The organism is Streptomyces beigongshangae, assembly GCF_019710745.1.
In the GTDB taxonomy this organism is placed as follows: Bacteria; Actinomycetota; Actinomycetes; order Streptomycetales; family Streptomycetaceae; genus Streptomyces; species Streptomyces beigongshangae.
The window spans coordinates 1-57671 of record NZ_JAHKJW010000016.1 but is presented as its reverse complement, the minus strand read 5'-3'; the positions used below and the strand labels follow the sequence as shown (position 1 = coordinate 57671).

At 72.1% G+C, this 57671-nt stretch carries 49 protein-coding genes, 1 tRNA gene and 1 pseudogene (1 of these 51 running past the window's edge); 32 read left to right on the top strand and 19 right to left on the bottom strand.

Features of this window, described 5'->3' with window-relative positions:
- On the bottom strand, window positions 1–123 hold the start of the coding sequence (locus tag KM933_RS14775; RefSeq protein ID WP_221352199.1) for a 5-formyltetrahydrofolate cyclo-ligase. It extends 534 nt beyond the left edge of the window; 123 of the gene's 657 nt are visible here — the first part of the coding sequence; its start codon is at window positions 121–123; its stop codon lies off the left edge, out of view.
- Between the two features lie 61 nt (window positions 124–184).
- Between KM933_RS14775 and galU the strand changes: the two genes are divergently transcribed.
- The 7 genes from galU to KM933_RS14740 all read left to right on the top strand — a co-directional run bounded on the left by galU (window position 185) and on the right by KM933_RS14740 (window position 6090).
- Window positions 185–1087: a UTP--glucose-1-phosphate uridylyltransferase GalU gene (gene galU / locus KM933_RS14770; RefSeq protein ID WP_221352197.1), complete on the top strand. Its 903-nt coding sequence runs from the start codon at window positions 185–187 to the stop codon at window positions 1085–1087.
- 4 nt (window positions 1088–1091) lie between these two features.
- On the top strand, window positions 1092–2417 hold the full coding sequence (glp, locus tag KM933_RS14765) for a molybdotransferase-like divisome protein Glp (protein WP_221352194.1): 1326 nt from the start codon (window positions 1092–1094) through the stop codon (window positions 2415–2417).
- Between the two features lie 76 nt (window positions 2418–2493).
- A complete protein-coding gene (gene moaC / locus KM933_RS14760; RefSeq protein ID WP_221352192.1) occupies window positions 2494–2973 on the top strand; it encodes a cyclic pyranopterin monophosphate synthase MoaC in 480 nt (159 codons plus the stop codon).
- Between the two features lie 140 nt (window positions 2974–3113).
- On the top strand, window positions 3114–3623 hold the full coding sequence (locus tag KM933_RS14755; RefSeq protein WP_221352370.1) for a MogA/MoaB family molybdenum cofactor biosynthesis protein: 510 nt from the start codon (window positions 3114–3116) through the stop codon (window positions 3621–3623).
- Window positions 3624–3649: 26 nt separating this feature from the next.
- A complete protein-coding gene (locus KM933_RS14750; protein WP_308013395.1) occupies window positions 3650–4279 on the top strand; it encodes a GNAT family N-acetyltransferase in 630 nt (209 codons plus the stop codon).
- A 177-nt stretch (window positions 4280–4456) separates the two neighbouring features.
- Window positions 4457–5908 carry a gephyrin-like molybdotransferase receptor GlpR gene (locus KM933_RS14745; RefSeq protein ID WP_221352190.1) on the top strand — a complete coding sequence of 484 codons (1452 nt, stop codon included), beginning with the start codon at window positions 4457–4459 and terminating at the stop codon, window positions 5906–5908.
- A 108-nt stretch (window positions 5909–6016) separates the two neighbouring features.
- Window positions 6017–6090 (top strand) — tRNA-Ala (locus tag KM933_RS14740).
- Between the two features lie 141 nt (window positions 6091–6231).
- Here KM933_RS14740 and KM933_RS14735 read toward each other — a convergent pair.
- A complete protein-coding gene (locus tag KM933_RS14735) occupies window positions 6232–6708 on the bottom strand; it encodes a GNAT family N-acetyltransferase (RefSeq protein WP_221352188.1) in 477 nt (158 codons plus the stop codon).
- A 101-nt stretch (window positions 6709–6809) separates the two neighbouring features.
- On the opposite strand from KM933_RS14735, the gene KM933_RS14730 reads away from it, so the two are divergent.
- The gene (locus tag KM933_RS14730) at window positions 6810–7634 is read left to right on the top strand and encodes an exodeoxyribonuclease III (protein ID WP_221352186.1); all 825 of its coding nucleotides are present in this window, start codon (window positions 6810–6812) and stop codon (window positions 7632–7634) included.
- 121 nt (window positions 7635–7755) lie between these two features.
- Here the strand turns inward: KM933_RS14730 and KM933_RS14725 are convergent, their stop codons facing one another.
- A complete protein-coding gene (locus KM933_RS14725; RefSeq protein WP_221352366.1) occupies window positions 7756–8379 on the bottom strand; it encodes a MerR family transcriptional regulator in 624 nt (207 codons plus the stop codon).
- Window positions 8380–8534: 155 nt separating this feature from the next.
- Here KM933_RS14725 and KM933_RS14720 point away from each other — a divergent pair, with 155 nt between their 5' ends.
- The 4 genes from KM933_RS14720 (at window position 8535) to KM933_RS14705 (ending at window position 12421) form a co-directional block, all read left to right on the top strand.
- Complete coding sequence (locus KM933_RS14720; RefSeq protein ID WP_221352184.1) at window positions 8535–10130, top strand: flavin-containing monooxygenase; 1596 nt, start codon at window positions 8535–8537, stop codon at window positions 10128–10130.
- Complete coding sequence (locus KM933_RS14715) at window positions 10127–11062, top strand: alpha/beta fold hydrolase (protein ID WP_221352182.1); 936 nt, start codon at window positions 10127–10129, stop codon at window positions 11060–11062. Before KM933_RS14720 ends, KM933_RS14715 begins: the two co-directional genes overlap by 4 nt.
- Window positions 11059–12021 (top strand): SDR family oxidoreductase, encoded by a 963-nt coding sequence (locus tag KM933_RS14710; protein WP_221352180.1) that lies wholly within the window; start codon window positions 11059–11061, stop codon window positions 12019–12021. Before KM933_RS14715 ends, KM933_RS14710 begins: the two co-directional genes overlap by 4 nt.
- Before the next feature lie 79 nt (window positions 12022–12100).
- Window positions 12101–12421: a hypothetical protein gene (locus KM933_RS14705; protein WP_221352178.1), complete on the top strand. Its 321-nt coding sequence runs from the start codon at window positions 12101–12103 to the stop codon at window positions 12419–12421.
- A 103-nt stretch (window positions 12422–12524) separates the two neighbouring features.
- On the opposite strand, the gene KM933_RS14700 is transcribed toward KM933_RS14705, so the two are convergent.
- The gene (locus KM933_RS14700; protein WP_260333572.1) at window positions 12525–15899 is read right to left on the bottom strand and encodes a S41 family peptidase; all 3375 of its coding nucleotides are present in this window, start codon (window positions 15897–15899) and stop codon (window positions 12525–12527) included.
- Between the two features lie 228 nt (window positions 15900–16127).
- Here KM933_RS14700 and KM933_RS14695 point away from each other — a divergent pair, with 228 nt between their 5' ends.
- Window positions 16128–16718 (top strand): TetR/AcrR family transcriptional regulator, encoded by a 591-nt coding sequence (locus KM933_RS14695; RefSeq protein ID WP_221352175.1) that lies wholly within the window; start codon window positions 16128–16130, stop codon window positions 16716–16718.
- 156 nt (window positions 16719–16874) lie between these two features.
- Window positions 16875–19103, top strand: coding sequence for an MMPL family transporter (locus KM933_RS14690; RefSeq protein WP_221352173.1), 2229 nt, complete (start codon window positions 16875–16877; stop codon window positions 19101–19103).
- A gap of 115 nt (window positions 19104–19218) precedes the next feature.
- On the opposite strand, the gene KM933_RS14685 is transcribed toward KM933_RS14690, so the two are convergent.
- Window positions 19219–20091 carry a MerR family transcriptional regulator gene (locus KM933_RS14685; RefSeq protein WP_221352171.1) on the bottom strand — a complete coding sequence of 291 codons (873 nt, stop codon included), beginning with the start codon at window positions 20089–20091 and terminating at the stop codon, window positions 19219–19221.
- Window positions 20092–20304: 213 nt separating this feature from the next.
- On the opposite strand from KM933_RS14685, the gene KM933_RS14680 reads away from it, so the two are divergent.
- The 3 genes and pseudogenes from KM933_RS14680 to KM933_RS14670 all read left to right on the top strand — a co-directional run.
- On the top strand, window positions 20305–20709 hold the full coding sequence (locus KM933_RS14680; RefSeq protein WP_221352168.1) for a hypothetical protein: 405 nt from the start codon (window positions 20305–20307) through the stop codon (window positions 20707–20709).
- A gap of 313 nt (window positions 20710–21022) precedes the next feature.
- Window positions 21023–21526 (top strand): YbaK/EbsC family protein, encoded by a 504-nt coding sequence (locus KM933_RS14675; RefSeq protein ID WP_221352166.1) that lies wholly within the window; start codon window positions 21023–21025, stop codon window positions 21524–21526.
- Between the two features lie 20 nt (window positions 21527–21546).
- Window positions 21547–22142 (top strand): annotated as a pseudogene (locus KM933_RS14670) (DUF5753 domain-containing protein); the annotation flags it as partial.
- Here KM933_RS14670 and KM933_RS39305 read toward each other — a convergent pair.
- The 6 genes from KM933_RS39305 to KM933_RS14645 form a co-directional block, all read right to left on the bottom strand.
- Window positions 22135–23544: an FAD-dependent monooxygenase gene (locus KM933_RS39305; protein ID WP_260333558.1), complete on the bottom strand. Its 1410-nt coding sequence runs from the start codon at window positions 23542–23544 to the stop codon at window positions 22135–22137. The pseudogene KM933_RS14670 and the gene KM933_RS39305 overlap by 8 nt on opposite strands.
- Window positions 23545–23646: 102 nt before the next feature.
- Window positions 23647–24798, bottom strand: coding sequence for an MAB_1171c family putative transporter (locus KM933_RS14665; protein ID WP_308013393.1), 1152 nt, complete (start codon window positions 24796–24798; stop codon window positions 23647–23649).
- Between the two features lie 508 nt (window positions 24799–25306).
- A complete protein-coding gene (locus tag KM933_RS14660) occupies window positions 25307–26527 on the bottom strand; it encodes a serine hydrolase domain-containing protein (protein ID WP_221352362.1) in 1221 nt (406 codons plus the stop codon).
- Between the two features lie 51 nt (window positions 26528–26578).
- On the bottom strand, window positions 26579–27394 hold the full coding sequence (locus KM933_RS14655; protein ID WP_260333557.1) for an energy-coupling factor ABC transporter ATP-binding protein: 816 nt from the start codon (window positions 27392–27394) through the stop codon (window positions 26579–26581).
- Entirely contained in the window at window positions 27382–28143 is a 762-nt protein-coding gene (gene cbiQ, locus KM933_RS14650) for a cobalt ECF transporter T component CbiQ (protein WP_221352162.1), read from the bottom strand. The genes KM933_RS14655 and cbiQ overlap by 13 nt, the downstream gene beginning before the upstream one ends.
- Window position 28144: 1 nt before the next feature.
- The gene (locus KM933_RS14645) at window positions 28145–29266 is read right to left on the bottom strand and encodes an energy-coupling factor ABC transporter permease (RefSeq protein WP_221352159.1); all 1122 of its coding nucleotides are present in this window, start codon (window positions 29264–29266) and stop codon (window positions 28145–28147) included.
- 175 nt (window positions 29267–29441) lie between these two features.
- Between KM933_RS14645 and KM933_RS14640 the strand changes: the two genes are divergently transcribed.
- Entirely contained in the window at window positions 29442–29783 is a 342-nt protein-coding gene (locus tag KM933_RS14640; RefSeq protein WP_221352158.1) for an SsgA family sporulation/cell division regulator, read from the top strand.
- An 88-nt stretch (window positions 29784–29871) separates the two neighbouring features.
- Here the strand turns inward: KM933_RS14640 and KM933_RS14635 are convergent, their stop codons facing one another.
- From KM933_RS14635 to KM933_RS14620, 4 genes are all read right to left on the bottom strand, one after another.
- Entirely contained in the window at window positions 29872–31638 is a 1767-nt protein-coding gene (locus KM933_RS14635; RefSeq protein ID WP_221352156.1) for a penicillin-binding transpeptidase domain-containing protein, read from the bottom strand.
- Window positions 31639–31769: 131 nt separating this feature from the next.
- On the bottom strand, window positions 31770–33425 hold the full coding sequence (locus KM933_RS14630) for a penicillin-binding transpeptidase domain-containing protein (protein ID WP_221352360.1): 1656 nt from the start codon (window positions 33423–33425) through the stop codon (window positions 31770–31772).
- Window positions 33426–33662: 237 nt separating this feature from the next.
- Window positions 33663–34070, bottom strand: a complete 408-nt coding sequence (locus KM933_RS14625; protein ID WP_221352154.1) for a hypothetical protein — start codon at window positions 34068–34070, stop codon at window positions 33663–33665.
- A 183-nt stretch (window positions 34071–34253) separates the two neighbouring features.
- Window positions 34254–34559 carry a DUF6355 family natural product biosynthesis protein gene (locus tag KM933_RS14620; protein ID WP_221352151.1) on the bottom strand — a complete coding sequence of 102 codons (306 nt, stop codon included), beginning with the start codon at window positions 34557–34559 and terminating at the stop codon, window positions 34254–34256.
- 155 nt (window positions 34560–34714) lie between these two features.
- On the opposite strand from KM933_RS14620, the gene KM933_RS14615 reads away from it, so the two are divergent.
- Window positions 34715–35644 carry a LysR family transcriptional regulator gene (locus KM933_RS14615; protein WP_221352149.1) on the top strand — a complete coding sequence of 310 codons (930 nt, stop codon included), beginning with the start codon at window positions 34715–34717 and terminating at the stop codon, window positions 35642–35644.
- A 147-nt stretch (window positions 35645–35791) separates the two neighbouring features.
- Here KM933_RS14615 and KM933_RS14610 read toward each other — a convergent pair whose 3' ends face one another.
- Window positions 35792–37534: a dolichyl-phosphate-mannose--protein mannosyltransferase gene (locus KM933_RS14610; RefSeq protein WP_221352147.1), complete on the bottom strand. Its 1743-nt coding sequence runs from the start codon at window positions 37532–37534 to the stop codon at window positions 35792–35794.
- 62 nt (window positions 37535–37596) lie between these two features.
- Between KM933_RS14610 and rsmI the strand changes: the two genes are divergently transcribed.
- From rsmI to KM933_RS14560, 10 genes are all read left to right on the top strand, one after another.
- Entirely contained in the window at window positions 37597–38451 is an 855-nt protein-coding gene (gene rsmI / locus KM933_RS14605; protein WP_221352145.1) for a 16S rRNA (cytidine(1402)-2'-O)-methyltransferase, read from the top strand.
- A 393-nt stretch (window positions 38452–38844) separates the two neighbouring features.
- A complete protein-coding gene (locus KM933_RS14600; protein WP_221352143.1) occupies window positions 38845–39318 on the top strand; it encodes a hypothetical protein in 474 nt (157 codons plus the stop codon).
- Window positions 39319–39355: 37 nt separating this feature from the next.
- The gene (locus tag KM933_RS14595; RefSeq protein ID WP_221352141.1) at window positions 39356–40225 is read left to right on the top strand and encodes a TatD family hydrolase; all 870 of its coding nucleotides are present in this window, start codon (window positions 39356–39358) and stop codon (window positions 40223–40225) included.
- A gap of 183 nt (window positions 40226–40408) precedes the next feature.
- Window positions 40409–41971, top strand: a complete 1563-nt coding sequence (locus tag KM933_RS14590; protein WP_221352139.1) for a resuscitation-promoting factor — start codon at window positions 40409–40411, stop codon at window positions 41969–41971.
- 158 nt (window positions 41972–42129) lie between these two features.
- Complete coding sequence (gene rsmA / locus KM933_RS14585; protein WP_221352137.1) at window positions 42130–42990, top strand: 16S rRNA (adenine(1518)-N(6)/adenine(1519)-N(6))-dimethyltransferase RsmA; 861 nt, start codon at window positions 42130–42132, stop codon at window positions 42988–42990.
- Window positions 42987–43880 (top strand): 4-(cytidine 5'-diphospho)-2-C-methyl-D-erythritol kinase, encoded by an 894-nt coding sequence (locus KM933_RS14580; protein ID WP_221352135.1) that lies wholly within the window; start codon window positions 42987–42989, stop codon window positions 43878–43880. Before rsmA ends, KM933_RS14580 begins: the two co-directional genes overlap by 4 nt.
- 255 nt (window positions 43881–44135) lie before the next feature.
- Window positions 44136–45950: an ABC-F family ATP-binding cassette domain-containing protein gene (locus KM933_RS14575; protein ID WP_221352133.1), complete on the top strand. Its 1815-nt coding sequence runs from the start codon at window positions 44136–44138 to the stop codon at window positions 45948–45950.
- A 213-nt stretch (window positions 45951–46163) separates the two neighbouring features.
- The gene (locus KM933_RS14570) at window positions 46164–48068 is read left to right on the top strand and encodes an outer membrane protein assembly factor BamB family protein (protein ID WP_221352130.1); all 1905 of its coding nucleotides are present in this window, start codon (window positions 46164–46166) and stop codon (window positions 48066–48068) included.
- Window positions 48069–48228: 160 nt separating this feature from the next.
- Window positions 48229–50085: an outer membrane protein assembly factor BamB family protein gene (locus KM933_RS14565; RefSeq protein WP_221352129.1), complete on the top strand. Its 1857-nt coding sequence runs from the start codon at window positions 48229–48231 to the stop codon at window positions 50083–50085.
- Between the two features lie 309 nt (window positions 50086–50394).
- Entirely contained in the window at window positions 50395–51099 is a 705-nt protein-coding gene (locus KM933_RS14560) for a helix-turn-helix transcriptional regulator (RefSeq protein ID WP_221352127.1), read from the top strand.
- A gap of 38 nt (window positions 51100–51137) precedes the next feature.
- Here KM933_RS14560 and KM933_RS14555 read toward each other — a convergent pair whose 3' ends face one another.
- From KM933_RS14555 to KM933_RS14545, 3 genes are all read right to left on the bottom strand, one after another.
- Window positions 51138–52430 (bottom strand): serine hydrolase domain-containing protein, encoded by a 1293-nt coding sequence (locus KM933_RS14555; RefSeq protein ID WP_221352125.1) that lies wholly within the window; start codon window positions 52428–52430, stop codon window positions 51138–51140.
- Window positions 52431–52520: 90 nt separating this feature from the next.
- Entirely contained in the window at window positions 52521–52865 is a 345-nt protein-coding gene (locus KM933_RS14550; protein ID WP_221352123.1) for a hypothetical protein, read from the bottom strand.
- 35 nt (window positions 52866–52900) lie between these two features.
- Window positions 52901–54652, bottom strand: coding sequence for a sodium:solute symporter family protein (locus KM933_RS14545; RefSeq protein ID WP_260333556.1), 1752 nt, complete (start codon window positions 54650–54652; stop codon window positions 52901–52903).
- 135 nt (window positions 54653–54787) lie between these two features.
- Between KM933_RS14545 and galT the strand changes: the two genes are divergently transcribed.
- The 3 genes from galT to KM933_RS14530 form a co-directional block, all read left to right on the top strand.
- Window positions 54788–55849: a galactose-1-phosphate uridylyltransferase gene (gene galT / locus KM933_RS14540; RefSeq protein ID WP_221352121.1), complete on the top strand. Its 1062-nt coding sequence runs from the start codon at window positions 54788–54790 to the stop codon at window positions 55847–55849.
- The gene (galE, locus tag KM933_RS14535; RefSeq protein WP_221352119.1) at window positions 55846–56859 is read left to right on the top strand and encodes a UDP-glucose 4-epimerase GalE; all 1014 of its coding nucleotides are present in this window, start codon (window positions 55846–55848) and stop codon (window positions 56857–56859) included. Before galT ends, galE begins: the two co-directional genes overlap by 4 nt.
- A partial coding sequence (locus KM933_RS14530; protein ID WP_260333555.1) for a galactokinase occupies window positions 56859–57671 on the top strand: 813 nt, incomplete at its 3' end. The genes galE and KM933_RS14530, both read left to right, overlap by 1 nt.

The window sequence follows — 57671 nt, the reverse complement described above, 5'->3', positions numbered from 1 at the left end:
GTCATCCGCCGTCAACCGGCTCCTCACCTCCAGGAGCGCTCGTCGCAACGAACGCTTGCCAGACTCCTCTTCGGTTTCCGGGTGGCTCACGGTCTTGTTCCGTACCCTTCGTAATGCGCTCATATGAGAACGAATTAACCGGAGCCACAGAATCATTACAAAGGCACCGGATATGGTGTCGGGCATGACTCAGTCGCACCCAAGGATCAGCAAGGCTGTCATCCCAGCAGCAGGTCTCGGTACCCGGTTCCTGCCGGCCACCAAGGCCACTCCCAAGGAGATGCTGCCGGTCGTGGACAAGCCGGCGATCCAGTACGTGGTCGAGGAGGCCGCGGCCGCGGGCCTCGACGACGTCCTCATGATCACAGGCCGCAACAAGCGGCCGCTGGAGGACCACTTCGACCGCAACTACGAGCTGGAATCGGCCCTTCAGAAGAAGGGCGACGCCGGCCGGCTCGCCAAGGTGCAGGAGTCGAGCGACCTGGCCACCATGCACTACGTCCGCCAGGGCGACCCCAAGGGCCTCGGCCACGCCGTGCTGTGCGCCGCCCCGCACGTCGGCCACGAGCCCTTCGCCGTGCTCCTCGGCGACGACCTCATCGACCCGCGCGACCAGTTGCTCAAGCGCATGGTCGACGTCCAGGAGCAGCGCGGCGGCAGCGTCGTCGCGCTCATGGAGGTCACGCCCGAGCAGATCCACCTCTACGGGTGCGCGGCCGTCGAGCCCACCGAGGACGGCGACGTCGTCAGGGTCACCGGCCTCGTCGAGAAGCCCGACCCGGCGGACGCCCCCAGCAACTACGCGATCATCGGCCGCTACGTGATGGACCCGCACGTCTTCGACATACTCCGTGAGACCGAGCCGGGCCGTGGCGGCGAGATCCAGCTGACCGACGCCCTCCAGCAGCTCGCGGACGACGAGAAGGTCGGCGGCCCCGTGCACGGCGTCGTCTTCACGGGCCGCCGCTATGACACCGGGGACCGCGGGGACTACCTGCGTGCCATTGTCCGGCTCGCGTGCGAACGTGAGGACCTGGGCCCGGACTTCCGGGCCTGGCTCCGCAGTTACGTCACCGAGGAGATGTAGCACTTTGAGCAGCGCCGCGACCCCTGACACCGGCCAGGACCGACTCTGGTCGGTGTCCGAGCACCTGGAGGACATCCTCGCGACCGTGCGCCCCCTCGACCCCATCGAGCTGCAGCTCCTCGACGCCCAGGGCTGCGTCCTGGTCGAGGACGTCATGGTGCCGGTGTCCCTGCCGCCCTTCGACAACAGCTCGATGGACGGGTACGCGGTCCGGGTCGCGGACGTGGCGGGCGCGAGCGAGGAGTACCCGGCGGTCCTCACCGTCGTCGGCGACGTGGCGGCGGGCCAGGCCGACCTGCTCCCGGTGGGTCCCGGCCAGGCCGCCCGCATCATGACGGGCGCCCCGCTGCCGCCCGGCGCGGAGGCCGTCGTGCCCGTGGAGTGGACCGACGGCGGGCTCGGCGAGGGCCCCGTCACCGGGATGCGCGCCCGCAGCGCGTCCCCCGAGGGCGCCTCGGGGCAGGTGCACGTCCACCGCCCGGCGCAGGCACGCGCGCATGTGCGCGCGATGGGCAGCGACGTGAGGGCCGGCGACCGCGCCCTGTCCGCGGGCACCGTCCTCGGCCCGCCGCAGATCGGCCTGCTCGCCGCGATCGGCCGCGGGACCGTCCGCGTACGGCCGCGCCCGCGCGTGGTGGTCATGTCCACCGGCAGCGAACTGGTCCAGCCCGGCGGCACGTTGGAGAGCGGCCAGATCTACGACTCCAACAGCTTCGCGCTGTGCGCCGCGGCCCGGGACGCCGGGGCGATCGCCTACCGGGTGGGCGCGGTCACCGACGACGCCGAGACGCTCCGCGCCACCATCGAGGACCAGCTCATCCGCGCCGACCTCCTGGTCACCACGGGCGGCGTCAGCGTCGGCGCGTACGACGTCGTCAAGGAGGCGCTCTCCTCGGTCGGCGACGAGGACGAGGCGGGCGGCGGCATCGAGTTCCGCAAGCTCGCCATGCAGCCCGGCAAGCCGCAGGGCTTCGGCTCCATCGGCCCCGACCACACCCCGCTGCTCGCGCTCCCGGGCAACCCCGTCTCCTCGTACGTGTCCTTCGAGCTGTTCGTGCGCCCCGCGATCCGCACCCTGATGGGCGTGGCGGACGTCCACCGGCCCACCGGCCGGGCGACGCTCCGCACGGAGAAGGCCCTCACCTCACCCGCCGGCCGGCGCCAGTTCCTGCGCGGCCGGTACGCGGACGGGGAGGTGACGCCCGTCGGTGGCGCCGGTTCCCACCTCGTCGCGGCCCTCGCGCACGCGGACGCGCTGATCGTCGTCCCGGAGGCCGTCGAGTCCCTGGAGCCCGGCGCCGAGGTGGACGTGGTCCGCCTCGGCCGGTAGGCCGAGGGCCCCCGGCCCGGGGGTATGGGAGTACCGTGTCGCGCACGACAGGCACGACCAGGAGCGCCGCCACAGCATGAGTACGCAGGACCGACTGACCCATATCGACGAGGCGGGTGCCGCCCGCATGGTCGACGTGTCCGAGAAGGACGTGACCGTACGCACCGCGCGCGCGAGCGGTCGCGTCCTCGTCTCGCCGCGTGTGATCGAGCTGCTGCGCGGCGAGGGGGTGCCCAAGGGCGACGCCCTGGCCACCGCGCGCATCGCGGGCATCATGGGGGCCAAGCGCACACCGGACCTGATCCCTCTCTGCCACCCGTTGCCGGTGTCGGGTGTCGAGCTCGACCTGTCGGTCGCGGACGACGCCGTCGAGATCCTGGCCACCGTGCGGACCACCGGTCGCACGGGCGTCGAGATGGAGGCCCTCACCGCGGTCGCCGTGGCGGCCCTGACCGTGATCGACATGGTCAAGGCGGTCGACAAGGGGGCGGTCGTCACGGACGTGCGCGTGGAGGAGAAGACGGGCGGCAAGTCGGGCGACTGGAGCCGCACGTGACACCCCCACAGCCCGGGCAGCCGGCCACCCCGACCGGGCAGCCGGCCGCCTCCGCAGGGTCGCAAGCCGTCCCCGCAGGGTCGCAAGCCGTCCCCGCAGGGTCGCAGGCCGTCCCCGCCGGGCAGCCGGCTGGTGGTGCGCTGGGCGCCTCGTACAGCGCGCTGGTCGTCACGGCCTCGAACCGTGCGGCGGCCGGTGTCTACGAGGACAAGGGCGGGCCCCTGATCGCGGCGGGCCTGGCCGCGTCCGGGTTCGCCGTCGACGGTCCCTGGGTGGTTCCCGACGGGGACCCCGTGGAGAACGCGCTGCGGACGGGTGTCCGCGCCGGCTACGACGTCGTCGTGACCACCGGCGGCACGGGCATCTCACCGACGGACCGCACCCCGGAGGCCACGCGGCGGGTCATCGCGTACGAGGTGCCGGGCATTCCCGAGGCCATCAGGGCGTTCGGAAGGGAGAAGGTGCCCACGGCGGCGCTCTCCCGGGGCCTCGCCGGGGTCGCGGAACGGACACTGATCGTGAATCTGCCGGGCTCCACCGGAGGGGTCAGGGACGGTCTGGCCGTCCTCGAACCCCTCCTGGTCCACGCCGTCGATCAGATCCGCGGCGGCGACCATCCCAGACCCGCCGACGGTGGGGGTGCGAGCTGAACAGCGCAGCCTGGCCGGTCGAGCTGGTGGACGGCGATGTGGTCCTCAGGCCCATAAAGCTGCGCGACCAGCGAGCCTGGCGCGATGTCAACCGGCGCAACCGGGACTGGCTGCGCCCCTGGGAAGCGACCATTCCGCCGCCCACGCCCAGCGGACCGGTCACCCACCGGCCGACGTACCGGCAGATGGTCCGGCACCTGCGCACCGAGGCGAACGCCGGGCGGATGCTGCCGTTCGTCATCGAGTACCAGGGACAGCTCGTCGGACAGCTGACGGTCGCCGGAATCACCTGGGGCTCCATGTGTTCGGGACACATCGGCTACTGGGTGGACGAGGCGGTCGCCGGACGCGGGGTGATGCCGACCGCAGTCGCACTGGTGTCCGACCACTGCTTCCGGACCGTCGGTCTGCACCGTCTGGAGGTCTGCATTCGGCCTGAGAACGGGCCGAGCCGGCGGGTCGTCGAGAAACTCGGATTCCGTGACGAAGGGGTTCGCCCCCGTTATCTCCACATCGACGGTGCCTGGCGCGACCACCTCGTCTTCGCGCTGACGGCCGAGGAGATCCCCGAGGGACTGCTGGCCCGCTGGCGGCGGACACGCTCGGCGAACACGTCCGAAAACTCACCACGGGACACGCCCCGGAACACTGCGTAAATGAAATAGGTGTTCGAAAATGATCGGTGATCGACCATCCTCGGGCATTAATTTCGCGCTCCCGGCGGCCTGCTGATCGCATCGGTCACAAAAAAAGCTCGAAATATCAGCCAGATCGTGCGACACACCGGCTCAATTGGCAGATGGCCTCATGCAAACCCCTCTACCGTGTGAGGCGTGAGCAGCAGCGGCCTGATCTACGCAGTCATTGTCGGGGCCTGGGCCGCCTACTTGGTGCCGATGTGGCTCCGTAGGCAGGACGAGCTGAACGAGGCCCGTCCGACGGAACGCTTCAGCACCGCCATCCGGCTTCTGTCCGGACGGGCGGGCATGGAGCGCCGGTACGCCAAGGACCTGCAGGCGCGCTCCGCCGAGGAGGCGGAGTACCGCTTCGACCCGGACGGCATCACCGACTCGGTGGACGTCCGGGCCTTCGCCATACCTCCGACCCGTCGTGAAGTACGGGCGGACGCCGGCGACGCGGACGGGACGGGCGGCGTGGGCGATGCGGACGGCACAGGCCGTGCGGACGGCGCGGGGACTCCGGGCAGCGCCCGGTCCGAGCGGTCCGAGCGGTCCGAACGGTCCGAACGGTCCGAACGGTCCGAGCAGTCCGAACGGTCCGAGCGGTCCGAAGCGCACGCGCACGCGCAGGCGCAGCAGGCATCCAGGCAGGCGTCCAACCAGGAGTCGAGGCAGGCCCGGGCGGCGGGTGGCCGGCCCGTGCCGCAGCAGGGCGCCAAGCCCTCGCCGAACCCGGCGTCCCCGCCGAAGGGAGCGTCCCCGTCGGACGGGACGCCCGCGTCGTCCCCCGCTCGGCGGGCCGCCGCGGCGGAGGCGGCGGCACGGGCCCGGCGCTCGAAGGTGCTCGCGCGCCGACGGCGTACGACCGTCATGCTCTTCCTCGCCTTCACGCTCGGCGCGATCGTCGCGGCCGTCGGCGGGCTCGCCTTCCTGTGGGCGCCCGGGGTGCCCGCGGTGATGCTGAGCGTCTACATCGCGTACCTGCGCTCCCAGGAGCGCCGGCGCTTCACGTACGTGATGGACCGCAGGCGGGCCGAGGCCGCGGCGCAGCGGCTCCGGGAGCGGCAGCCGCGCCGGCGGCCCCCGGCCGATCCCGGCGTCGTCGAAGAGCCGGAGGACGGACCCGAGGCGGACACCGACCCCGGTCTGTCCGCGCTCGCCGCCGACCGCCGCGCGCTCGTCGAGCAGACCGACCACGCGGAGTGGGTCGACCAGCAGCGCGAGCGCCGGAACGGGCCCGCGCGGGGCGAGAGCTGGGACCCCGTCCCGGTGCCCCTTCCGACGTACGTGACCGCGCCGGTCGCCCCGCGCGCCACGTCCGACGTCGACCTGGGTGCGCCCGACGCGTGGAGTTCGGCCCGGTCCAGCACGGCCGGGTCCAACGCGGCCGGGTCCGGCGCGGAGCGCCCGGCGGCCGACGAGACGCGGGCCCCCGAGGCGTACGAGGCGGAGGACGAGCCGGACGAGTCCGACGGGGAGGACGGCCCGGACGGCGCGGCGGACGCCCGCCGCGCGGCCGCGGCCCGTCGCGCCCGCGAACGGGGCCGCACACCCCTCTTCGACCAGTACGAGGACGGCGAGCGGCCGCGTGCCGCCAACGAGTGACACCGCCTCGGTGGTCCGCCGGAGGCCCTGCCCCTGACCAGGGGGAGAGCCACCGGGAACGGATTACCGAGCACCCTCACCGGGATGCTAGAGTTTCACTCGTTGCAAGGGCCTGTGGCGCAGTCTGGTAGCGCACCTCGTTCGCATCGAGGGGGTCTGGGGTTCAAATCCCCACAGGTCCACCGCAGCTCGAAGCCCCTGCCGGGGAAACCCGGCGGGGGCTTTTGCGTGCCGTTCGCTGTCGGGTCGCAGCCGGGATTCTCCGGCGCGTTCCGGCCCGAGCCGGCGGTGGCCACGTCCACCGCCGGCTCGGGCCGGCGGGCCTACAGGGGCTTCGCGTAGCAGCGGCTGTCCTCGTGGAAGCGGTAGAGGCCGAACTTGACGCAGGGCTCGTAACCGCTGGACGCGTACAGGGCGATGGCCTCGGGCTGCTTGTTGCCGGTCTCCAGGACCATGCGGGTGCGGCCGGCCGCACGGGCGTCGGCCTCCAGGGCGGCCAGGATGCGGCGGGCGAGGCCGTTGCCGCGGGCCTCCTCGACCACGTACATGCGCTTCAGCTCCGCGTCGCCGTCCGCGTAGCCCTCGTCGTTCTCGTCCTGGGTGCGCCAGCCGCCGGTGGCCACGGGCCGGCCCTGGGAGTCGTACGCGATCAGGTAGAGGCCGGCCGGCGGCCTGAACATCGACGGGTCGAGCGGGGTGACGTCGCCCTCGTCCCCGTAGCGCACAGCGTACTCGGCCTGCACCTGGTCGTTGAGCTTGACGGCGTCGGGGTGGTCGAAGGCGATCGGACGTATATCCATGCTGAGTATCGTATTTCTATCGAATCGGTCGGAACGAGGGTGGAGGCGAGGGTGGAGGCGAGGGTGGAGGCGAAGGTGGACGGGCGCGAGGCGCTCCTCCAGTGTGCCGGTATCGTGCCCGGGTGCTGACTGTGACCTCTGTGAACGTGAACGGGCTCCGTGCCGCCGCCAAGAAGGGCTTCGTGGAGTGGCTGGCGGAGACGTCCGCCGACGTGCTGTGCCTCCAGGAGGTGCGCGCCGAGCCGCAGCAGCTCCCGGAGGGCGTACGGCAGCCGGAAGGGTGGCACGTCGTGCACGCGCCCGCCGCCGCGAAGGGGCGGGCCGGGGTCTCCCTCTGCACGCGCCGCGAGCCCGATCGCGTCCAGGTCGGTTTCGGGTCCGCCGAGTTCGACGGCAGCGGGCGCTATGTCGAGGCGGACCTGCCCGGCGTCACCGTCGCCAGCCTCTATCTGCCCTCCGGCGAGGTCGGTACCGAGCGCCAGGACGAGAAGATCCGGTTCATGGGCGAGTTCCAGGTCTATCTGAAGGATCTGCGCGAGCGGGCCGCCGCCGACGGGCGCGAGGTCGTGGTGTGCGGCGACTGGAACATCGCCCACCGGCCCGCGGACCTCAAGAACTGGCGGGCCAACCAGAAGAGCTCCGGCTTCCTGCCGGAGGAGCGGGCCTGGCTGGGGCAGGTCCTCGACGCGGCGGACGGCGGGTACGTGGACGTCGTCCGCGCGCTGCACCCGGACGTGGAGGGGCCCTACTCGTGGTGGTCCTACCGGGGGCGGGCCTTCGACAACGACTCGGGGTGGCGGATCGACTACCAGATCTCCACGCCCGGCCTCGCGGCCCGCGCCGTCGAGGCGTACGTGGAGCGGGCGGCGACCCACGGGGAGCGCTGGTCCGACCACGCGCCGGTCACCGTGGTCTACGGCCCGTGAAGGCGGACCGGCGACCGCGGGAGCGGGCGCGGGCGCGGGGGCTACGGTCGCCCCGGTCGTAGGAGCTACGGCTCGTAGGAGCTACGGCCGCTCCGGTCGTAGGGGCTGCGGCTCGTAGGAGCTACGGCCGCTTCTGCAGTCGCCGGTCCAGGGCCATCGACAGCTCCGCCTCCACCACGCTCTTCGCCAGGGGCCTGAGGCGTCGCAGGTCCTCCTGGGTGCGGTCCGCGGTGAGGACCAGACCGGTGAACAGCTCGGCCAGGGCGTCGGCGTGTTCGCGGACGCGGCGGGCGGCGGCGAGGATGTCCGCCAGCGGGACGCCCTCGCGGACCAGGGCCGCCGAGGTCTCCAGGAGCCGGCGGCTGATGTGGACGATGTCCGTGCCGTCGGTGGCGAGGTAACCGAGGTCCAGGGACGCGGCGAGGTTCTCCGGGGTCGCCTGGCCCGCGAAGACGTCGGCCAGTTCCTCGGGGGAGAGCCGCACGGGTGTCTCCTCGGTCGGCGCCCCGAGGCCGAGCAGCTCGCCCACGTCGCGGCCGTGGTCGAACGCCTCGGCCAGTTCGGCGATGCCGCTCAGCGTGTGGCCGCGCTCCAGGAGGGCGGCGATCGTGCGCAGGCGGGCGAGGTGGTCCTCGTCGTACCAGGCGATCCGGCCCTCGCGGCGCGGGGGCGGTATCAGCTTCCGCTCGCGGTAGAAGCGCAGGGTGCGCACGGTGATGCCGGCCTCCCTGGCCAGCTCCTCCATTCGGTACTCCCGCTTGTCCGCCACACCGGCACCCTATGTCGTACCGTCGGTAACTTTCCTGCGTGCGACCCCTACCCATCGGTACGGAGCTGTTCTAGTCTCCCCATTGCGCCAGTGTTCACTGGCGCGGTCGTACGCGGCATGGAGGCATCGGGATGACCGAGCACGAACATGTACGGGTGGCGGTGATCGGCTCCGGTTTCGGAGGGCTGGGCGCCGCCGTGCGGTTGCGCCGCGAGGGCGTCACCGACTTCGTCGTCCTGGAACGGGCCGGCAGCGTGGGCGGGACCTGGCGGGACAACAGCTATCCGGGCTGCGCCTGCGACGTGCCCTCCCACCTGTACTCCTTCTCGTTCGCGCCCAACCCCGAGTGGCCGCGCACCTTCTCCGGGCAGCAGCACATCCGGGCCTACCTGGAGCACGTCGCCGACGTCTTCGGGCTGCGGCCGCACCTGCGGTTCGACTCCGAGGTCAAGCTGATGACCTGGGACGCCGAGCGGCTGCGCTGGGTGATCGAGACCAGCAGCGGAACCCTCTCCGCCGACCTCGTCGTGTCCGCCACCGGACCACTCTCCGACCCGAAGGTGCCGGACGTCCCGGGGCTCGACACGTTCCCCGGCAAGGTCTTCCACTCGGCCCGCTGGGACCACGACTACGACCTGCGCGGCAAGCGCGTCGCGATGGTCGGCACCGGCGCCTCGGCCATCCAGATCGTGCCGGCGATCCAGCCCGAGGTCGCGAAGCTCACCCTCTTCCAGCGCACCCCGCCCTGGGTGATGCCGCGCATGGACCGGCCCGTCAGCGGGGCGGAGCGGTCGCTGCACCGGGCGCTCCCCGCCACCGCCAAGCTCCGGCGCGGCCTCCTGTGGGGCATCCGGGAGCTCCAGGTGCACGCGTTCACGAAGTATCCCGACGCGCTGGGCGTGGTCGAGCAGCTCGCCAGGCGGAACATGTTCCGGGCGGTCAAGGACCCGGCGCTGCGGGCCAGGCTCACCCCGGACTACCGCATCGGCTGCAAGCGCATCCTGCTGTCCAGCACGTACTACCCGGCCCTCGCACAGCCCAATGTGGACGTGGTCGCGAGCGGACTGCGCGAGATCCGCGGCTCCACCGCCGTCGCCGCCGACGGCAGCGAGGCCGAGGTCGACGCGATCGTCTTCGGTACGGGCTTCCACGTGACCGACATGCCCATCGCGGAGCGGGTCGTCGGCGCCGGGGGCAGGACGCTCGCCGAGGCGTGGTCGTCCGGGATGAAGGCGCTGCGGGGCGCGACCGCGGCCGGCTTCCCCAACTGGATGACGATCATCGGGCCCAACACGGGCCTCGGGAACTCCAGCATGATCCTGATGATCGAGTCCCAGCTGAACTACCTGGCCGACTACGTACGGCAGCTGGACGCGCTCGGCGGACGCGCCGCCCTCGACGCGCGGCCCGAAGCGGTCGACGCCTGGAACCGCCGTGTCCAGGAGCGCATGAAGCGCACGGTCTGGTCCACCGGCGGCTGCACCAGCTGGTACCTCGACGAGAACGGCGTCAACACGACGGTCTGGCCGGGGACGACCACGGAGTTCCGCGGCGCCACCCGGCGCGTCGACCTGACGGAGTACGACCTGATCCGCCCACCGGCACCGGCACCGGCCGCGCCGGACCCCGTACCCGTGTCCGTGCCGGAGGCGACCGCGCACCCCGCCCGCCGCGCCGAGGAGAAGGCCGAGCGGAAGTCCGACGAGAAGGCCGAGGCGGAGGCATGAGCCGACTGACGAAGGAAGTCTCCGGCCCCTACGCGCCGCCCACCGCCGCGCGCGAGCTGACGGCGGTCTCCGCCGACGGGGCGCGGCTGCACGTCGAGGTGCACGGAGCCGCGGACGACCCGGCCGCCCCCGCGGTGGTCCTCGCGCACGGCTGGACGTGCTCGACCGCCTTCTGGGCCGCGCAGATACGGGCCCTGGCCGCCGACCACCGGGTGATCGTGTACGACCAGCGGGGGCACGGGCGCAGTCCGGCCAACCCCGTGTGCAGTACGGACGCGCTCGCCGACGACCTGGAGGCGGTACTGGCGGCCACCCTCGCACCGGGCGAGAAGGCGGTCCTGGCCGGGCACTCCATGGGCGGGATGACGCTGATCGCCGCGTCCGGACGGGCCGGGTTCCGGGAACACGCCGCCGCCGTACTGCTGTGCAGCACGGGCAGTTCGCGGCTGGTCGCCGAGTCGCTGATACTGCCGATGCGGGCGGGGCGGACGCGGACCTGGCTCACCAAGAGGGTCCTCGGGTCGCGGGCGCCGCTCGGGCCCGTCACACCGCTCGCCCGCCGGATCCTCAGGTACGGGACGATGGGCCCGGGTTCGGCGCCGGCGATGGTCGAGGCGTGCGCGCGGATCGTGCACGCGTGCCCCCGGCGGGTGCGGCACTCCTGGTCGAAGGTGCTCGACCTGCTCGACCTCGACCACGCGGTACGGGAGCTGACCGTGCCGACCGAGGTCGTGGTGGGCACGGCCGACCGGCTGACGCCCGCCGTGCACGCGCGCTCGCTGGTCGCCGCGCTCCCGGACTGCGTCGGCTCCACCGAGCTGCCCGGGATCGGGCACATGACCCCGGTGGAGGCCCCCGACCTGGTCACCGCCCGGATACGGCACCTGGTCACCACGTACGCGACGAGCAGGGCGAACAAGGAGGGCGTATGAACAGGGCCGGTCTCGAAGGACAGGTCGCCGTCGTCACGGGGGCCGCGCGGGGCGTCGGGGAACTCCTCGCCCGCAAGCTCTCCGCCCGCGGCGCCACGGTCGCGCTCGTCGGTCTGGAACCGGCGGAGCTGAAGGGCGTCGCCGAGCGGCTGCACGGCGAGAGCGGGTACTGGCACGCCGACGTCACCGACCACGAGGCGATGGCGGAGGTCGCGCGGGAGGTGAAGGAGCGGTTCGGCAAGGTCGACATCGTCGTCGCCAACGCGGGTGTCGCCAACGGCGGCCCCTTCGTCGACTCCGATCCGGTGGCCTGGCGGCGGGTCGTCGAGGTGAACCTCATCGGGTCGGCCGTCACCGCCCGGGCCTTCCTGCCCGCGCTCATGGAGAGCCGCGGGTACCTGCTGCAGATCGCCTCGCTCGCCGCGATCACGCCCGCGCCGATGATGAGCGCGTACTGCGCGTCCAAGTCGGGCGTCGAGGCGTACGCGCACAGTCTGCGGGCCGAGGTCGGGTACCGGGGCGTACGGGTGGGGGTCGGGTACCTGTCGTGGACCGACACGGACATGGTGCGCGGGGCCGACCAGGACGACGTCATGCGGGAGTTGCGGCAGCGGCTGCCGTGGCCCGCCAACCGGACGTACCCGCTCGGGCCGGCCGTCGACCGGCTCGTGGCCGGGATCGAGCGGCGGGCCGCCCATGTGTACGGGCAGTGGTGGCTGCGGGGGATGCAGGGGGTGCGCGGGTACCTCCCGGCGCTCATCGGGACGGTCGGGCAGCGGGAGATGCGGCGGTTCGCGCCGCGGCTCTCGAACGTGGGGACGGGGCTCGTCGGGGCCGGCGGCGCGGCCGACGAGAGCGCGCGTGGCGCGACGGGCGACGCGGCGGGCGACGCGGTGGCCGGCACAAGGCCCGGCACGGCGCCCGGCACGGCGGTCGACACCGTGCGTCACCGATCGTGACTGTGCGAAATGCGCGTTATGTCCGGGCGTGTCACTCTGATCGGGTCCGACCCCCTCATCCACAAACAGGAGTGGACCCATGACCGTGAAGGACCAGTTCCAGGACAAGCCCGACGACTTCCAGCGCAACGCGAAGCAGAAGTTCGGTGAGCGCCGCGACGAGATGAACGAGCGCGGGCAGATGCCCGAGCGCGAGCGTCCGGAGCGCTCGGAGCGTCCGGACCGTGAGCGGCCGGAGCGGTCCGAGCGTCCTGAACGCTCCGAGCGGTCCGAGCGGTCCGAGCGTCCTGAACGCTCCGAGCGGGCCGAGCGGCCCGAGCGCATTGAGCGTCGGGTGCCGTCCGAGGGGGCGCGGCGCCAAGCGGGTGTGCGGGAGCGGCTGGAAGATTTCGAGGTCTGAGCCTGCGCTGACGTCCGGCCCCGGCCGGAACCGACGTGGGGTGTCCCTGCTTCTCCGGGGCACCCCACGTTTCTCTGCCGTCGCCTCGTCGGGGCGGGCGGGCTCAAGGGCGGGGCGGCAGGGCGGGACGGGACCGGTCGGGGACGTCCGTGCAGGGGGGCGGGGTGGCGGCGGGGTGCGTGGCCAGGAGGGTCAGGGCCAGGCGGACCGCGTCGTCCAGCTGGGCGTGGCGGCCCTCCGCCCAGTCCAGCGGTGTGCGCAGCACCTCCAGGTCGGGCGTGACACCGCGGTTCTCCACGTCCCAGCCGTACGCGTAGAACCAGGCCGCGTTCATCGGCACCGTGATCACCGACCCGTCGCCCAGATCGTGGCGGCCGGTCATACCGACGACCCCGCCCCAGGTCCGCTGGCCCACCACGGGTCCCAGCCCCAGCAGTTTGAACGCCGCGGTGATCATGTCGCCGTCGGACGAGGTCATCTCGTCGGCCAGGGCGACCACCGGGCCGCGCGGGGCGTTGGACGCGTACGACACCGGCTGGGCGTTGCGGGTCAGGTCCCAGCCCATGACCGTACGGGTGAGCGTCTCGATGACCAGCTCGCTGATGTGGCCGCCCGCGTTGCCGCGTACGTCGACGATGAGCGCGGGGCGCGACACCTCCATGCGCAGGTCGCGGTTGAACTGCGCCCAGCCCGAGCCGCCCATGTCCGGGATGTGCAGGTAACCGCACCGGCCGTCGCTCAGCCGCCGTACCACTTCGCGGCGTTTGGCCACCCAGTCCTGGTAGCGCAGGGGGCGCTCGTCGACGAGCGGAACCACCGCGACCCGGCGCGCACGCCCCGCACCCTCTGCACGCCCCGCACCCTCTGCCTGTCCCGCGCCCTCCGCCGGCACGAACGTCAGCTCCACGGTCGTACCGCCCGCCCCCGCGAGCAGCGGGAACGGACCGGTGACCGGGTCCACCGGGCGGCCGTCCACGTGCGTGAGCAGCGCACCCTCGCGGATGCCCGTACCGGCCAGCGGTGAACGCGCCTTGGAGTCGGAGGAGTCGCCGGGCAGGATGCGCCTGACGGCCCAGCCGCCGTCCCGGCACACGAAGTTCGCGCCCAGCAGCCCCTGGGGCCGCTGGTAGTGCGGCGGACCCTCGTCGCGGCGCGCGGCGGAGACGTACGCGTGCGAGGTGCCCAGTTCGCCCAGCACCTCGCGGAGCAGGTCCGCGAACTCGTCGGGGGACGCGACCCGTTCGACCAGCGGGCGGTACTGGTCCAGGATCCCCGGCCAGTCGATGCCGCACATGCCCGGTTCCCAGAAGTAGGACCGGACGAGGCGGCCCGTCTCGGCGTACGCCTGGCGCCACTCCGCGGCCGGGTCGACCTCGTGCAGGATGCGGCGCAGGTCGATCCAGACGGTCGTGTCGCCGTCGCCCGACTCGGTGGACGGAACGGCCCGCAGCTCCCCCTCGTCCACCACGACGAGCCGGCTGCCGTCACCGCTGGGCGCGAACCAGTCCAGGTCCTCGACGAGTTCGGACTTCTTCGCCCTGGAGAGGTCGAAGTGCTCCAGGGTCGGCCGCCCGCTGGTGTCGTCCGGGTCGGCGAAGGTCTCACCGAGCGCCCCCGAGATCGGCCAGCGCAGCCAGACGAGACCGCCGCCCGCGACCGGGTACAGCGCCGAGTACTTGGAAGCCGTGACCGGGAAGGGGGTCACCCGGCTCGCCAGCCCTTCGGTCTCGACGGTCACGGCGCTTCCCGCCGCGCCCCGGCCGCCGTCCTCGCCGTCGTCCTCGCCGTCGCCCCCGCCGTCGTCCGGGCCGGAGGCGCCCGGACCGGAGGTGCCCGCGCCCGTGTCGTCCCCGGCCGGGTCCAGGCCCCCGGCCGCCGGCCGGCCCTCGGGCGTCAGCGCGAACGGGGACGGGGTCGCCGAGGACAGCGGTACGAGATAGGGGCGGCAGCCCAGCGGAAAGGAGAGGTCGCCGGTGTGGACGTCGTACACCGGGTCGAAACCGCGCCAGGAGAGGAAGGCGAGGTAGCGGCCGTCCCGGGTGAAGACCGGGTTCTCGTCCTCGAAGCGGCCGTTGGTGACGTCCACGATCACGGGCGCGCCCGGCCCGGGGATCCGCGCCATCCTGATCCGCCGGAGCGTGCGGCCGATTCCGGGGTGCGACCAGGTCAGCCACGTACCGTCGGGGGAGAAGGCGAGATCGCGCACGGGCCCGTTGACGGACCGGACGAGCTCCACGACGGTGCCGGCGGCAGCTTCTCCCCCGGCGGGCACGTCGACGAGGAGCAGCCGGCCGTCGTCCGAGGCGATCGCGAGCCGCTCGCCCGCCGGATCGGCGACGAGTTCCAGGACGCGGCCCAGCGCGCCGCAGGCCGGCCGGCGCGGCGCGCGGGTGCCCGACGCCCGCGGCAGGTACGCGATCTCGACCGCGTCCTCGCCCGCCGCGTCCGTCACGTACGCCACCCGCCCGCCCGGACCGAGCATCTCCGGCAGCCGGACGCGGACCCCCGGCGTGTCCGCGATGGTGCGCGCCGGACCGTCGCGGTGCGTGAGCCAGTACAGGCTGCCGCGTACGACGACCGCGCTCGCCCGGCCCGTCTCGTCCACGGAGACGCCGTCGACGTGCTGGGCGGCCGGCACCTGGTAGGGCCGCCGCCCCGCGCGCGGACCGCCGAGCCGTACGTCCAGGCGCCGGGGCCGCGCGCCGGGGGACAGGTCGTCGACGGTCCACAGGTCGCCCGCGCACTGGTAGACGACCCGGGTGCCGTCGCTCGACGCGTGCCGGGCGTAGAAGGCGTCGTGGTCGGTGTGGCGCCGCAGTCCGGAACCGTCGTACCGGCACGAGTACAGGTTGCCGATGCCCTCGTGGTCGGAGAGGAAGACGATCCGGCCGCCGACGAACATCGGCGCGTGCAGATGCCCGCCGAGGCCGTCGAGGAGGCGCTGCCCGTGCAGCCAGAGCCGCCCGGTGGCACCGCCGCGGTAACGCTTCCAGGCGGCGGGCTCGTGCGGGGGCGTACCGGTGAGCAGCAGCGTTCTGCGTTCGCCGGCAATGTCGGCGACGGCGATGTCGGAGACGGGACCCCACGGCAGCTTGCGGCCGGGCCCGCCGCCGACGGGCACGCTGTAGGCCCAGGTGAAGTACGAGAAGGGCTCGCCGTGGGAGGCGACGGCGAGGATGTCGCAGGAGCCGTCCCGGTCGGGGGGCGACCAGCCGCAGACCCGGGTGTCGGCGTTGCCCCAGTAGGTGAGCCGCCGGGCCGGACCGCCGTCCACGGGCGCGAGGTGGATCTCCGGGACGAGACTGCGCCAGGACGTGTACGCGATGTGCCGTCCGTCGGGGGAGAAGCGGGGGTGCCCCACCTTCGTACGGTCGACGGTGAGCCGCCGGGCGCGGCCGGTCCCGTCGAGGGGGGCGACCCACAGATCGTCCTCGGCCACGAAGCAGAGGCGGCCGCCGCCGACGTGCGGGAAGCGCAGATACCCCTCGGTCCCGGGCCTGCTCCCGGACCCGGTGGGGTACTCGTGCTCGTGCGCGCGCTCGTCACTCACCCACCCATGCTTTTCCGGTGGGCGGGGCCCGGCAACTCGTGGTTGCCGCGGTTACGTGACCCAGCACACGTACGAAACGGTTTCGTTTCGCTTGCTTACCGGGGTATCTTCGTAAGCGTACGAAACAGTTTCGTTCGAGTGGGAGCGGTGAGCTGGATGGCTGAGACAGCAACGACGCGTCGCAGCCGGATCACGCCCGAGCGCGAGGCCGAGCTGTACGAGGCCGTGCTCGACCTGCTCCGCGAGGTCGGTTACGACTCCCTGACCATGGACGCCGTGGCGGCCCGCACCCGGTCCAGCAAGGCCACCCTCTACCGCCAGTGGGGCGGCAAGGCTGAGCTGGTGGTGAAGGCGATCCGGCACCACAAGCCGGTCGACATCTCCGGTGTGGACACGGGTTCCCTGCGGGGTGACTTCCACCTGCTGATCATCCGCCAGGACGACTGCCGGATGGAGCAGGACTCCGCGCTGATGCGGGCCCTGGGCATGGCGGTGCACTCGAACCCCGACCTGCTCGCCGCCCTGCGGGAGTGGCTGGTCGAGCCGGAGATGGAAGCGATGCGCCAAGTGGTGCGACGTGCCGTCGACCGCGGCGAGGTCCGTGCGGACAACCCCGCGGTCGACTACGTGCTGCACATGGTCATCGGTGCCTTCGTGGCCCGGACGATGATCGACAACGAGCCACCGACCCAGACCTTCCTGTCCTCGTACATCGACGCGGTGGTCCTCCCCGCCCTCGTCGCCTGATCTCCCCCGACCTCCAGTTCCCACCCCTCACCCATCACGCACACCTCCCCACGCACGTGCACCTGACGAGACCGCTCACGTCGTCGGGCCGATGGTCCCTGCCCTGACGCCGGCGCCACCGCCGGCCGCCACCGACCTGATCGGGAGTACGCCCTCGTGGCCACGTTCCTCTACAAACTCGGCCGGACCGCCTTCAGGCGGCGCCACTTCGCCGTCCTGATATGGGTGGCACTGCTGACGCTCGCGGGTGTCGGCGCGGCCTCCGCGCCCGCCCCGGGCACCACCTCCTTCTCCATCCCCGGCACCGAGGCGCAGAAAGCCTTCGACCTGCTGGAGCAGCGCTTCCCCGGCGCCGGCGCCGACGGCGCGACCGGACGCGTCGTCTTCAAGGCGCCCGAGGGCGAGAAGATGACGGACGCCGAGAACAAGGCGATCGTCGGGAAGACCGTCGAGGAACTGGGCGACGGTTCCGAGGTCGCCTCCGTCACCGACCCGTTCACGACCAACGCCGTGAGCAAGGACGGGACGGTCGCCTACACGTCGGTGAAGTACGACGTCCCCGGCATGGAACTCGCGGACTCGACCAGGGACGCCCTGGAGACGGCCGGTGACGACGCCCGGGCCGCCGGACTGACCGTCGACGTCGGCGGCGACGCGCTGGAGGCCGGGGCCGAGATGGGCATGGCCGGTGAGATCATCGGCCTCACCCTCGCCGCGATCGTCCTCGTCGTCACCCTGGGCTCCCTGATCGCGGCCGGACTTCCGCTGCTGACGGCGATCGTCGGCGTCGGCATCGGCGTCTCCGTCATCACCGCCCTCGCCAGCACGCTCGAACTCGGCGACACCACCTCGATCCTCGCGCTGATGATCGGCCTCGCGGTCGGCATCGACTACGCGCTGTTCATCGTGACCCGCTACCGGGCCGAGCTGGCCGAGGGTCGCGACCACGAGGAGGCGGCGGGCCGCGCCACCGGCACCGCGGGCTCGGCCGTGGTCTTCGCGGGCCTCACGGTCGTCATCGCCCTGGCGGGCCTGGCGGTCGTCAACGTCCCGATGCTGACCAAGATGGGCCTCGCCGCGGCGGGCACGGTCGTGATCGCCGTCCTCATCGCGCTGACGATGATCCCGGCACTGCTCGGTTACGCGGGCAGGAAGATCCGCCCGGCGGGCGAGAGGACCAAGAAGACGGCCTCGTCCGAGAAGGCCACCGGGCCGGTGAAGCCCAACATGGGCACGCGCTGGGCGAGCTTCGTCATCCGCCGCCCGGCCGCCGTGCTGCTGCTCGGCGCGGTCGGCCTGGGCGTGATCGCCGTACCGGCCTCCCAGCTGGAACTGGGCCTGCCCGACGACGGCTCGCAGCCCACGTCCACCACCCAGCGCCGGGCGTACGACCTGCTGTCGGAGGGCTTCGGACCCGGCTTCAACGGCCCCCTGATGATCGTGGTCGACGCCAAGGACAGCGACGACCCGACGGCCGCCTTCGGCGACGTGACCGACGGCATCAAGGGTCTCGAAAACGTCGTGACGGTCACCCCGCCGGTGCCCAACAAGGCCGGCGACACCGCGACGATCACCGTGATCCCGGCCTCCAAGCCGTCCTCGGCGCAGACCGAGGACCTGGTGCACGCGATCCGCGGCCAGGGCGCCGCCGTCGAGGCGGACACGGGCGCGAAGGTGCTGGTCACCGGCACCACCGCGATGAACATCGACTTCTCGCAGAAGCTCAACGACGCACTGCTGCCGTACCTGGCCCTGGTGGTCGGTCTGGCCTTCCTCCTCCTCATCGTCGTCTTCCGCTCCGTCCTGGTCCCGCTCAAGGCGGCGCTCGGCTTCCTGCTGAGCGTGCTCGCCGCGCTCGGCGCGGTCGTCGCCGTCTTCCAGTGGGGCTGGCTGGCGGGTCTGATGGGCGTCGAGGAGACCGGCCCGATCATGTCGATGATGCCGATCTTCATGGTGGGCGTGGTCTTCGGCCTCGCGATGGACTACGAGGTGTTCCTCGTGACCCGCATGCGGGAGGCGTACGTCCACGGCGAGTCCCCGAGCCAGGCGATCGTCACCGGCTTCCGGCACAGCGCCCGGGTCGTGGTGGCCGCCGCGGTCATCATGATGGCGGTCTTCGGCGGCTTCATCGGCGCCAGCGACTCGATGATCAAGATGATCGGCTTCGGCCTCGCGATCGCCGTCTTCTTCGACGCCTTCGTGGTCCGCATGGCGATCGTCCCCGCGGTCCTGGCCCTCCTCGGCAAGAGGGCCTGGTGGCTCCCGAGGTGGCTGGACCGCGCGCTCCCGAACGTCGACGTGGAGGGCGAGAGCCTCAGGACCCTCGACGACGACCCGAGGAACACGGACGAGGACGACGAGGACAGGGAACTGGCCCGCGCCTGACGCGCAGCCGGACACCCGTCACAACCAGCCGGTGAGGGCTCCGTGGGGACGGGCGGCCCTCACCGGCTCCTTTTGCCGGCCGCCCGTTCGGGACGCGTGGTCGTCCGGACCGGTTCTACGACGCCGGGACCGGGCCGGTGGCCGAAAGCGCGGCCACGCACCAGCTGTGCGCCGCGCCCTCGGTGGATCGGCCGGCCCCGGTCACCGTGGCGAAATGCCGCCAGTAGCGGCTGAAGAGCGGGACGGTCCAGCGCAGGGCGTCCGCCAGGAGAACCCGGAAACCGGGACTGTCCGTCTCGCCCCGGCCTCGTGCGCACGCGCCCGCGAAGGCGTCCAGCGCTGCCCCCGGCCGAGGGGCCAGTCCTCGTGCCAGGGCGTCATGGGCCAGTTCGCAGGCGTCGACCAACTCCGCGTACAGCGACGCCTTGTCCCGCGCGTGGGAAGCGGCGTAGTACTTCGGGAAGCCCGGATGCGCGGCGAGCACGTGCATCTCCGCGTAGGCGAGCGCCGTTTCGGGTGTCGGCTCGCGCGGCGGATCCGCAACCGCCTGCGCGACGACCGCGGCGGCCAGGCTGCGAGGGAGGGACCGGGGAAGCATGGTCTCCCAGGTCCGCAGCAGGTCGTCGTGGGCGTGCGGCAGTCTCTGTACCCGCGCCAGCACCTCCAGACGCCGTAGCCGCTCCGTCTGGGAACAGTCGTCCAGCGCTTGCAAGGTGGCCTGCTGCCAGCGCAGCCGGTCCAGCCGCGACTGCACCTCCTCCAGTTCACCCGCCACCAGTTCGGCGAGCTGCACCTCACCGTTCACCACTCGCGTGATCGTGGCGATCGGCAGGTCCAGGGCCCGTAACCGCCGGATCAGTTGCAGACGCTCCCGGGCGTCCGCACCGTATCGGCGATGGCCGCCCGCGCTGCGCCCGGCCTCCGGCAGAAGTCCGCTGTCCGAGTAATAACGGACCGTCTTCACCGGCAGATTCGTCGACGAAGCCAACTCTCCGATGCTCCATGTGTCTTGCGTCACAAGTACTTGAACCTCCAGTGCGCAGGAGGTTTTACCGTACAAGTCGTCGACCGGAGAGGCGGAGATGTATATCGGCCTTCCGGGAGACCGGAATGCGAATGGGACAGAAGGAGGAGGATCACGGTGAAGAAAATCCGGAGTCGGGCGGGGATTTCAATGGCCGCTCTCGGGATGGTGGCGGCCATGTCCACCCATGCCGCCGCGGATACCGGGAGCGGTGCTGCTTCGGCGCCGACCACCCCGGGCGTCCTGGCCACCCACGCCGTCGAGACGAGTGATGGCAGGCCTGGCGGACGCCTTGAGTTCCGCACCGAGGGGGACGTCGTCACGGTGAGCGACCAGCAGGCGAACGACGGCCACGCGGCCCAGGGTTACGTGTACGAGTACATCAGCCCGACCCTGCGTGGCGACCGGGTCTACACACTTCGCGACAACGGCTCCGACGGTGTGCCGAAGATCGCGCGGGAGTCCGACGGTGGCAGCCACAACCTCAAGGAGGACCAGATGTACTGGTTCCGGATCTGTCTGGTCGGCCCCGAGGACGGCCTGTCGGGCTGTGTCTGGAAGGCTTGGGGGAACGTGGGATAGGCGTAACCACGCGTCCCCCTCTTACCGGTTCCCACCGGCGGGAGGGGGAATGCGCGTATTCACGCCGATGAGCGGCGGCAGTGATGCGGCCGCGTCTTCGTGCTGACGCTTTTCCGCCGTGCCGGAGACCCGCATTCATTCGGCTTCCGGATTTCCCGACGTGGTTCCTTTTCGCCCGACGGGCTGCTGGACGCCCGGCGCGGCCCCTCCCCGTTCGGCTCCCCGTACCGTCCGCCATCGAGCCGCCTCGCCGCCGCCCCGCCGCACGCAATCGGGATGTGGCCCCCACCGGGAACCGGCTAGCGTGCCCTCCATGACCGCCGCAGAAGAGCCGAACGCCGCCCACCCCCGCTTCGCCGAAGCCCTCGGCGCCCTCGGCCTCGACGACCTCGGGCCACGGATCCGCCGCTTCCCGGACGCCACCCGTACGGCCGCCGAGGCCGCCGCCGCACTCGGCTGCGACCTCAGCGAGATCTGCAAGTCGCTGGTCTTCGCGGCGGACGGCGTCCCGGTCCTCGTCCTCATGGACGGCGCGTCCCGCGTGGACCTGGAGCTCGTACGCCAGGAACTGGGCGCCGGGAAGGTGACCCGCGCCGACGCGGACCTGGTCCGGGAGGCGACGGGTTACGCGATCGGTGGCGTGCCCCCCTTCGGACACCGCAGCAAGACCCGCGTACTGGCGGACCGCGCCCTGCTGGACCACGACGTCGTGTGGGCCGCGGCGGGCACTCCGTACGCGGTTTTCCCCATGGACCCGAAGACCCTGATCGCCCACGCGGGCGGCACGTTGGCGGACCTCCGCGAGCAGGCCGGGTGACGGGGTGACGAGGCGCCGGGGTGACCCCGCCGGTCACCCCGGCACCGTCCCGGCAAGGGTCAGACGGCGGCGGCGGTCGCAGAGCGGCATCGCTGCTGGGGGTGAACCCTGTCCAGCTCAGCCACATCGAGTCAGGTCTCACGGGGGTGAGCGAGGAACGCCTGCGCCAGCTCACGTCCCATTACGCGTGTGCGGACAACGAGTTCATCGATGCCCTGGTCGCGATGGCCACGGACCGGACACGCGGCTGGTGGGAGGAGTACCGAGGGGCGCTGTCCCCGCCGTTCCTCGATCTCGCCGAGCTGGAACACCATGCCAAGTCCCTGCGGGAGGTCCATTCCTCTATATTCCCGGCCTCCTCCAGACTGAGGAGTACGCCCGCGCCGTCTATGCCTACCGTGTGCCCGAACTTCCGGAGCACGAGCTGGAGTTGCGCGTACGCCACCGGATGCAGCGCAAGGTGTTCCTCCAGGGCGTGGGTGGCATCCCGTACGAGGTGATCATCCATGAGGCAGCGCCACGCATCATGGTCGCCGACCGTGCCGCCGCACGAGTTCAGCTCGCTCGCCTCGTCGAACTCGCTGAAACGGATCAGGTGATCGTGCGCGTCATCCCGTCCGCCCGTCGGGGACGCCGTCGAGCGCACGCAGCAGTTGCCGTTCCCGGGCGGTCAGCGGGGGACCGGACAGCGGGGGCAGCGGAGGGCCGCTCAGGGCGGCCAGCACGGTCGAGGGACGCAGCAGCCGGGCGGGGCCCGCTTCGAGGCCGGTGACGTCCCACAGCGCGGAGGCCACCCGGTAGGAGCCGGTCGCGGCTCTCATGACGCGCCGGGTGTAGCGGGCCGCGAGGCGGTCCGCGGCGGTGGGCGCGCCGCCGCGGACCCCGGGGTACAGCACGTCCTGGCTCACGGCCAGGCTCCACGCCGCCTCCACGTGGGCGGCCGCGGCGCGCTGCGCGGTGCGGGCCAGGCCCGGGGCGAGGACGCCGGTGCGCCGCAGTTGACGGCTGAAGGCCCGGGCGCCGAGCGCGGCCACGCTCATGCCCTGCCCGTAGGCCGGGTTGAAGGTCGCCAGCGCGTCACCGAGGACGAGCAGGCCGTCCGGCCAGGTGCGGGACTTCTCCAGGTACCGGCGGACGTTGCTGGTACTGCGGCTGACGGCGACGTCGGTGACCGGCCGGGCGCGGGAGATGAGCTGTCCGACGATGGGATGGGACAGGCCCAGGGTGTACCGCAGGAAGCCTTCGGGGTCGGCCGGGGGCTCGCCGCCGCGGGAGCCGGCGAGGCTGACCATCCAGTGGCCGTTCTCGACGGGCACGATCACGGCGCTGCGCCCGGGGCGCCCGGTGTACGGGTCGGCCTGCACCATCGTCAGGGGGAAGTGCTCGGCGCCCGGCGGGACGCGGTAGAGGCGGGTGGCGTTGACCAGGCCGGAGTCGACCGTCCTCTCCTCGATGCCGGTGAGGGAGAGGTCCTCCAGCCACCGCACGACGCGTGAGCCGCGCCCGCTGGTGTCGACGACGAAATCGGCGGCCAGTTCCGCCCGGCCGGACGCGGTCCGCAGGTGCAGGCCGCTCACCCGGTGCGGGTCGCCGATCAGGCCGAGGGCCTGCGCCCGACGGATCTCGACGTTGCCCGTGTGCCGCAGGACGGCCGTGCGCACCGCCCACTCCAGCAGGGCCCGGCTACAGGTGATCATGTGGTGGGCGCTGTGGCGCCAGCGGTGGAACCAGCCCTCCGGGGTCAGGACCACGGCGCCGGAGCTCAGGGAGATCGCGTGGGCGCCCGCGGCCAGCAGGTGTTCCCGCACGTTCACACCGGGGAGCAGGTCCTCCATGGCGGCCAGGCCGCCGGGCATCAGCAGATGCGCGTGCCGGCCCTGGGGAACGCCCTTCCGGTGTTCGGGGCCCCCGGGCAGGTCGTCGCGCTCCACCACGGTGACCTCGTCGACGTACGGGGACAGGGCCGCCGCCGCGAGCACTCCGCCCAGTCCGGCTCCGATGACGACAGCTCTCCGCATGACTCTCCTCGTGTTCGATCACGTGATGCCGTCGGCGGCGTACCGCGCGGCACATGCGGTACCGGGCGGCACATGCGGTACGCGCGGCGCACGCGGCACGTCTCATACGACGCCCTCGACGGCCCTGGAGCCCGCGGCCGGCCGGTCGGACGCGGTCAGCGCCCTGGATATGTCCTCAAGACCGGCGACCTCGGGAAGGCGCCCCGCCATGCGGCCGTCCTGGGACGGCCGCCGCCCCTCGCGTTCGGCCCGCGCCGCCGCGACGATGACCGCGGCCCAGGCCGCGGCGTCCGCCTTCCGCCGGTCGCCGGTGCTCCGCAGGGCGGCCCCGAACACCGCTTCGTACAGACCGCGGTCGGACCACCCGTCGAGGAGATGGTGCAGCCCGTTGTTGATGCTGGTCCGGCGCCATGTCAGCAGTACCGCCGGAGAGGCCCAGGGCGGGCGGCGCAGCCGCAGGCCGCGGCGGGTCAGCAGCTCGTCCAGCTCACGGTCCAGCGGCTCCAGGCGCACGAAGGACCGCCAGGAGCGCCGCCACAGCGCCAGTGCCTGGCCGACCAGGGGGATCAGGATGCCCACGACCGTCGTCACCGCTCCCAGGCCGGCGAGCCCGGGACTGAGCCGGGTACCGAGCGCCGACCAGTCCTGCCCGCACCAGCGGGCCACCACGGCCGCCAGCTTGGAGACGCTGTAGCCCGCGCTCACCACGGTGCCGACCCCCAGGGTGAGGAGGCCGGCCCGCAGCCGGCCCCGCACCTCCCGGGCCCAGTTGAGCGACCACACGGCGGTCACGGTGACAGCCGTCAGATGGGCGAGCAGATAGAGCAGGATCATCACGGAGACGAACGGGGTGGTCGCGTAGTAGGTGTCGAAGTCGGTGCGGCGCTCCACGGGCGCGTCTCCCGCGGCGAACGTCACCGCGATGCCGGCCAGGACGAGCGCGTAGCCGAGGACCCAGCGGCGGGCGGTACGGCGCACGTTCGGCCCGCCGCGCCAGTGGACGATCAGGACCAGCGACGACGCGCTGTAGGCGGTGATGGCGGCGTAGGTCAGCGGGGCCGCCAGGTTGGGCACGTTGGTGATGCGGTTGACCGCTCCCACGGTGGGAGGGGCGCCGAGCAGGAAACACAGACCGGCCAGGGCCATGACGGCGCAGATGGTGCGCAGGAAAGGGTTGCGCCGGTCGCGCACCAGGTCGGACAACTTCACCGACAGGCCGAACCACAGCACACCGCAGCTGAGGTAGTTGATCACGATTGCCGTCCTCGGTGACGGAGAGCAGCGGGAGTGTCGAACAGGACCTCGGGGTCCGCGGGTGACGGCACCCGGACGGGATCGATCAGGGCGCCGGCCGGGCGGCGCGTCTCCGTGCGGGTCCGCCCCCGCTTCCCCGTGAAGGATCTTCTCCGGGGATTCCTCATGGTCACGGTGGGCACCCTGTCCGCGTCGGGGGCGTCAACTGCCGGTCTCGGTCCGGGCGATCATCACAGCCCACTGTTCGAGCTTCCCGCCGCGTGTGCGAGGCGCTCGACGGTCTCGGCGAGCCGGGCGTACGCGTCTGCTGCTGCCACCGGGATCTCCCGAGCGCGCGGTCCGAGTGGGACACGGGGTGGCGGGAGACCTCCGGGCCCGCCGTGCACCGATGTTAAGTATCCCCGCCTTCCATGGCTAGCCTGAGCCTTCCATGGCCAGCCCGATCGACATGTCGGTGCGCACCGCGGCCGCCGGGACCGACGGCGTCGCCCGGGGCCGACCGCGTCGGCTACGACGACAGCGCGGCCCGTACCGCCCGTACCAGCGCCTGGGCCCGCGGGTCCGCCGTCACCGTCTTGCGGAAGCCGTTGGTCACGTAGGCGAAGGCGATGCCCGATTCGGGGTCGGCGAAGCCCAGGGAGCCGCCGCGGCCCGGGTGGCCGAAGGAACCGGGGCCCAGGAACGGCGAGGCCGGGCCGTGGAGCATGTAGCCCGGTCCGAAACGGGTGTTGACGACCAGGACGCGGTCCGGTCCCGCGGACTCCTCCGTGCGGGCCGCCGCCAGTGTCTCCGGTGTGAACAGACGGGCGCCGCCACCCCCGACCCCGCCACCCCCGACCCCGCCGCCCTCGACCCCACCGATCAGGGACGCGTAGAAGCGGGCCAGCCCGTCCGCCGTCGCGATGCCGTTCGTCGCGGGGAGCGCGGCCGCCCGGTACGCCGGGTCGTTCTGGTCGGGGAACGGGCTGATCGCGGCGAAGGCCCGGCGGGTGAGCGAGTCCGGGTCCTCGTACGCCGCCACCACCGACCGCTTCGGACGCGCCCGCAGCGCCCCGTCGCCGCCCGTCCCCGGCGTCTCGATCCGGCCCACCCGGCCGGCCCGCCCCGCCTCCCGCTCCGGCAGCCCGACCCACAGGTCCGCGCCCAGCGGCCCGGCGATCTCCCGGGCGATCCAGTCACCGATGCCGGCGCCCGTGACGCGCCGCACCAGCTCACCGGTCAGCCAGCCGTACGTCAGCGCGTGGTAGCCGTGCGCGGTACCCGGCTCCCACACCGGCGCCTGGCGTGCGACGGCCTCGGCGCCCCGCAGCGGGTCCAGCGACTCCCCGGCGGTGAGCGGCCGGTCCAGGACCGGCAGTCCGGCCCGGTGCGAGAGCACCTGCCGCACCGGTATCCGCTCCTTGCCCGCCGCCTTGAACTCGGGCCAGTACTCGCCCACCGGCGCGTCCAGGTCCAGCAGGCCCCGCTGGTGCAGGAGCAGCAGCGCGGCCGCGGCGACCCCCTTGGTGGCCGAGCGCACGATCTGCGCGGTGCCGTGCTCCCAGGGCTCCGCGGGCTCCGTACCGGTACCGCCGTCGAAGTCCTTCGTCCCGGCCCACAGGTCGACGGCCTTGTGCCCGTCCCGGTACACGGCGACCGCCGCGCCCCGGTCCCCGAGCGCGTCGAAGTTCCGTACGAACGCCTCCCTGACCGGCTCGAAGCCCTCGGCCACCGTGCCGTTCACGTCCACCACGTCCGTACCCCTCACCGCTCCCGTCGCGCCGCGCACGCGTCGCGCTTCTCACGCGCCCATTGTCACCGAGCGCGGATCGAAGCCGAACGGCAGTTCCAGGCGGTGCTCCCGCATCAGGTCGTCGTCCGAGAGCAGCTCGCCGGTCCGGCCGTCCGCCGCGATCACGCCCTCGCTGAGGATCAGGGCGCGGGGGCACAGTTCGAGGGCGTACGGCAGATCGTGCGTGACCATCAGCACGGTCACGTCCAGCGAACGCAGGATGTCCGCGAGTTCGCGCCGCGAGGCCGGGTCGAGGTTGGACGACGGCTCGTCCAGGACGAGGATCTCCGGCTCCATCGCCAGGACGGTCGCGACGGCCACCCGGCGCCGCTGACCGAAGGAGAGGTGGTGCGGCGGGCGGTCGGCGAAGGCCGCCATGCCGACCTGTTCCAGCGCGGTGCGCACCCGCGCCTCCAGCTCCGGCCCCCTCAGCCCGGCGGAGGCCGGCCCGAAGGCCACGTCCTCGCGGACGCTCGGCATGAAGAGCTGGTCGTCCGGGTCCTGGAAGACGATGCCGACCTTCCGCCGGATCTCCGCCATGTGCTGCCGGCCGACGGGCAGCCCGGCGACCGTCACGGTCCCGGCCCCGGCGGTCAGGATGCCGTTGAGGTGGAGCACGAGGGTCGTCTTGCCGGCGCCGTTCGGACCGAGCAGCGCCACCCGCTCGCCCCGCCCGACGGTGAAGTCCACCCCGAAGAGGGCCTGGTGCCCGTCGGGATAGGCGAAGGCCAGCCCGGCCACCTCCAGGGAGGGGACGGGGGCCGCGGAACCGGTCGAAGAGCCGGGCACAGGAGTCACAGGGGGCACAGGGGTCACAGGGTCCATCCCAGCAGACATACGACGAGCGCGGCGGCCGGCAGGGCGAAGGCGTACGACCACTGCGCCCGGGACGCGGTCATCTCGTCGATCACCGGCATCGAACCGGTGTACCCCCGGCTGACCATGGCGAGGTGCACCCGCTCCCCGCGCTCGTAGGAGCGGATGAAGAGGGCGCCCGCGGACTTGGCGAGGACGCCCCAGGACCGGACGCCCCGCGCCTCGAAGCCGCGCGACTCCCGCGCGATCCGCATCCGCCGCATCTCGTCCGCGATGACGTCCCCGTACCGGATCATGAAGGACGCGATCTGTACGAGGAGGGGCGGCAGCCGGAGCCGCTGGAGGCCCAGCAGGAGCTCGCGCAACTCGGTCGTCGAGGCGAGCAGCACGGACGCGGCGACGCCGAGCGTGCCCTTGGCCAGCACGTTCCAGGCGCCCCACAGGCCGTTCACGCTCAGGGACAGGCCGAGCACGTCGACCCGTTCGCCCTGCGCCACGAACGGCATCAGCACGGCGAAGGCCACGAACGGCACCTCGACCAGCAGCCGCTTCAGTACGGAACCGGCCGGGACGCGGGCCGCGTACGCCACGGCCGCCAGCAGCAGCGCGTACAGCCCGAACGCCCACATCGCCTCGCGCGGGGTCGACACGACGACCAGCACGAAGGCGAGGACGGCGGCGAGCTTGGTGTGCGGCGGCAGGGCGTGCACGGGCGAGTGCCCGGGCCGGTAGAGCCGGTGCGCGTGACCCGCGCCCATGTCAGACGGATTTCCCGGCCTGCGGCGAACCCGGACCGGCCTGCGCCGAACCCGGACCGGCCTGCGCCGAACCCGGACCGGCCTGCGCGTCGGGCGTACGGCGCCTGCGGACGGCCCAGAAGACGCCCGTGCCCGCGACGACCGTGACGCCCACGCCGATCACGCCCGCGAGGCCGCCGGACATCCGGGCGTCGCCGAGTCCCTCGACGCCGTAGTCGGCGAGCGGGGAGTCCGCGGCGGCGTGGTCCTCGACCTCGGCGTCGATGCCCTTGTCGGCGGCGACCTTCTCCAGGCCGTCGGGGCTCGCCGAGGCGTAGAAGCTGACGACACCGGCGAGGACGAGCGAGGTGGCGAGTCCGGCCAGCCACACCTTGCGGTGGGACCGGGCGGCGGCCGCCGGGGCGGGCCCGGTGGCGGGGGCGGCTCCGGCGGGGGTGTCGACCAGTTCACCGTTCACCCGCAGCTTCAGCGGCGCGGTCAGCCCGCGGGCCCCGTACACGAGATCCGGCCGTACGGCGATGACGGCGCCGACCGTGAGGGCGGTGATCGCGGCCTCGCCGATGCCGATCAGGACGTGGACGCCGACCATCGCGGTGAGGACCCGCCCGATCGGGACGTCCGTGGTGCCGCCGATCGCGTACACGAGGGTGAAGGCCGCGGCGGCCGCCGGCACGGAGATCAGCGCGGCGAGGAACGCCGAGACGGTAATGGACCGGCGCTTCCTGGGCAGGAGTTTTACGAGGGAGCGGAAGACGGCGTAGGCCACGACCGTGGTGACGACCGCCATGACCGTGATGTTCACGCCCAGCGCGGTGAGGCCGCCGTCCGCGAAGAGGATGCCCTGCATGAGGAGCACGACCGAGACGCAGAGGACCCCGGTGAAGGGGCCCACGAGTATCGCGGCCAGCGCGCCTCCGAGCAGATGTCCGCTGGTGCCGGCCGCGACCGGGAAGTTCAGCATCTGCACGGCGAAGATGAACGCGGCGACCAGCCCCGCGAGCGGGGCGGCGCGCTCCTCCAACTCATGCCGTGCCCCGCGCAGGCCGACCGCGACGGCCGCGGCGGCCACGACGCCGGCTGCCACGGAGACGGGGGCGTTGATGAATCCGTCGGGAACGTGCATGGAGGGCTCCGCTTCCGGGGGCAGACCTGCTGGCCATAACCGTTCGATGATAGTGGCCTAATGCGAACAGCTTGCAAGAGCGAGGTGGACCCGAATGCGACTACGACTCACGTGGAGGCGAGTAGAGGGAAATGTGCGACATTAGTGGGTAATACGCACAAGGAGGGAGCGATCGATGTCCGTCGTTGAGCAGTACGCGCGCGCCCACATCGTGACGGACGAGGCGCAGGATCCGCCCGCCGTGCCGGTGGCCCTCCGCTACGACCCCGAGGCCGACCCCCGCCGGGTGCGCGTCGTGCTGCCCGGCCGCCACGAGTGGGTCTTCGCCCGCGACCTGCTCGAACAGGGGCTGCGGGACCCGGCCGCCGCCGGTGACGTACGCATCTGGCCCTGCGGCCGGGCCCAGGCCGTCATGGAGTTCCGCTCGGCGAGGGGGGTGGTGGTCGTGCAGTTCGACACGAGGACGCTGATCCGCTTCCTGCGCCGGACGTACACGGCGACGCCGGTGGCCGGCTGACCGGTCCGGTGGACCGGACCGGTCCGGGACAGCCGCTCGTGAGGCGGATCAGCCGCTCGTGAGGCGGATCAGCCGCTCGTGAGGCGGATCAGCTGCCGGCCTTCAGCAGCGCCGCCACGATCGGGCCGGCCGCCTCGCCGCCGTGGCCGCCCTGCTGGACCACGCCCGCGGCCGCCAGGTCGCCCTTCCAGGCCGTGAACCAGCCGTTGGGCTTCTTCTGGTTGTCGACCTCCGCGGAACCGGTCTTGGCCCCGAAGTCGGGACCGAGCCCCGCCATGGCCTCGGCCGCCGTGCCCGCCGCCGCCGTGTACTGGAGCAGCTCCTTGAGCTGGGCCCGCGTACCGGCGGACAGGGAGCGGGGCGCCGTCGCGAGGGTCCGGTCGTCGACCGCCGGAGGGACCAGGTAGGGCTGGCGGAACGTACCCGTCTTGGCCGTGGCGACGACCGACGCCATGTTCAGCGGATTCATCCGCACCCCGCCCTGGCCGATCAGCGAGGCCGCCATCTGGGCCTGCGACTGCACCGGCACCGAGCCGTCGAAGGTCGGCACCCCGATGGCCCAGTTGTCCAGGCCGAGGCCGAACACCTGCTGGGCCTGCTTGGTCAGGTCGTCGTCGCTCAGCTTCTTGGCCTGGCTGATGAAGGCCGTGTTGCAGGAGCGCGCGAAGCTCGCCTTGAACGTGCCGTCCTTGATCTCGAACTTGTCGTCGTTCTGGAACTTCCAGCCGCCGTACGTCGAGTACTTGGGACAGGGGTGCTCCTTGTTCGTCGAGGCGAGCCCCTTCTCGATGAGCAGCGAGGCCGTGACGATCTTCATCGTCGAGCCGGGGGCCAGGGAGCCCTGGAACGCGGTGTTGAAGCCGTGCCCCGAGTTCGCGACGGCGAGGATCTCGCCGGTCGACGGCTTGACGACCACCGCCGACGCCCTGGGCTTCGCCGCCACCTGCTTCTCGGCGGCGGCCTGGAGGGCCGGGCTGAGTGTCGTACGCACCGTGCCCGGCGTGCCCTCGCTCAGCTCCAGCAGCGTCTTGTCGGGGTTCTTGCCGCCGGCCGCCTTGATCCTCTCGGCGGTCTTGGACCCCTTGCCGTCCTCGGAGTCCGCGCCGTCCCCGGACCCGGCGCGGACGACCCGCAGCTCGACGCCCGCCTTGCCGCCGGCCTTCTTGCCGTACTTCTCCCGCAGGCCGTCGAGGACCGTCCCGAGCGAGGGGTACCCGGCGGCCGTCAGCTCGCCGCCGTCCCGGTCCAGGGCCTTGACCGGGGGCGTCCCGGCCTCGCCGGTGACCAGCCTGTCGCCGTCCTCCAGCTCCGGGTGCACGACCGCCGCGTGCCAGTCGACCAGCGGCTTGCCGTCCTCCTCACGGCGTACGACGGTCAGCTCGGACTCGTACGCGAGGGGCTCGGACAAGTTCTTGTACGCGACCGTGCCCTTGACGGAGAACGGGACGGTGTCGCGGGAGCCGCCCGTGCCGCCGGAGCGCTTCTTGACCGTGTCGGCCGTGCTGGCGGTGTCGGCGGTGAGTGTCACATCCTTGATGCGCGCCTCCCTGCCGTAGCCGGTGAGCAGGGCGGCCGCCGCCCTGGTGTCGTTCGTCGCGGCGGCGGCCTTCCGCACGTCACCGCTCTGCCAGGCCGTGAGGAACGCGGTGGCCGTGGAGCTCACCTCGGCCGCCGACAGCGGTCCGGTCTTCACGGGCTTCGCCCCGGCGGACGAACCGGCGTCGGCCGACGCGCCACCACCGCCGTACAGGGCGTAGCCGCCGAGCCCCGCACCGCCGACGACAACGGCGACCACCCCGCCGATGACGGCGGGCTTCGTCCTGCCGCGCTCAGGTGCGCGCCTTCTGTTCCCCACGACTTCCGTTTCCTCCGCTGCTTCCCGACGCCCTGCACCCTCGACGGCTCTCACCCCGATGGCCCTCGTCCTCGGTGGTTCTCCGTGAGAACGAGAGCACCACCCTAGGGTCCCGCCCTGCGCGGGTGAGTTCAGCCACCTGTCCGTAGCACGGCTGCGACAATCGGACCCGCCGCGTCCCCGCCGTGTCCGCCCCGCTCCACCATGGCCGCGACCGCGAGGTCGCCCCTGAAGCCGGTGAACCAGCTGTCGGACATCTCCTCGCCGTCGACATCGGCGGAGCCGGTCTTGGCGCCGATGTCGCCGCCGAGGCCGGCCATGGCCCGGGCGCCGGTGCCGCTGGTCGCGGTGAGCCGCATCATCTGCTTCAACTGGGCCGCGGTGCCGCTCGGCAGGCCGCGGGCGGTGGCCAGCCGCCGGCCGTCCAGCTTCGGCGGCACGAGGTAGGGCTGGCGGAACGTGCCCGTGATCGCGGTCGCCGTGACGGAGGCCATGTTCAGCGGGTTCATCTGGACCTCGCCCTGACCGATGGCATTGGCCGCGCGGTCCGGGCCGCCGGACGCGGGGACGCTCCCGTCGAAGGAGACGATGCCCGTCTTCCAGTCCTTGCCGAGACCGAACCGCTCCCGCGCCTCGGTGCTGAGCGACTCGTCGGTGAGGGGTCGTTCGTCGGAGCCGTCGATGAGCTTGACGAACGCCGTGTTGCACGAGCGCGTGAAGCTGTCGGCGAGCGTGGCGCCCTCGTCCGGTTCCATGCCGGTGAGGTTCTTGAACATCTGGCTCTGCCAGGTGGCGGTCGCCGGACAGGGCGCCGGGCCGTTCATCGTGGTGACGCCGTTGTCGATGAGCGTCGCCGCGGTGACGATCTTCATGGTGGAGCCGGGGGCCACCTTGCCCTGGAAGGCCGCGTTGAACCCGTCCTCGCGGTGGTTCGCGACCGCCAGCACCTCGCCGGTGCTCGGCTTCACGGCGATCACGGACGACTGGGCGTACTGCTCGGCGGCCTTCTCCGCCGCCGCCTGCACGCCCACGCCGATCGTGGTGCGCAGCCTGCCGGCCCTGCCCTCGGCGAGCGTCACCAGCGGGGTGTCGCCCGCGTCCTCGCCCGTGCCCTCATCCGTGTGCCGGACGGCGAGCTCGACCCCGGGGGAGCCGCCCGCCTTGTCGCCGTACCGGTCGCGCAGGGCGTCGAGCACGGGACCGAGCGAGGGGTACTCCTCCTTGGTCAGGACGACGCCGTCGCGGTCCACCGCCTCGATGGGCGGGCTCGCCGACTCGCCCGTGACCAGCGTGTCGCCGGTCTTCAGGTCCGGGTGCAGGACGGACGGCCGCCAGTCGACGAGCGCCCGGCCCGTTGTCCGCCCCCGCACGACTGCCAGCTCGCTCCTGTACGCGAGCGGCTTGCTCTTCCCCTCGTACGACACGGTGGCCGCCACCGAGAAGGGGACGGTCGTGCCCGTCGCCGTGCCCGGGGTGACCTTCACCTTCCCGATGTGCGCCTGGCCCGCGTAGTCGGCCAGCAGGACCCTGGCGACCTCCGCGTTGTCGGTCAGGCCCGCGGCCGCGGCGGCGTCCCCCCGTTCCCAGGCGGCGAAGAACTTCCCGGAGGTCTCCCGGACCTCGTCGGCGGACGGCGGCCCGGTCCTCTCCGCACCGGCCGCCGAGCTCCCGCTTCCGTCCCCGTCCCCACTGACGGCGCCGACTATGTTGTAGGCGCCGTACCCGGCGCCCCCCACCATCACAGCGAACACCCCGCCCACCATGGCGGCCTTGACCCCGTTGCGCATCACGCGCCCCCTCCCCGGACCCTCCCCGCACATCTTTCTGAACACGTTCAGAAAGATGTCTGTGGGTCGCACTGTATGCGGGGAGAGTGACGGAAGGGGATGGTGTTCCCGGATCGTTGCACCCGGTTCTGTACCCGGACCCGTGCCCGGCCCTGTGCCCGGCTCCGGGCCCGGCGGTCACCGTCCGGGGCCGGTGCGGTGTCGGACGGCAAAGCGGCGGGCGTCGCACGCGATCCGTCAGCACTGGTCCATTCCGGCGGGTGGATCATAGGGGGTGAAAACGACTGAGGCCGGAACGTTTCCCCAATCTCCGACCACGTCGCCCTGGGCCCAGTACCAGATGTCGTTGCCGCCTGAATGCTGGTCCCCGTACCCCCAGCAGTTGAAGGTGCTCCACGGTGTTTCGAGATACTCGACCCGACGTGAGGAGTAACTTCGATGCTCGTACATCGGTGTATGCGCGACGTTACTGCAATACAGCTTCCCACCGCTCGTGTAGCAATCGGCGGAAAGCGGTTCCTGCCCTGCTGCCGCTCTGATGTGTTCCTTGCTCGGCGTGGCGTGAGCCGGCCCCGATGCCGCAAGTGAGCCAATCGTCGCCATGACGGTGACCGCGGTTGTCGCAATCGATGCGGACAGCTTCATTGTGTTTCCCCTCCGGGATTCCCGACCGCCGGTGACGCCGGTCGGCAATGACGGCAAGGCGATACAGCAGGGCGATACAGGAAGGTGATAGGGCAGGGTGATACGGCAAGCGGTGGGCGGGCCGTCTTCGACGAGAGGCCCGCCCACCTGCTCACTTTGCCTTGTCCGACTTTTTCCCAGCCGTCAGCAGGTCCCGATGGAGTGGGCGTAGACGATACGGCTGGCGGTGCCGAGCGTGGTCTCACCCTGTCCGACGCACCGGTATTCCTCCTCGTAGGACCAGTTGATGTCGATCTCGATAATGACCGAGCCCGAGCCGCAGTGACCGTAGTAGGCGGTGTCGCTCGTCTCGTAGTAGCCACACGCCATGGCGCCGGCGCCCCCTGCGGGCGCGGCCTGGGCGGCCCCGGAGAGTGCCGTACCCGCGAGGATCGCAGTACTGAAGGCCGTCGCGGCGACGCGGAGCGACTTGCTGATGTTTTTCCGCATGAGAGGTCCCCACTAATCGAAGTCGATGGAATAAGGAGTGGGTGTCTCGCGTTCACGGAGACACGCACACAGGCACGACATCAGGCTCACAGGATGTACCGCCGTTGTCAGGGGGCCCGATGATGAAAGTTCTCTTCGATTAGTAAGCTGAGCTTATGGCCGCAGGTAGGCAGGACGGGGGAGGAGCTGCTGTGTCAGCGGAACCGAGCATTCACCAGTTACGGCTGTTCCTGGCACTGAGCGAGGACCTGCACTTCGGGCGCACCGCCGCGCGCATGTTTATCAGCCAGTCCGCCGTCAGTCAGCAGATCCGGGATCTGGAAAAGCGTCTGGACGTGCGGCTGTTCGAGCGCACCAATCGGGCGGTCGATCTCACCGTGGCCGGCCGGGCACTTTTTCCCGAGGCCCGGAAGGCGATCGCAGCCGTCGACCAGTTGCGCAGCGTCGCCGACGCGCAGTCCCGTCAGCTGTCTCACCGGATCGTTGTAGGAACCGTTGGAGCCGAGGCTGCCATGCCGCGGACCCGTGCCGTCCTCCAGATACTGCAGGACCGCCAACCGCAGACGGAAATTCAGGTGGTCACTCTGAATTTCCTCGACCACATGAACGCCCTCTTCCGACGGGAAGTCGACATCGCCTTCCTGCGTCCTCCCGTTCCGGACGGCATGGAACTCCACCGACTGGCCTCCGAACCGCGGGTCGCGTGCCTGCCTGCCAGTGATCCCCTGGCGGCTCTGCCGCGGATCGCGCTGGCCCAGGTTTCCGGCTACCCGGTGGTCGACATGCCCGCACAGGTACCGCGGGTGTGGTGGGACTTCTGGGCGGTGGACCCGCGCCCCGACGGCAGTCCCGTGCGGTACGGGCCGGTCGTCAACGACATGGAGGCACTGCTGCACAGCGTGGCCGACGGGGAGGCGATGTGCTTCCTCCCCGCCGCTGCCCGTGAGTTCTTCCCCCGCCCCGGCGTCCGGTACGTCGACGTCACCGACCTCGAACCGTCCACCTCGGCACTGGCCTGGCTCGCGAGCCGTCGGGACGAGCCCACCATCGCGGAGGCCCGGAAAGCCGCAGACGCCGTTGGGTGACCACCGAAGCCGTGTGTCAGCCGCCGGACCCGACGGCGCCGACGAACGCCGTCCGGGCGGCGGCGCCGATGACGGGGACGGAGGGGGCTTGCCGTCGAGGTCCTGGACGACGCCGGGGACGTCGTCCAGGACTTTGCGGGGCAGCCCTCAGACCCAGGTGTCCAGCCACATCCGGGAGCGCCAGCTGTCGATGGGGATCGCCTGGCCCGTGTAGATCGGCCAGAAGTAGATGAAGTTCCACGCGATCAGCAGGATCAGGACGCCCGCCGTCGCCGCGCCCGCCACCCGGCGGCGTTCCGTGGAGCCGGGCGGGCCCAGGATCGCGCCGGTCATCATCGCCACCGCCAGGCACAGGAAGGGGAGGAAGACGACCGCGTAGAAGAAGAAGATCGTGCGTTCCTGGTAGTGGAACCACGGCAGGTAGCCCGCCGCGACGCCGCACGCGATCGCGCCCGCCCGCCAGTCGCGGCGGAAGAGCCAGCGCCACAGGACGTACAGGACGGCGAAGGCCGCCGCCCACCACAGGAGCGGTGTGCCGAGGGCCAGCACCTCGCGGGCGCACTTCTCGCCCGCGTCCGTCGGGCAGCCGTCCTTGCCGGGCAGCGGGGACTCGTAGAAGTACGAGACGGGGCGGCCGGTGACGATCCAGCTCCACGGGTTCGACTCGTACGTGTGCGGGGAGTGCAGGTCGACGTGGAAGTCGTACACCTGGGTCTCGTAGTGCCACAGGCTGAGCCACCAGTCGGGGAACAGCCAGGACCAGTCGCTGCTGCGGCCGTCGGCCGTGGCCCAGTTGCGGTAGTAGCCGCCCTTGCCGTCGGCGGCGGACAGGAACCAGCCCGTCCACGACGCGATGTACGTGACGACCGCCACCGGGACCGTGGACAGGAACGCCCAGCCGACGTCGCGCCTGAGGACCGACAGGTAAGGATGGGGGGCGCCCGCCACGCGTCGCGCGCCGAAGTCCCACAGGACCGTCAGCAGGCCGAACGCGGCGAGGAAGTACAGGCCGTTCCACTTGGTGCCGATGGCCAGGCCCAGCATCAGCCCGGCCGCCAGGCGCCAGGGGCGCGGGCCGAGGCGGGTGGTCGCCGCGGTGTGCGGGTCCGGCCGGACGATCCCGTCGGCGTCCCGCGGGAGGGCCGCCGCGAGGCGCTCCCGCGCCCTGTCGCGGTCGACGAGCAGGCAGCCGAAGGCCGCGAGGACGAAGAACATCAGCACCTGGTCGAGCAGCGCGGTGCGGCTCATCACGAAGTGCAGGCCGTCCACGGCCATCAGCGCGCCCGCCAGGCACCCGAGGAACGTCGAGCGGAACAGCCGGCGGCCGATCCGGCACAGCATCAGCACGGACAGCGTGCCGAGCAGGGCCGTCATGAACCGCCAGCCGAACGGCGTGAACCCGAACATCCACTCGCCGAGCCCGATGACGTACTTGCCGACCGGCGGGTGGACGACGTAGGCGGCGTCCGTCGGGATCCTGACGTCCCCGCCGTTCTGCAGGATCAGGTCGTTGGCGTTCTTGGCCCAGTTGACCTCGTACCCGCGGTGGATGAGCGCCCAGGCGTCCTTGGCGTAGTACGTCTCGTCGAATATCACCGCCTTCGGGCCGCCCAGGTTCCAGAACCGCATCAGGCCCGCCACCAGCGTGACGAGCAGCGGACCGCCCCACGCCGACCAGCGCACGACGCGCCCGGCGGCCTCGGGGCGGAGCCCGATCACGGCCCACAGACGCGGGCCGGGTTCGGTGTACGCGGGCACGAGGCGGTCGCGGACGTCGTCTGCGGGCCCGGCCGTGTAACCGAACCTGCGCAGCCGCCGCTGCCACGACGGCCGCTGCTCTTCGACGTCCTGTCCCTGCCGGGTGTCCGTGGAGGACGCGGTACTTGTCACCGCGCCATCGTAGGGAACAGGTCTGTGCGAGTCCCGCGGGCCGTCCCTGCGAGGATGGAACCGTGACAGGAACCCTCGTACTCGCAGGCACACCCATCGGGGACATCACGGACGCACCGCCCCGGCTGGCGGCGGAGCTGGCGGGGGCCGACGTGATCGCCGCCGAGGACACCCGGCGGCTGCGGCGGCTGACCCAGGGCCTGGACGTACAGCCCTCGGGGCGGATCGTGTCGTACTTCGAGGGCAACGAGTCGGCGCGTACGCCCGAACTCGTCGAGGCGCTGGTGGGCGGGGCGCGCGTGCTGCTCGTGACGGACGCCGGGATGCCGTCCGTGTCCGACCCCGGATACCGGCTGGTCGCCGCCGCCGTGGAGAAGGACATCAGGGTCACGGCCGTCCCGGGCCCGTCCGCCGTGCTCACCGCGCTCGCGCTGTCCGGGCTGCCCGTCGACAGGTTCTGCTTCGAGGGCTTCCTGCCGCGCAAGGCCGGCGAGCGGCTGTCCCGGCTGCGGGAGGTCGCGGGCGAGCGGCGCACACTCGTGTACTTCGAGGCACCGCACCGGCTCGACGACACGCTCGCCGCGATGGCGGAGGTGTTCGGCACCGACCGGCGGGCCGCCGTCTGCCGCGAGCTGACCAAGACGTACGAGGAGGTCAGGCGCGGGCCCCTCGGGGAACTGGCCGCCTGGGCCGCCGAAGGGGTGCGCGGGGAGATCACCGTCGTCGTGGAGGGCGCCCCGGAGGTCACCGAGGTGCTCGACGCCGACGAACTGGTGCGCAGGGTACGGGTGCGCGAGGAGGCGGGGGAGCGGCGCAAGGAGGCGATCGCCGCGGTCGCCGCCGACGCGGGGGTGCCCAAGCGGGAGGTCTTCGACGCGGTCGTCGCGGCGAAGAACGCCTCGCGGCCCGCCTCCTGAGACCCCCGCCTCCTGAGACCCCTGCCTCCTGAGACCCCCGCCTTCCGGGTCCCTCCCCTCCTCCTGACTTCTGGTCCCGTCTCCGGAGGCCCACCGGACACGGCCGGCCCGTGGCTCACGGCCGGCCCGTGGCTCACGGCCGGCCGCCCGGCGCCATGAGGGAGTACGGGGCTGCTTGAGGGGGCGCGCGATGTCACAAGGGGGCGCGCGGCCCCCATGCGAGGGCAAAGGACCGCCGGGAAGGGCAAAGTCCGAACCGGCTGCCGAGGGCCGTCCGGCAAGGAACGGCCAAGACGGTTCCAACACTCGGCAGGAGTGGTGCGTTCATGTCGGCCGGGGCGTCCACTGGAACAGGACGCACCCGTCCTCGTCCAGCGGACAAGAGGAGCTGGCATGAGCGAGATCGCAGGGCAGACCGGTCGGACCACCGGCGGACCCGCACCCCGGACCACCGCGGCCGACACGGCCCACGAGTCGTATTCCTTCGCCTGCATGCGCTGCGGGCACGGCTGGGAGCAGTCGTACGAGATCGAGCACCACTTCGACGCCGACGGAGCGGAGTTCGTGACGTACGTGGCCGACGGCCTGGTCGTGCCGTCGCCGCTGAGCCGGCCGAACTGCGTGAACTGCGACGGCCACCTCGTACGCATCATGCGGGCGGGCCAGGTGTCCTCGGCGCAGAACTCGATGCGCCGCACCCTGTCCGTGCCGCCGATGAAGCGTGCCGTGGCCCCCGCACCGCCCGAGCAGGTCCCCGCACCGCCCGGGCAGGTCCCCGCACCGTCCGGGCCGGCGACGGCCAAGGTTCACCACCGCTGGCACCTCTCCGGCCTGCTCCACCCGTTCCACCACCGCAGGACGGTGTGACCGCGAGGGCCCTGCGCCCGCTTCGTAGGATCGGGGCATGCCTTCCCACACCGAAGCCCCGCCGCCACCGGACCCCCTGCGGGTCCCGGTGGCGGACTCCCACACCCATCTCGACATGCAGACCGGCACGGTCGAGGAGGGCCTCGCCAAGGCCGCGTCGGTCGGCGTGACGACGGTCGTACAGGTGGGGTGCGACCTGGCGGGGTCACGCTGGGCCGCCGAGACGGCCGCCGCCCACGACGCCGTCCACGCGGCCGTCGCGCTCCACCCGAACGAGGCGCCGCGCATCGTGCACGGTGATCCCGACGGCTGGTCCCGGCAGGGGGCACGGCAGGCGGGGGGCGACGGCGCACTGGACGAGGCGCTCGCCGAGATCGACCGGCTCGCCGCCCTCCCGCAGGTCAAGGGCGTCGGCGAGACCGGACTGGACTACTTCCGCACCGGCCCCGAGGGCAAGGACGCCCAGGAGCGGTCCTTCCGCGCCCACATCGAGATCGCCAAGCGGCACGGCAAGGCGCTGGTCATCCACGACCGGGACGCCCACGCCGACGTGCTGCGGATCCTGAAGGAGGAGGGCGCGCCCGAGCGGACCGTCTTCCACTGCTACTCCGGCGACGCGGAGATGGCGGAGGTCTGCGGCCGCGCCGGCTACTACATGTCGTTCGCCGGGAACATGACCTTCAAGAACGCGCAGCCGCTGCGGGACGCCCTCGCCGTGGCGCCGCTGGAACTCGTCCTCGTCGAGACCGACGCGCCCTTCCTGACCCCCGTGCCGTACCGCGGACGGCCCAACGCCCCCTATCTCGTTCCGGTCACGGTCCGCGCCATGGCCGCCGTACGGGGTCTGGACGAGGACGCGCTGGCGACGGCGCTCTCCGCCAACACTGCCCGCGCGTTCGATTACTGAGGCATAACGGCCGACGCGCTCCCGGAGGCCGGCCGGGGGCGTGTCGTCACCCTGAGTGGCCGCGCTGCTTTGGAGAGTGACGATCGCTCCGCTAGGTTCTGTCCGCCCACCCGCCTCCCACCCTCTGCTGAAGGAGTCCCGCGGGCGTACCTCTCTCCACCGGTTCTTCTGGAGCGTGTCGTCGTGAGCAGTGCGCAGTACGAGACGTATGGCCCGGCCCGCCCGACATACGAGAACCCCTGGCCGTACGGCCAGGGACACGGCTACGGGCACGGGCACGGCTACGGCCCCGGCCACCCGGACACGTACCGGCCCGCGTACGAGTACGGGGCCGGTCCCGGGACCGGAACCGCGTACGAACCCTGGTACCAGCCCGGTTACGGGCCCGCGTACGAACCCGGGTACCCGCTCCGGGCCGAGCACGAGCACGCGCGCAAGCACGAGTGCGAGGACGAGGACGGACCCGAGTGCGGGGACGGGGGCGAGCACGGGGGCGAAGACAGCGATGAAGACAGAGACGACAGAGAAGACAGAGACGGGGATGGGGACGGGGACTGGGACTGGGACGGCAGCGGGGACGGGAATGCCGGCGGGCCCCGGCGGGGCGGGCGTATCGAGGCCAAGCGGGCCGCCCGGCGCCGCAGGAGCGCGGACCGGCCCGACGTACGGAAACTGCTCCCGCAGGCGCTGGTCGTGGCCTTCCTCGCGGGCGGCACCTCCGCGTTCGTGGCCGACGACAAGGCGGTCGAACTGACCGTCGACGGCCGGCCGCGCACACTGCACACCTTCGCGGACGACGTCGGCGAGCTGCTCGCCGACGAGGGGGTCCGGGTGGGCGCCCACGACGTGGTCGCCCCCGCCCCCGGGACCGCCCTGTCCAGCGGCGAGGAGATCGTCGTGCGGTACGCGCGGCCCGTGCGGCTCACCCTCGACGGGAAGCGGAGCGACGTGTGGACGACGCAGCGCACCGTGGAGGAGGCGCTGCGGGAGTTCGGGGTACGTGCGGAGGGCGCCTACGTGTCGGTGCCGCGCGCCCGGCGGATCGGGCGGGCGGGGCTCGCACTCGACGTCCGCACCGAGCGGGCGGTGACGGTCATGGCGGACGGGCGGGCCCGGACGGTCCGCACGAACGCGGCGACCGTCCGGGAGGTCGTGGCGGAGGCCGGGGTCGTCCTGGACGCGCAGGACACCCTGTCCGTCCCGGCCGGGAGCTTCCCCCGCGACGGGCAGACGGTGACGGTCATGCGGATCACCGGCACGAAGGAGATCCGCGAGGAGTCGATCCCCTTCGAGGTGCGGCGGACTCCGGACCCGGGGCTGTTCCTCGGCACCGAGGTCGTGGAGCGCGCCGGGCAGCCCGGACTGCGGCGCGTCACGTTCGCCCTGCGGACCGTCAACGGCGTCCGGCAGAGGCCGCGGCGGCTGCGGACCGAGGTGGTGCGCGAACCGCAGGCGCAGGAGGTGAAGGTGGGCACGAAGCCGCTGCCCCGGTCCGTGCAGGGGGCGGACCACCTGAACTGGCAGGGGCTCGCCGACTGCGAGTCCGGCGGGCGGGCGGCGGCGGTCGACCCGTCCGGGACGTACGGGGGGCTCTACCAGTTCGACACGCAGACCTGGCACAGCCTCGGGGGAGCGGGGCGGCCGCAGGAGGCGTCCGCCGAGGAGCAGACGTTCCGGGCGAAGAAACTGTACGTGCGGCGGGGGGCGAGTCCCTGGCCGCACTGCGGGAGCCGGCTGCACGACTGAGACGCGGCCCGTCCACGCGGCCCGTCCACGGGGGCGGGGGGCGGGTGCGGGTCCGGTGCGGGCCCGGTGGGGGCCGGTCGCGCAGTTCCCCGCGCCCCTGGAGGCGGGGCCGCGCCCTGCCCGACCGGTGCGGGGCCGGTCACCCGTACCCTTGGGGCGTGACCAGCCCCGCCTCCGACGCCCTCCTGGGACCCGCCGACATCCGCGAACTCGCGGAAGTCCTCGGCGTACGGCCCACCAAGCAGCGCGGTCAGAACTTCGTCATCGACGCCAACACCGTGCGGCGCATCGTCCGGACCGCGGACGTCCGCCCCGACGACGTGGTCGTCGAGGTCGGACCGGGCCTCGGGTCGCTGACCCTGGGCCTCCTGGAGGCGGCCGACCGCGTCGTCGCCGTCGAGATCGACGACGCGCTCGCGGGCGCGCTGCCCGCGACGATCGCCGCCCGCATGCCGGACCGCGCCGAGCGCTTCTCGCTCGTCCACGAGGACGCCATGAGGGTGACCGAACTGCCGGGTCCCGCCCCGACGGCCCTCGTCGCCAACCTCCCGTACAACGTCGCCGTCCCGGTGCTGCTGCACATGCTCGACACCTTCCCCAGCATCGAACGCACGCTCGTGATGGTGCAGGCGGAGGTCGCCGACCGGCTGGCCGCCCCGCCCGGTTCGAAGGTCTACGGCGTGCCCTCCGTGAAGGCGAACTGGCACGCCGAGGTCAGACGGGCCGGGTCGATCGGCCGCAACGTCTTCTGGCCCGCCCCGAACGTGGACAGCGGGCTCGTCTCGCTGGTCCGGCGTACGGAGCCGGTCGCGACGACCGCCTCCCAGCGCGAGGTCTTCGCCGTCGTGGACGCCGCCTTCGCCCAGCGGCGCAAGACCCTGCGGGCCGCACTGGCCGGCTGGGCCGGTTCGGCCCCGGCCGCCGAGGCCGCCCTCGTCGCGGCCGGCGTCTCGCCCCAGGCACGCGGCGAGGCGTTGACGGTGGAGGAGTTCGCACGGATCGCGGAGAACAAGCGATGAGCGTGACCGTACGGGTCCCCGCCAAGGTCAACGTCCAGCTCGCGGTGGGCGGCGCCCGCCCCGACGGGTTCCACGACCTGGCCAACGTCTTCCTCGCGGTCGGCCTGTACGACGAGGTCACGGCGACCCCCGCCGACTCCCTCCGGGTGACCTGCGAGGGGCCCGACGCGGCCCGGGTGCCCCTGGACCGTACGAACCTGGCGGCCAGGGCGGCGGAGAAGCTCGCCGCGCGGTACGGCCGCCGGGCCGATGTGCACCTCCACATCGCCAAGGACATCCCCGTCGCCGGGGGCATGGCGGGCGGCTCCGCCGACGGCGCGGGCGCGCTGCTCGCCTGCGACGCCCTCTGGGGCACGGGGGCCTCGCGGGAGGAACTCCTCGACATCTGCGCCGAGTTGGGCAGCGACGTACCGTTCAGCCTGGTCGGCGGGGCGGCGCTCGGCACCGGGCGGGGGGAGCGGCTGCGGGTCCTGGAGGTCGGGGGGACCTTCCACTGGGTGTTCGCCCTCGCGGACGGCGGGCTGTCGACGCCGGCGGTCTACGGGGAGTTCGACCGGCTCACCGCGGGGGCGCGGGTGCCGGAGCCGGCCGCCTCCGACGAGGTGCTGAAGGCTCTGGCGGCGGGGGACGCGGCGGGGCTCGCCGCCGCGGTCTCCAACGACCTCCAGGCCGCCGCGCTGTCCCTGCGGCCGTCGCTGGCCTCGACGCTGGCCGTCGGCGGCGGGGCCGGGGCGCTGGCGTCGCTCGTGTCGGGGTCCGGGCCCACGACCGCGTTCCTCGTCCAGGACGCCGGGGCCGCGCGGAAGGTCGCCGAGGCGCTGGTGGGCTCCGGGACGTGCCGTGCGGTGCGGGTGGCGGCGGGGCCCGTGCCGGGGGCGGTCGTGCTCTGACACCCGCCCGCCTGCCTACTTACCTACCCGCTCGCCCGCCTGCCTGCCCGGCCGCCCGGTTCGCGGGCGTCGTGGGCCGGCTGCGGGTCCGGTGGCGGCCGGGCGCGCCCGCGCGGCGGAGCCGCATACGGACACGGCCCCGCGCCCCTGACGGGGTGCCCCGTCGACGGGGCACCCCGTCAGGGGCGGGCGGAAGGATCATCGTTGGGGGCGGCTACCCTGGAAGGTCGATCGATCCCCCTTGTCAGGAGTGCGATGGCCGTCAATCTGGTCAATGTCGAGGCAGTCAGCAAGGTGTACGGAACCCGTGCGCTGCTCGACGGAGTCTCCCTCGGCGTGTCCGAAGGGGACCGGATCGGGGTGGTGGGCCGCAACGGCGACGGCAAGACCACGCTGATCCGCATGCTCGCCAAGCTGGAGGAGGCCGACACCGGGCGCGTCACGCACTCGGGCGGCCTGCACGTCGGCGTGCTCACCCAGCACGACTCCCTGGACCCCGCGGCCACCGTGCGCCACGAGGTCATCCGGGACATGGCCGACCACGAGTGGGCGGGCAACGCGAAGATCAGGGACGTGCTGACGGGCCTGTTCGGCGGGCTCGACCTGCCCGGCTTCCCGCAGGGCCTCGACACCGTGATCGGACCGCTGTCCGGCGGCGAGCGGCGGCGCATCGCGCTGGCCAAGCTGCTCATCGAGGAGCAGGACCTGATCATCCTCGACGAGCCCACCAACCACCTGGACGTGGAAGGGATCGCCTGGCTCGCCCGGCACCTGCGCGAGCGCCGGTCCGCACTCGTGTGCGTCACCCACGACCGCTGGTTCCTGGACCAGGTCTGCACCCGCATGTGGGACGTGCAGAAGGGGGCCGTGTACGAGTACGAGGGCGGCTACACCGACTACGTCTTCGCGCGCGCCGAGCGGGAGCGCATCGCCGCCACCGAGGAGGTCAAGCGGCAGAACCTCGTCCGCAAGGAGCTGGCCTGGCTGCGCAGGGGCGCCCCCGCCCGTACGTCCAAGCCGCGGTTCCGCGTCGAGGCCGCCAACGAGCTGATCGCGGACGTGCCCCCGCCGCGGGACAGCAGCGAGCTGATGAAGTTCGCCTCGTCCCGGCTCGGCAAGACCGTCTTCGAGCTGGAGGACGTCACCGTGCAGGCCGGGCCCAAGGTGCTCCTCAAGCACCTGACCTGGCAGCTCGGTCCCGGCGACCGGATCGGCCTGGTCGGGGTGAACGGCGCGGGCAAGACCTCCCTCCTGCGCGCCATGGCGGAGGCCGCCCGCTCCGAGGGCGAGAGGCAGCCCGCCGCGGGCCGCGTCGTCACCGGGAGGACCGTCAAGCTCGCCTACCTCTCCCAGGAGGTCGCCGAACTCGACCCGGAGCTGCGGGTGCTCCAGGCCGTCCAGGCGGTCCGCGACCGGGTCGACCTCGGCAAGGGCCGGGAGATGACCGCGGGCCAGCTCTGCGAGACCTTCGGCTTCAACAAGGAGAAGCAGTGGACGCCCGTCGGCGACCTGTCCGGCGGTGAGCGCCGCCGGCTCCAGCTGCTGCGGCTGCTGATGGACGAGCCGAACGTCCTCTTCCTCGACGAGCCGACGAACGACCTCGACATCGAGACCCTCACCCAGCTGGAGGACCTCCTCGACGGCTGGCCCGGCTCCATGATCGTGATCTCCCACGACCGGTTCTTCATCGAGCGGACCACCGACCGGGTGTTCGCGCTCCTCGGCGACGCGACCCTGCGGATGCTGCCGCGGGGCATCGACGAGTACCTGGAGCGGCGGCAGAGGATGGAGGAGGCGGTCGCGGCCTCGGCCCCGGTCTCCATGGCCGAAAAGAGCGGTTCCTCCGCCGCCGGGTCCGCCAAGGAGGGCCGCGCCGCGAAGAAGGAGCTCCAGAAGATCGAGCGGCAGCTGGACAAGATCTCCGAGAAGGAGTCCAAGCTGCATGCCCAAATCGCCGACAACGCCACGGACTTCGGAAAAGTGGCGAAACTGGACAGCGAGCTGCGTGAACTGGCCACCGAGCGCGAGGAGTTGGAAACGCGCTGGCTGGAGCTCGCGGATGACGCGTGACACGGTGCGCGCAGGAGCGTAACAAGGGCATCACAGGCCGGTCCTCCCTTGGAAACAGGGGAGAACCGGCCCGGTGTTCGAGCGCCACAGGGTGATAGAAAGAGCCGTCTGGGAACAGTCTCGGACGGTCTGACAACCACTGTGAGTGCGGCGCCCGGTGCGTTGCGTACCGCAGGGCATGGCTAAAAATCAGTGAAGAGGGGGGACGCGCTGATGACTCAGCCACCCAAGGAGCCGCAGCAGGACGGGTCCGGAGTGCCGCAGGACCAGCCACCGCAGCAGGGCGGTTTCGGCCCCCCGCAGGACCCGCGGGGAGCGACGCCCCCGCCACCACCGGCCCAGACACCGCCGCCCCCGCCGGGTGCTCCGACGCCCCCGCCGCCCTCGCCGGGCACCCCGCCGCCCCCGCACGGCGTGCCCGGGGCCCCGACGCCTCCCGCCGGGCCCGGTTACGGCTATCCGCAGCAGCCCGGTCCCTACGGGCAGCCGCAGCAGCCTCACCAGCCGGGGCCCTACGCCCAGCCGGGACCGTACGGGCAGCCGCAGCAGCCGGGACCGTACGCCCAGCCCGGTCCGTACGGGCAGCCGCAGCAGCCGGGGCCCTACGGCCAGCAGCCCGGGTACGGCTACCCGACGCAGCCGCAGTTCCCGGGCGGTCCCGGCACTCCGCCCGGCGGCGGCCCGGGCGGCCCCTTCAAGGGCAGGACCGCCGCGATCATCGGCGCTGCGCTGGCCGCCGTGCTCGTCGTCGGCGGCACGGTCCTGGTCGTCTCCAGCGGTGACGACGGCGGCGGCAAGAAGAAGCCCGTCGCCGGCGGCAGCCAGGACGCCGGGCCCTCCGGCTCCGACGCGCCGGTCAACCCCGGTGACGGCGAGGGTGACGGCAACGAGGGCTCCGACGACCTCAACGAGGGCCGTCAGGCGGGCGAGGCGAAGGTGCTCTGGTACAAGGAGGCGCCCGACGCGCCCGGTTCCGGCGCCTCCGCCCCCGGCATGTGGATCACCGACGAGGTCGCCGTGAAGGCCGCCTACAAGCAGGTCTTCGCCTACGACGTCGAGGACGGCGGGGTGAGCTGGCCGGCGATCACGTTCCCGCAGCCCATCTGTGCCGCCTCCGCGCAGAAGACCTCGGACGACAAGGTCTTCGTCGCGTACAAGGAAGGCGCCAAGAGCAGCGCCGAGTGCAACCAGATCGTCGAGATCGACCTCGCCACCGGCAAGAAGGGCTGGACCAAGGAGGTCCCGAAGGGGGACCTGTTCGACAGCTCCCTCAGCCTCAGCCTGAACATCGCCGGGGACACGCTGCTGGTCGGCCGCTCCATGTCCGGCGTCGGCTACGACACGGGCAGCGGCGACAAGCTGTTCGACAAGAAGAAGTACGCCACCGACTGCTTCCCGTCGGCGTTCGCGGGCGGCGCCAAGCTGCTCGCCGTCTCCTCCTGCGGCGCGGGTGGCGACAACGAGCACGACGAGGTGCAGGAGCTCGACCCGAGGACCGGCGAGGCCAGGTGGACCAAGAAGATCCCCGAGGGCTGGCGCGTCGAGCGCACGTACTCCGTCGACCCGGTCGTCCTCTACCTCACCAACGCGGACAAGAAGCAGTGGAACGTCACCACGCTGAAGAACGACGGCACGGCCCGTTCCCAGCTCGACGTCGACGAGTCGTTCGCGCCGGACTGCGGCTGGGCGATCCTCTCGCGTGACCTGCTGGGCTGCGAAGGGGTGGCGGCCGACGCCAACACCCTCTACCTGCCGACCGAGGCGAAGAGCGGCGCCAACCAGATCGTCGCGGTGAGCCTGGAGACCGGCAAGGAGAAGTGGCGCGTCAAGTCCCCCGGGGACACGTCGATGCTGCCGATGAGGACGGACGGCACCGACCTCGTCGCGTACGTGAAGCCCTCGTACGACTCGGGCGGGCGGATCGTCTCCATCCCGACCGGCGGCGGCTCGCACACACCGAAGACGCTGCTGCGGAACCCGCAGGGCGCGGCGCAGGTGGAGAACGGATTCTTCTCGAAGGACGTCGACTACGTGGACGGGCGCTTCTACCTCTCCACCACCCGTCTGACGGGCAACGACCAGTCCAAGGAGAAGCTGATGCTGGCCTACGGCAAGTGACCGGGCCGGTCCTCCCCCCTCCCGTACCCCGCGTCCGCTTCCCCGTCCCCGTCCGCGTCTGTGTCCGCTTCCCCTTCCACGGCCTTCGCGACCGCTTCCGCGACCGCTCCGCGTACGTCCGCCCGACCTCCGTCCCCTTCGCATCCGAGGTACTCACGCCATGAGCCAGCCGCCGCCCCCGCCGCCCAACCAGCCGCCCCAGGGAGGCGGTTCCGGTGCGCCGCAGAACCCGCCTCCGGGCGGCTTCGGCCCGCCCCCGCCGCCCGCCCCGCCCGCCGGACCCCCGCAGCAGCCCCCGCAGCCGGGGTACGGCTACCCGCAGAACCCCCAGACCCCGCAGACCCCGCCCCCGGCCGGCCCGCCCGCCGCGCCGCCGCAGGGTCCGCCCCAGCAGCCGTACGGCTACCCGCAGGGAGCCCCGCAGCCGCCGACCCAGCCGGGGTACGGCTACCCGGGCCAGCCGCCCGCCCAGCCGGGCTACGGCTATCCCGGGCAGCAGCCCCCGCCCCCGTACGGCTACCCGCAGCCGCACACCATGCCGATGCAGCCGCAGGTCCCGCAGGGCGGGGGCAAGGGCGGCACCCAGCTGGCGATCATCGTCGCGGCCGTGGTGGCGATCGCGCTGATCGTCGGCGCCGGTGTCCTGTACGCGAACTCCTCCGGCGGGAACGACGGCAAGGACACCTCCGCGAGCTCCGGCGGTGCCGAGGGCAAGGGCGGCGAGGACGGCGGCGGTGACGACGGGGCGGGCTCGGGGGGCGGCTCGGAGAAGGTGCCCTCCAGCACCGGCGCCAAGGTCCTCTTCCAGCTGCCCGCGCCCGAGGTCCCCAAGAAGGAGGTCTGGAGCGTCGAGGGCTCCTGGCTGACGGAGAAGGTGTACGCCAAGGCGGGCGTCCGCAAGGTCGTCGGCCATGACCCGGACACCGGCAAGGAGGTCTGGTCCCTGCCGCTGAAGGGCCTGACCTGTGCCGCTTCCCCCGAGGTCACCAAGGACGGCGTCGCCGTGGTGGTCGCCGAGGAGGCCCCGCGCACCAAGGCCGACCCGTACCCGCAGTGCACCGAGATCACGGCCTTCGACATGGACACGGGCAAGGAGCTCTGGACGAAGTCCGTGGCTCCGGGCGGCGGTGAGAAGGCCAAGTTCAAGGAGGCCAGCATCACCGGCACCACGGTCGCGCTGGGCTCCGGCCTCGACGGCGGCGCCGCCCTGGACCTCACCGACGGCAAGGTCCTGTGGCAGCCGAAGGTCGAAGCCTGCGAGGACGTCGGCTACGCGGGCGGCGAGCAGCTCGTCGCGGTCCGCAAGTGCGGCGACTACGGCAACGAGAAGTACGAGGTCCAGCTGCTCGACCCGAAGTCGGGCACCGTCAAGTGGAGCTACAAGCTCCCCGCGGGCATCGACAACGCCAAGATCATCTCCACCAAGCCCGTCGTCTTCGGCGTGGACTCCGGCGAGATCACCGCCTCCGGCGCGACCGACGTCTTCTCGCTGGACGACGGCGGCAAGCTGCGGGCGAAGATCACGCTGGAGGACGGCAAGTACGAGCACGACTGCGGTGTGAACAAGGTCCACGACTGCAAGTCGATCGCGGTCGGCAACGACAAGCTGTACGTGCCGACCAGGCAGCACGAGGGCGCCGAGAAGTACAGCCGGGTCAACGAGATCGTGTCGTTCTCGCTGGCCACGGGCAAGTCCACCAGCGACCGCGCCGACGCGGGCGACGGCTACGAGATCTTCCCGATCCGGATGGACGGCACCGACATCATCGCCTTCAAGATCGGTCCCTACGACAAGGGCTCGCAGGTCGTCTCGATCGACGGCAAGTCCTTCGAGGAGACCAAGCTCCTGGAGACCCCGGCCACCGACCAGGTCCGCAGCGCGATCAGCGGGATGGTCCCGAAGTCGTCGGAGATGCGGTACACCGGCGGCCGGCTCTTCATGGCCGAGGACCTGATCAGCGCGCCCTACTCCAAGACCGAGAAGGACTACACGGCGATCGGCTTCGGCGCCGAGTGACCGGGTGACCGGGCGGCCCGGTGACCGGGCGGCCCGGTGGCCGGGTGGCCGGGCGGCCGGCCTGTCGGGTAGTGCACCGATCAAGCGTTCGTCCGTCGATCACGGCTCCGCCCCTGTTCAGGGGCGGAGCCGTTCCCATAGACCCCATCGCTCGCGAATGTGAGGATTTTCGGAAAACCGGGGCACTTCTCTCCAGTAGGGGAAGCGCAACGTCGAACAAGCGTGTAGCTTCCGGGGGATGGAGAGCCGGGGGGCTCCTGTCCATGGAGTACCAGAAGGACCTTGGGGGGGACTGGGGGGTTGGGCTCGATGGGAGTGCGGCTCATGGTGGTCGACGACCACCGACTGCTCGCCGAGGCGCTGGCCTCGGCCCTGAAGCTGCGCGGGCACCGCGTGCTGGCCGCGGCCGCGCCCGCCGCGGGAGCGGCGGAACTGGTGATCACGAGGGCGCCGGAGGTGTGCCTGATGGGCACGGCCACGCCGGCCGAACCGGGCATCTTCGACCCGGTGGTGAAGATCAAGAGAGACCGGCCGCAGGTCGCGGTGCTGGTCCTCGGACCGGTGCCCAACCCGCGCGGGATCGCCGCCGCGTTCGCGGCCGGCGCCTCCGGTTACGTGCGGCACGACGAGCGGATAGAGGGGGTCGAACGGGCCATCATGAAGGCCCGCGCGGGGGAGGCCGCGGTGGCGCCGCAACTCCTCCAGGGCGCCTTCGGCGAGCTCCTCAACCCGGCCGCGCAACCCGACGACGAGGGACAGCGGCTGCTCCAGATGCTGACGCCCCGGGAGGTCGAGGTGCTGGTGCGGGTGGCCGACGGCGAGGACACCCGGCTCATCGCGGCCGGCATGGGCATAGCGCCGAGCACCGCGCGCACGCATGTGCAGCGGGTCCTGATGAAACTGGGTGTGGGCTCCCGGCTGGAGGCCGCCGCGCTGGCGGCCCGGACGGGCCTGCTCGACCGCGCGGGACCGGTGTCCCCGCGCCCGGCACCGGGCACGGGCCAGGGGATCTGAGCCGCCACCGGGTGAACCCGTCCCCTCGGCGGGTGGGTTCACCCGGTGGCGCAGAGCGCGTGGTCGATCAGGTCCGTGATGCCCCGCAGCTGGCGTACGGCGGTCTCCTCGTCACCGGGGCGGCTGTGGGCGGAGACCGTGATCGCGGTCCGGCCGTCGTCGGTGACCGCGGGGAAGGCCAGGGCGCCGAAGCTGCTGCCGCTGTGGCCCCAGTAGCCGCCGCCGCAGGACAGCGGGGTCCGGAAGATCCCCAGCCCGTCACGCGAGCCGGGTACTTCCCCGGGGCGGTCGGGCAGGGCGATCGTCCTCCGCAGCTCGGCGAGTTGCGCGGGAGCCAGCAGTCTCCCGCCCAGCAGCGCCCGGAAGAACGCGTTCGTGTCCGCGGCCGTGGCGAGGACCGACCCGTCGGCGTCCCCGTCGAACGGCAGGTAGGCGAGGGTGGTGTCGGTCATCGGACCGGCCGGCTCGAACTGCTGGTAGTTACGGGCATGGGGGCGCGGCAGGGACGGGTCGTCGCCCGGTGTGACGGTGCGGGTGAGTCCGAGCGGGCGCAGGATCCTGGCGTGGACCTCCCGGTCCCAGGACCGGCCGGTGACCGCCTCGATCACCAGGCCCGCCAGGATGTAGTTGGTGTTGGAGTACTCCCAGCCCGCCCCGGGGGCGAAGGACGGCGGATGCGTCATGGCGAACGCCACGCGCTGCTCCGAGGTGTAGGTGGTCCCGCGATGCTCGTGGTACCCGGCGGCGCTGAGGTCGGGGACGACGTCCTGGACGTACTCGGGCAGCCCGCTGGTGTGCTGGAGGAGGTGGCGCAGGGTGATCCGGCGGCCGTCGTTCCCGTGGCCCCGGACCACCTCCGGCAGCCACTGCTCCACGGTGTCGTCGAGCGACAGCCGCCCCTCGCCGGCCAGTTGCAGCAGCACGGTCGCCACGTACGTCTTCGTGGTGCTGCCGATCCGCAGGTACCCGTCGCGGGGCACGGGCGTCCCGGTGCGGAGGTTCCCGACGCCGCTGCGCACGGTGCGTACCCCGGCCGGGGTCTCCAGCCGCACGGACACACCCGTCACCCCGGCGTCGCGCAGCGCGTCGGCGTCCCGCTGCAACGACTGCACGGGGGACGGCTGTCCGGTGTTGCCGCCGCCGCCGCCGGTGCCGGTGCCGGCCGTCGAGACGTGCGCCGGAGCGAGGGCGGCGAGGAGCGCGAGGACGGTGACCGAGGCGGCGGAGGCCGCCCGGCCCCCGGCCCGGACGGTTCGAATGCTCCGGACAGTTCGGATGGTCCGGACGGTCCGGGGACGGCGGCCGGTACGCGTGCTGCGGATGATCGGCATGGACCAACCGTAGGAACGCGCGTACCGGACGGCCATCCGGCGGACCGTACCTTCCCGCGGGGGATTTCCCCCCTTTTTTTGCCGCGGTGGCTACTCGGCCGGATCGTCGGCCGGTGCCGGGGGCACGACCGGGCGCAGCCACAGCCAGGCCAGGAAGAACAGACCGAGGGCCAGCATGGCCAGGCCCGTCCAGAGGTTGATGTTGACGCCCTCCGCCTTGTCGATGTCGGCGTCGGACGCGGCGAACCCGGCGATCGTCACGATGACCCCGTAGACCACGAAGAGGCCGCCGATGATGCGGCGGATGTCGAACAGCCGGGCCGCGGTGGCCGACCTGCCCTCCAGTTCGGTGACCTCGCGGTGGACGTCGTGCTCGGAGTACCCGTGGCGTTCGGGGTGTTCAGGACGTTCGGGGTGTTCGGGAGTGGTGGACATGGGGATTCGGCCCTCCGGTCGTCGGCAGGAGAAGGTCAGAAGGAGAAGGGGATGTAGCAGAGGGCGGCCAGGACGACGGCGCCCCAGCCGAGCAGCGCCGGCCTGCGGTACCAGGCGTCGTCGCCCTCGCCGGCCGGTTCCTCCATGCCGGGCGAGCTCGTCCCGTACACCAGCCCCCGCAGCTCCGCCTCCGATTTCGGCGCGGTGAAGAGCGAGACGGCGACCATGACCACCGCGCCGGCCACGAACCCGGCGATGGCGGAGACGAAGTTGGCGCCCTGGTCGGAGGGGATGCCGATGATGTCCTGCTTGTACAGGACGAAGTAGTTGACCATCGCGGCCGTGGTGCCGGCCAGCAGCCCCCAGAACCCGGACTTCATGGACGCGCGCTTCCAGAACATGCCGACGATGAACACGACGAACATCGGCACGTTGAAGAAGGAGAACAGCGTCTGGAGGTAGCTCATGATGTTCGAGAAGGACGAGGCCAGGAACGCCGTGCCGATCGACGCCAGCACGCCGATCGCCGTGATGAGGCGGCCGAAGCGCACGTAGTACGCGTCCTCCTCGTCCCGCTTCACGTACTTGCCCCAGATGTCGTTGGTGAAGACGGTGTTGAAGGAGGAGATGTTGGCCGCCATGCCCGCCATGAACGCCGCCAGCAGCCCCGTCACCGCGATGCCGAGGACCCCGTTGGGGAGCAGGTCCTCCATCAGGTACGGGATCGCGTCGTTGTACTGGAGGTCGGAGCCGGCCGTTCCGATCTTCGGCACGAGCACGGCTGCGACGAGGCCCGGGATCATCACGATGAAGACGATGAAGATCTTGGGGAACGCGGCGATCAGCGGGGTGCGCTGGGCCGCGGACAGGTTCTTCGCGGACAGGGCGCGCTGCACCTCGGCGAAGTTGGTCGTCCAGTAGCCGAAGGAGAGCACGAAGCCGAGGCCGAGGACGATGGTGAGCCAGTTGGCGCCGAGCGGGTTGTCGCTGCCGATGCCGGTGCCGCCCCACGCCGTGGTGAAGTCACCGCCGTGGTTCGCGGTGAGCGAGTCGGTCAGGCCGTCCCAGCCACCGACCTTCATCAGGCCGAGCACCGTGAGGGGGATGAGCGCGGCGAGGATGACGAAGAACTGCAGCACCTCGTTGTAGATCGCGGACGACAGGCCGCCGAGGGTGATGTACCCGAGCACGAAGGCGCCCGCGACGACGATCGACACCCACTCCGGCCAGCCGAGCAGCGCCTCGACGACGATGGCGAGGGCGTAGAGGTTCACCCCGGCGATGAGGACCGCGGCGAAGGCGAACAGCACCGAGCTGAGCAGGTGCGCGCCCCTGTCGAAGCGCAGCAGCAGGAACTCGGGGACGGACCTGACCTTCGACCCGTAGTAGAAGGGCATCATCACCAGGCCCAGGAAGACCATGGCGGGGATGGCGCCGATCCAGTACCAGTGCACGGTGTAGACGCCGTACTGGGCGCTGTTGGCGGCCATGCCGAGGATCTCGGTGGCGCCGAGGTTGGCGGCGACGAAGGCGAGGCCGGTCACCCAGGCGGGCAGGGACCGCCCGGAGAGGAAGAAGTCGAGGCTGGTCTTCACCGACCGGCGGGCGGCGAACCCGATGCCGAGCACGACGACGAAGTAGATCGCCAGGATCGCGTAGTCGAGCCAGTTGGTGGGGAGCCGCAGCTCCGCGGCCAGATGCGTGGGCAGTTCCGCAACCGGGTGCGCGGGTGCGTGCGTGGGCGTGTACGTGGGGGGAGCAGCGGTTGGATATGTGGGGGTCTGCATACTCGCTCACTTCTTTTTTGGTGTTCTTTGTTTGATTGAGGGGCGGACATACGTGGGGATTTGTGGTTTGATGTGTTTGGTTCTGTTTACTGGTCTTGATTCCGGTAGTGATCCGGTAGGGATGGGGAGTCCGGCGTGAAGAAGACCTCGACCCGGCTGGCCGACGGTCGTGAGCTCATCTACTACGACTTGCGCGACGACACGGTGCGCGACGCGGTGGACCGGCGCCCGCTCGACCGCACGGTCACCACATCGGAGGTACGGCGCGACCCGCTGCTCGGTGACGCGGTGGCCATCGCCTCGCACCGCCAGGGCCGCACCTACCACCCGCCGGCCGGCGAATGCCCGCTGTGCCCCTCCGAGGGCGACCGGCTCAGCGAGATCCCGGACTCCTCGTACGACGTGGCGGTCTTCGAGAACCGCTTCCCGTCGCTGGCCGGCGACTCCGGACGCTGCGAGGTCGTCTGCTTCACCTCGAACCACGACGCGTCCTTCGCCGACCTGACGGAGGAGCAGGCGGGCCTGGTCCTGGAGGCGTGGACCGACCGCACGGCCGAGCTGTCCCACCTGCCCGCGGTGGAACAGGTGTTCTGCTTCGAGAACCGCGGCGCCGAGATCGGTGTCACCCTGGGGCACCCGCACGGGCAGATCTACGCCTACCCCTTCACCACGCCCCGGACGGCCCTGATGCTCCGCTCGCTGGCGGCGCACAAGGAGGGGACGGGCGGCGAGAACCTCTTCGACGCCGTCCTGGAGCGCGAGCTGGCCGGTGAGCGGGTCGTCCTGGAGACCGAGCACTGGGCGGCCTTCGTGCCGTACTCCGCGCACTGGCCCTACGAGGTGCACCTGTACCCGCGCCGCCGCGTGCCGGACCTGCTGGCCCTGGACGAGGCCGCGCGTGCGGAGTTCCCCCAGGTCTACCTGGAACTGCTGAGGCGCTTCGACCGGATCTTCGGCGAGGGCGAGCCGGCGACGCCGTACATCTCGGCGTGGCACCAGGCGCCGTTCGGCGCGCTGGAGGAGTTCGACGGTGTGGTGCGCGAGGACTTCGCGCTCCACCTGGAGCTTTTCACCATCCGCCGTACGTCGGGCAAGCTGAAGTTCCTCGCGGGTTCCGAGTCGGGCATGAACGTCTTCATCAACGACGTGCCGCCGGAGTCCGCGGCCCAGCGACTGCGAGAGGTAGCGAGTTCATGAGCGGTAAGTACCTGGTCACCGGCGGTGCGGGTTATGTGGGCGGGGTGGTCGCCCAGCACCTGCTGGAGGCGGGGCACGAGGTGACCGTCCTCGACAACCTCTCCACCGGCTTCCGCGAGGGCGTCCCGGCGGGCGCGGCCTTCGTCGAGGGCGACATCCGCGACGCCGCCAAGTGGCTGGACGCCTCCTACGACGCCGTGCTGCACTTCGCGGCGTTCTCGCAGGTCGGCGAGTCGGTCGTGAAGCCCGAGAAGTACTGGGACAACAACGTCGGCGGCACGATGGCCCTGCTGGCGGCGATGCGCGAGGCGGGCGTGCGCACGCTGGTCTTCTCCTCCACGGCCGCGACGTACGGCGAGCCGGAGACCACCCCGATCGTCGAGACCGCGCCGACGCTCCCCACCAACCCGTACGGCGCCTCGAAGCTGGCCGTCGACCACATGATCACCGGTGAGGCGGCCGCGCACGGGCTGGCCGCCGTCTCGCTGCGCTACTTCAACGTGGCCGGCGCGTACGGCACCTGCGGCGAGCGCCACGACCCCGAGTCGCACCTGATCCCGCTCGTCCTCCAGGTCGCCCAGGGCCGCCGCGACGCCATCTCCGTCTACGGCGACGACTACCCGACGCCGGACGGCACCTGCATCCGCGACTACATCCACGTGGCCGACCTCGCGGAGGCGCACCTGCTGGCGGTCGCCGCCGCGCGGCCGGGCGAGCACCTGATCTGCAACCTCGGCAACGGCAACGGCTTCTCGGTCCGCGAGGTGATCGAGACCGTCCGGCAGGTGACCGGACACCCGATTCCCGAGGTCGCGGCCCCGCGCAGGGCCGGCGACCCGGCGGTGCTCGTCGCCTCCGCCGCCACGGCCCGCGAGCGGCTGGGCTGGAACCCGTCCCGCGCGGACCTCGCGGGAATCGTCGCGGACGCGTGGGAGTTCGCGCAGAACACCGCGCAGAACACCGCGCAGGACACCGCGCAGGGCGTCGTCGCGAAGGCGGAGGGGAACTGATGGAACCAACGGAACCGACGGAACCGGTGAGGGCGGAACAGGCGGCCGAGCGGGTCCGCGGCGGCTTCGAGCGGCTGTACGGGACGGCTCCCGAGGGCATCTGGGCGGCCCCCGGCCGCGTCAACCTGATCGGCGAGTACACCGACTTCAACGAGGGCTTCGTCATGCCGCTCGCGCTGCCGCACACGGCGGTGGCGGCGGTCTCGCGCCGCGACGACGGCGTGCTGCGGCTGCACTCGGCCGACATCGAGGGCCCGGTCGTCGAACTGCACGTCGACGGCCTCGCACCGCTGACGAACACCAGCTGGGCGGCCTACCCCGCCGGGGTCGTCTGGGTCCTGCGCGAGGCCGGACACGCCGTCACGGGCGCGGACGTCCACCTCGCCTCGACCGTTCCGACGGGAGCGGGCCTGTCCTCCTCGGCGGCGCTGGAGGTGGTGACGGCCCTGGCCCTGAACGACCTGTTCGGGCTCGGCCTCACCGGGCCCGAGCTGGCCCGGGTCGCGCAGCGCGCGGAGAACGACTTCGTGGGCGTGCCCTGCGGGGTCATGGACCAGACGGCGTCCGCCTGCTGCACCGAGGGCCACGCCCTGCACCTCGACTGCCGCGACCTGTCGATCCGGCAGGTCCCCTTCGACCTCCCCGCCCAGGGATTGCAGCTCCTCGTCGTCGACAGCCGCGTCAAGCACGCGCTGGGCGACGGCGCGTACGCGGAGCGTCGGGAGGGCTGCGAGGAGGGCGCCCGGCAGCTCGGCGTGCCCTTCCTGCGCGACCTCGCGTACGAGGACCTCGACGCGGCGCTCGCCCGCCTG

Bases quoted from the DNA above. Each gene is read 5' to 3' on its own strand.
- KM933_RS14555 (WP_221352125.1), bottom strand. From the start codon at position 52,430: ATGCCGATCATCCGCAGCACGCGTACCGGCCGCCGTCCCCGGACCGTC.
- KM933_RS14695 (WP_221352175.1), top strand. From the start codon at position 16,128: ATGGCTGAGACAGCAACGACGCGTCGCAGCCGGATCACGCCCGAGCGC.
- cbiQ (WP_221352162.1), bottom strand. From the start codon at position 28,143: ATGGGCGCGGGTCACGCGCACCGGCTCTACCGGCCCGGGCACTCGCCC.
- KM933_RS14560 (WP_221352127.1), top strand. From the start codon at position 50,395: ATGGGAGTGCGGCTCATGGTGGTCGACGACCACCGACTGCTCGCCGAG.
- KM933_RS14655 (WP_260333557.1), bottom strand. From the start codon at position 27,394: ATGGACCCTGTGACCCCTGTGCCCCCTGTGACTCCTGTGCCCGGCTCT.
- galU (WP_221352197.1), top strand. From the start codon at position 185: ATGACTCAGTCGCACCCAAGGATCAGCAAGGCTGTCATCCCAGCAGCA.
- KM933_RS14625 (WP_221352154.1), bottom strand. From the start codon at position 34,070: ATGAAGCTGTCCGCATCGATTGCGACAACCGCGGTCACCGTCATGGCG.
- KM933_RS14550 (WP_221352123.1), bottom strand. From the start codon at position 52,865: ATGTCCACCACTCCCGAACACCCCGAACGTCCTGAACACCCCGAACGC.
- KM933_RS14645 (WP_221352159.1), bottom strand. From the start codon at position 29,266: ATGCACGTTCCCGACGGATTCATCAACGCCCCCGTCTCCGTGGCAGCC.
- KM933_RS14680 (WP_221352168.1), top strand. From the start codon at position 20,305: ATGTCCACCCATGCCGCCGCGGATACCGGGAGCGGTGCTGCTTCGGCG.
- KM933_RS14545 (WP_260333556.1), bottom strand. From the start codon at position 54,652: ATGCAGACCCCCACATATCCAACCGCTGCTCCCCCCACGTACACGCCC.
- KM933_RS14675 (WP_221352166.1), top strand. From the start codon at position 21,023: ATGACCGCCGCAGAAGAGCCGAACGCCGCCCACCCCCGCTTCGCCGAA.
- KM933_RS14600 (WP_221352143.1), top strand. From the start codon at position 38,845: ATGAGCGAGATCGCAGGGCAGACCGGTCGGACCACCGGCGGACCCGCA.
- KM933_RS14715 (WP_221352182.1), top strand. From the start codon at position 10,127: ATGAGCCGACTGACGAAGGAAGTCTCCGGCCCCTACGCGCCGCCCACC.
- KM933_RS14595 (WP_221352141.1), top strand. From the start codon at position 39,356: ATGCCTTCCCACACCGAAGCCCCGCCGCCACCGGACCCCCTGCGGGTC.
- KM933_RS14630 (WP_221352360.1), bottom strand. From the start codon at position 33,425: ATGCGCAACGGGGTCAAGGCCGCCATGGTGGGCGGGGTGTTCGCTGTG.
- KM933_RS14725 (WP_221352366.1), bottom strand. From the start codon at position 8,379: ATGGAGGAGCTGGCCAGGGAGGCCGGCATCACCGTGCGCACCCTGCGC.
- galE (WP_221352119.1), top strand. From the start codon at position 55,846: ATGAGCGGTAAGTACCTGGTCACCGGCGGTGCGGGTTATGTGGGCGGG.
- KM933_RS14640 (WP_221352158.1), top strand. From the start codon at position 29,442: ATGTCCGTCGTTGAGCAGTACGCGCGCGCCCACATCGTGACGGACGAG.
- moaC (WP_221352192.1), top strand. From the start codon at position 2,494: ATGAGTACGCAGGACCGACTGACCCATATCGACGAGGCGGGTGCCGCC.
- KM933_RS14580 (WP_221352135.1), top strand. From the start codon at position 42,987: ATGAGCGTGACCGTACGGGTCCCCGCCAAGGTCAACGTCCAGCTCGCG.
- KM933_RS14735 (WP_221352188.1), bottom strand. From the start codon at position 6,708: ATGGATATACGTCCGATCGCCTTCGACCACCCCGACGCCGTCAAGCTC.
- KM933_RS14710 (WP_221352180.1), top strand. From the start codon at position 11,059: ATGAACAGGGCCGGTCTCGAAGGACAGGTCGCCGTCGTCACGGGGGCC.
- KM933_RS14720 (WP_221352184.1), top strand. From the start codon at position 8,535: ATGACCGAGCACGAACATGTACGGGTGGCGGTGATCGGCTCCGGTTTC.
- KM933_RS14570 (WP_221352130.1), top strand. From the start codon at position 46,164: ATGACTCAGCCACCCAAGGAGCCGCAGCAGGACGGGTCCGGAGTGCCG.
- KM933_RS14620 (WP_221352151.1), bottom strand. From the start codon at position 34,559: ATGCGGAAAAACATCAGCAAGTCGCTCCGCGTCGCCGCGACGGCCTTC.
- KM933_RS39305 (WP_260333558.1), bottom strand. From the start codon at position 23,544: ATGCGGAGAGCTGTCGTCATCGGAGCCGGACTGGGCGGAGTGCTCGCG.
- KM933_RS14575 (WP_221352133.1), top strand. From the start codon at position 44,136: ATGGCCGTCAATCTGGTCAATGTCGAGGCAGTCAGCAAGGTGTACGGA.
- KM933_RS14615 (WP_221352149.1), top strand. From the start codon at position 34,715: ATGGCCGCAGGTAGGCAGGACGGGGGAGGAGCTGCTGTGTCAGCGGAA.
- KM933_RS14565 (WP_221352129.1), top strand. From the start codon at position 48,229: ATGAGCCAGCCGCCGCCCCCGCCGCCCAACCAGCCGCCCCAGGGAGGC.
- KM933_RS14705 (WP_221352178.1), top strand. From the start codon at position 12,101: ATGACCGTGAAGGACCAGTTCCAGGACAAGCCCGACGACTTCCAGCGC.